The following is a 57671-nucleotide window of genomic DNA, read 5'->3' as shown; positions in this document are numbered from 1 at the left end:
ATCGCGAAAAAATCAGTAAACAAAGTATATAACGTAGATTAGAAAATATAATACATCAATTATGAGTCTAGAAATAAAAGTTCCGCCAGTAGGGGAGTCGATTACCGAAGTTGTGTTGTCCCGCTGGGTGAAAAATGATGGTGAGGCAGTGGAAATGGATGAAGTAATAGCCGAATTAGAATCTGATAAAGCAACTTTTGAGTTAACTGCTGAACAAGCCGGAACTTTGAAAATAGTGGCTGCCGAAGGCGATACATTAGCCATCGGAGCTGTAGTTTGTAGCATTGAAGATGGTGGCGCTGCTCCGAAAGCAGTACCTGTTGCAGCTCCTGCTGAAGAGAAAGTTGCTGTAGCGGCAGATCAGCAAGCTGCTGCACCTGTAGCAGAAAAAGTTGCTGCCGACAGTTATGCTGCCGGTACACCTTCACCTGCAGCCGGAAAGATCCTTGCTGAAAAAGGCGTGGATGCTGCTGCTGTAAATGGATCTGGTGTGGGTGGAAGAATCACAAAGGAAGACGCACTGAAAGCGGAGAAAGTAGCAGCTGCTGCTCCTGCGCCTGCTGCAAAACCTGCTGCTGTTTCAGCTCCTGCTGTAGCAGGATCAAGAAACGAACGCAGGGAGAAAATGTCTCCATTGCGTAAGACCGTTGCAAAACGTCTGGTTGCAGTGAAAAATGAAACAGCCATGTTAACTACATTTAACGAAGTGAACATGAAGCCGATCATGGACTTGCGCGGAAAATATAAAGATCAGTTTAAAGAGAAATATGGCGTGGGATTAGGTTTCATGAGCTTCTTTACCAAAGCGGTTTGTGAAGCGATGAAAGATTTCCCGGCTGTAAATGCACGGATTGATGGTGATGCGGTTATTTTTAATGACTTCGTTGATATCTCTATCGCAGTTTCTGCACCTAAGGGGTTGGTAGTTCCGATCATCAGGAATGCAGAAAGCATGACGCTTGCACAGATTGAAAAATCTGTGATTGAGCTGGCTACTAAAGCACGCGACAGCAAATTAACAATCGAAGAAATGACTGGCGGTACTTTTACAATCACTAACGGTGGTGTATTTGGCTCGATGATGTCTACTCCGATTATCAATGCTCCACAGTCTGCAATTTTAGGTATGCACAATATCATTGAACGCCCTATCGCAGAAAAAGGCGAAGTTGTTGTTCGTCCGATGATGTACCTGGCTTTATCATATGATCACCGTATCATTGACGGAAGAGAATCTGTAGGGTTCCTGGTAAGAGTTAAACAACTACTGGAAGATCCTGCACGTTTGCTGCTGGGTGTATAAGATTTATTGCATAAGGCTTTGTCCTTTAGCGCTATAAATAATTCCGTACTGCTGCATTGTGGTACGGAATTTTTTTTGTTCTCTCTATTCCTTCTTTAACGGCTTTTTAATCCATTAGCCATCTTGAAGTCATTTAACCTGCTGAAATGTGTTTTAACAACTAATTCTGTATTTTTGCCGGGTGAAAAAATGCTGCTTACTCGTCCTTTTACTTATTTTTTGTAAAATATCTGTCCAGGCTCAGAATGATAATACTGATACACCGGCCGATCTCGGCAAGAGTATTTTTGGAAATGAAGTAAAAAGAAACTTCTCCCGAAAAGGTGATTTCTATTTCCACTGGGGCTATAACCACTCATGGTACGGTAAAAGTGACATCCGCTTTCAGGGACCAGGCTATGATTTCACCTTAAAGGATGTAGTAGCGCATGACAGACAGTCTAAGTTAAGCTGGGACTACCTCAATCCGGGACTGATCACTGTCCCGCAATACAACATCCGTTTTGGTTACTTTTTTGCAGATAACTGGAGTGTTTCCCTGGCATGGGACCACATGAAATATGTAATGGATATTCCACAAACTGTTGCTATCACGGGGACTATCGGGGCAAGTATCTCAGATCCTGGTGTTCCTACGGGTGCCCTGGCAGGTACGTATAACGGACAAATGATTAACGTCACGCCGCAAATGCTGACGTATGAACACACAGACGGATTTAACTATGCCAACATCGAACTTGAACGCTATGACGATATCTGGGTTGCACCTTCCAGAGAAACATCACTGACACTTGAAACCGGTATCGGTGGCGGTATGATGGTGCCAAGGTCTGACGTGCGGTTGTTTGAACAAGGGCGAAATAACCACTGGAACATTTCGGGATACGGCTTCTCTGTAAAAGCGGGGCTGAAATTTTATATTACCAAGTTCCTTTACCTGCAGAATACCACCAAACTTGGCGCAACCAACCTGAAAAACGTACATACCACCGGACGTGACGATGTAGATAAGGCAAGCCAGAAGATCAATTACACTGAGAATCTTTGGGTGTTGGGGTATCAGTTTTAATTCCTTGAAACACTGCCTGATCCAATGATCGTCTTTTTAACGGTTGCATCTCCGCTGTAAACCACACTGCCAGAACCGCTGATTACTGCATCCAGATTTTGTGTGGCCCTGATATATACATCGGCAGAACCGCTGATCTGTACAGAAACTTTAGCAGCTGAAAAGCTTTTGCCTTTAAAACTTCCTGATCCGCTGATGGTAAGATTAGAATCATCAGATTTACCTGTCAGGTTGATATTGCCCGACCCGCTCAGTACGCCCGTGAATGATTTTACATTTGCAGTAGCCTTAATGCTACCCGACCCGCTCAGGGTAGAAACCAGTTCAGGTCCGTTAACAGCATTGGTTACTTCCAGATTTCCTGAACCGCTCATGGTTAAAGAAGATAATCTTTTGGCGCTGATGTAGACGGCGATTTCAACATCACGGTGCCTTCTCGACCAGTCGTTCCATTTTGTTTTTGGTTTGATCGTCAGTATGCCATTTACCACTTCGGTTACCAGCTCTGCAATGGCATCTTTATCCCCTTCAAAACGAATTGATTCTGTACCGGCCATTGTTACCTTTATATTGAGCGGCCCGCCTGCAGCAATACCTTTAAAGCTGCCCAGAGGTCTCGCATCCTGAAAGGCAGAAATATTGTTTTTGATAGCATGAGCGCTGTTGCCTTTTGCAGAAGCGATGCCTGATGTATAGCTGAATAAGACTAAGGCCAGGAGTACAAGGGCTTTTAATGTTTTCATAGGTTTGTTAGTGTTTAGGTTATCTTGATTATACTATAGTTGTTGTAGTTGATAAGACGTTGCTGATTGTTATTCGTTGCATCACCAGGCATTTATTTGGTTTTTACCTGAACATAAAAATTCGGATCTGCTTTAAAGGTACTATCAGTGATCCCGGAAATAACTGTTTCTTTCCATTTATCTGAAGGATATATAAATGTATACATTCCTGGTTTCAGGGTAACTTTAACGGGCATATCAAAGCCTGGCACAACATTCTCCCAGTGGTATGACAGATTGTTGCCGGAAATCTGATAACTGAGGACAGGTATCTTTGTTGTTCTCAGATACTGATCAAATACTTTGCTGAGTTTTAAACCGCTTTGTGCGGCAATATAGTTTTCTATCTGAGCCGTAGTAACAGTCTGGTGATAGAATGTCTGGTTTAATCCTCTTAAAATGGCCCTGAACTTTTCATCGTTACCAATCAGCTGTCTGATGGTATGGATCATGTTTGCTCCTTTGGGATACATGTCGCCCGATCCTTCTTTGTTGACATTGTAAACGCCAATGACCGGGATGTCATTTTTGATGATTTTCCTCAGGCCCTGCACATAGGCGTTTGCAGCATCTTTACCATAATTGGATTCAAGGAACAAAGGTTCTGAGTAATTGGTAAAACCCTCATGCACCCACATATCGGCCACATCTTTAATGGTGATATTATTTCCGAACCATTCATGCCCACTCTCATGTACAGTGATAAAATCAAATTTCAAGCCCCATCCTGTGCCCGAAAGGTCCCTGCCCTTGTAACCCATTTTAAACTCATTTCCATAAGCTACCGCACTCTGATGCTCCATTCCCAGATGCGGCGCTTCTACCAGCTTATAACCATCTTTATAAAATGGATAGGGGCCAAACCAGTATTCAAAAGATTTTAGCATACGTTTCACATCCGCATCCCAGTGTGGTTTTGCCAGCAGGCTGTCTGCTTTGAGCGACCAGAAATTGAGGCTGAGATCTCCTTTTTCGCCCTGATACTGATCTGTCCAGTGCGCATAATCACCAATATAGAAGGTTACATCATAATTATTAATCGGATTGCCAATAAACCAGTTGTACTGCTGATAGCCATCAGGCTGATCCTTAACACTCCGCAAACGGCCGTTGGATATTTCTTTCAGGTTTTTTGGGATGCTGATACTCACCAGCATACTGTCTACCTCGTCACTCAGGTGATCTTTATTTGGCCACCAGGAACTTGCACCCAGGCCCTCGCAGGCAACAGATACCCAGGGTTTACCGGCTTTATCAGTTTTAAATATAAACCCGCCGTCCCATGGTGGATTAGCAGCGATGATTGGCTTACCCGAATAAAAGACCTTAAAGCTGTCTTTGCTCCCTTTTTTAATCCTGACAGGAAAGGTCACAAATACTGCATTGAATTCTCTTTTGTAAGAAAGCTCCCGGCCTTTATATTCTATCTTATCGATGTTGAGATTGCTGAACAGGTCGAACTGAAGCATAGAGAAATCAGACATGGCGCTGAACTTAAATTCATTGCTGCCAGCAATTGTTTGCTGGTCTATGTCTATTTTCACGTCAAGGTGATAATAGTTGATGTCGTAACAGCTGCGTAGTGGCGTGAGCATTCCTCTTAAGCTATCTGCACGGCTGAAAGTATTCTTTGGCTTTAATAATTGCGCGTCTGCATTGCATACTGTCAGACAGAGCAGCGCAATACTGTAAAATATTCTTTTCATCAGGGGCTGGTTGATCATAAAGGTTAAATATAAGGCTTGCAATTCTTTTTTATCGCAAGCTGATTAGATTTATATTTCATTTACCTTTATCACGTTTAATACCATACCATGATATCGCCAGAATACCATCCGGCCGGCAACCCGCCTGCAGAACAGCACAACAAATGGTTGTACCTTTTTATCGGTATTGCCGTGCTTATTAATTTCACAGGATTATTTGTGCCTGTAATGGGGCCGGACGGTGCTTTATATGCTTCGATTGCCAAAAACATGGCACAGCATAACAACTTTTCAGAGTTGTTTGCGCAGGGAAAAGACTGGTTGGATAAACCGCATTTTCCGTTTTGGGTTACCGCGGTTTTCTTTCAGTTGTTTGGTGTAGCGGGATGGGCTTATAAGCTCCCGGGTGTGTTGTTTATATTAGTTGCGGCATTTTATACGTACAAGTTTGCAAAAGAGTTATATGGAAAACAGGTAGGCTTATGGGCAGCGCTGATCTTGCTTACGGCGCAGCATATCCTGATCTGTACGATGGATGTACGTGCAGAGCCATACCTCACAGGCCTGATCATCGGGAGTGTTTATCACTTTTATAAAGCGCTGGGCAGGAAATGGTTTTTACACCTCGTGTTGGCTGCGTTATTTGCAGCATGTGCGGTGATGACAAAAGGGATCTTTGCACTGATTCCCATAGTGGGCGCCATCGGCGGAGACCTGCTGGTCAGAAAAGACTGGAAAACGGTATTCAGCTTCCGCTGGCTGCTGGCACTTATCCTGGTACTGGTCTTTATCCTGCCGGAATTGTATACGCTGTATTTACAGTTTGATCTCCATCCTGAAAAGATTGTGTTCGGGCATCAGCATACTTCGGGCATCAGGTTTTTCTTTTGGGACAGCCAGTTTGGCCGTTTCTTTAATAACGGGCCGATCAAAAAAGCCAATGGAGATCCTACCTTCTTTTTACATACGATCCTCTGGGCCTATTTACCCTGGAGCCTCTTGTTCTATACGGCGCTATACCAGTTTTTCCGAAAAAATTTCGCGCAGCCAAAGCTTGCCGAATGGTTTTGCGTGTCAGGTTCACTGCTCACACTGCTGGTGTTCTCGGTTTCAAAGTTTCAGCTGCCATTTTATATTGTCATCGTTTTTCCTTTTTTCTCAATTCTCTGCGCCCAATATCTCTGGAACCTGAAACTGGAAAACTCTGTTAAGGCTATACGCATTACACAGCTGATCGTAAGTAGTCTGATGGTCCTTCTGGTATTGCTGCTGCATTATTTCTTCCGTCCTGAAAATATTCCGGCGCTCTGCTGGCTGTTGCTGGCATTGGTGCTGCTCTTATTTGTGATCGTTTCCAGAACCGGTACAAACGGCAGGTTCAGGGTACTTTTCCAATGCTGTGCTGTAGTTTTCTTTGTCAATGTATACTTCAACCTTGCCTATTATCCGGCCTTATTAAAATATCAGGGGGACAGTGAAGCTGCATTCTGGATCAATAAACATAACCCTGAGCATTTACCGGTAGTGCAAACGCGTATAGGCTTTGGTTACGGACTGGATTTCTATGCGGATGCACCGCTTCACTTTTTATACCCGGGGGAGGAAAATCTGCTGCCGTCAAAACCCTATATTTTGTATGGTGAAAAGGAATTTCTTGATCAGTATGTTCCTCAGAATGCAAGGCCCGAAATCCTTAGGACTTTTGACACTTACCGTATTAGTAGGCTCAAGGGAAGGTTTTTAAACCATAATACCAGGAAGGAAACATTAACTCAAACTGAATTTGTGGTGATCAGATAAGAGAATTGCAATAAACCTGTTTTGATGCTTTATTTGTTGGGCGGTTTATTAACTTTGCTCAACAAAATTTTTCATATATGCAATACGACGTCGTTATTATTGGTTCTGGTCCTGGTGGTTATGTAAGTGCAATCAGATGTGCACAATTAGGCTTAAAAACAGCGGTTATAGAAAAGTATAAGACTTTTGGAGGTACCTGCCTGAATGTGGGTTGTATTCCGTCCAAAGCGTTGCTTGATTCTTCGGAGCACTATCACAATGCAGCGCACACTTTTACTACTCATGGTATAGACCTGCAAAACCTGAGCGTGAATATGCCTCAGATGATTGCCCGTAAAAATGATGTGGTTGCACAAAATACCGCAGGTATCACTTACCTGTTTAAAAAGAATAAAATTGACAGTTTCGAAGGCCTGGGCTCTTTCGTGGATAAAAACACGATCAAGATCACTAAAACTGACGGAACTACAGAAAATATTACTGCCAAAAATGTTGTGATTGCTACGGGGTCCAAACCAACAGCATTGCCGTTTCTGCCAGTAGACAAACAACGTATCATCACTTCTACCGAAGCCCTGAACATCACTGAAGTACCGAAAACCATGGTTGTAATTGGTGGTGGCGTGATCGGCCTTGAGCTGGGTTCCGTTTATGCACGTTTGGGTACCAAGGTCTCGGTAGTAGAATTCCTGCCTTCCCTGATTGCTACAATGGATGCCGGACTCGGAAAGGAATTACAGCGCGTACTGAAAAAATCACTGGGCATGGAGTTCTATATGGGACACAAAGTAACTGGTGCAACTAACAACGGTGAAACGGTAACAGTTACTGCACAAAATGCCAAAGGCGAGGATGTGAAACTGGAAGCTGACTACTGTATCGTAGCTGTTGGCCGTACAGCCTACACTGCAGGATTAGAACTGGAAAATATCGGTATCAAAACTGAAGAACGCGGAAATAAAATTCCTGTGAATGCACATCTTGAAACTTCCGTTCCCGGTGTATATGCCATCGGTGATGTGATCACTGGTGCAATGCTTGCACATAAAGCAGAAGATGAAGGGGTTTATGTTGCCGAAACTATTGCCGGACAAAAACCACATATCAATTATAACCTGATTCCCGGTGTGGTTTACACCTGGCCTGAAGTGGCTTCAGTAGGTGCTACTGAAGAGCAGTTAAAAGAAAAGGGAACTAAATACAAAATCGGATCTTTCCCTTTCAAAGCCAGCGGACGTGCAAAAGCCAGTATGGATACGGATGGTTTTGTAAAAGTACTTGCAGATGAAGCTACTGACGAAATCCTGGGTATACATATGATCGGGCCACGTGCTGCGGATATGATTGCAGAAGCTGTTGTTGCAATGGAGTACCGTGCTTCGGCAGAGGATATTGCAAGGATCTGCCATGCCCACCCGACTTACACTGAGGCTTTGAAGGAAGCAGCTATGGCGGCGACGGCGAACAGGGCTATTCATATCTAAAATTGAATGACTTGCTTCTGAAACATAATGTTTGAGACCTGTTAGCATGACGCCTGAGTTGTTTCATGCTTCGCTAAAAAAACAGTGTACCATATGACGGCTGCATTAATTTGCTACGCAAAAGAAAGCGAGGCCGTCATATGGTACACTGTTTTTTTTTAGATGATCCTGTAGGGCGTTGGCATAAAAGATCTTTCAAAAAAATAAGTGTATGCTGTATTCCGGCCTGACGTTCTTTTGCTCAGCAAATTAATGCAGCCGGAATACAGCATACACTTATTTTTAAAAACTGAAACCCTATGCGATTAGACCGCACATGTAGCACTCCGGTATGATGAACCCTGTAAACAAGTTATTCCGGTATCGGTTCTTTAATGCCAGTTGCCGGATAAACCTGAGCCAGAACTCTTGCTCCGATCTTGATCAGCCGTAAGTGTTCATCAATATGTCCGTGCTGTACCTCGGCATTGATGTATGGGATGTTATTCTGCATAGCATAGATAGATAGTGAGCCATCATCTACTGCATCTTTGGATTGCAGCACCACATTGACATTTTCTTTTTTAAGCAGGTTAAAAACGGCCAGTTCAGTTACCAGCAGCATGTCGTCATTATCCATTTCGAAATTGATATGCACTGAATCGGCTGTACCTTCCAGCTCATAACCCTTCAGATAGCTGCTCACACCGAATCCGCCATCGGCGTTGTTATGTAAGGTAAATATATAACCTGCTTTTTTAGGATTGTAGGTGTTAAGGATAGCCTTTCCGGCTTTCTCCAGCTCCAGGATCACATTGTCGTCCCAGATGCCATATTTCTGCAGGCCAGCTTTAATTCCTTTTTTGGTATAGATACTGTTGGGGTCAGTCTGATATTCCTCATCCTCATAGATGAATTTATAGTTCCGCACTCCACCGTACTGGCAGTCCAGCAAAGTGCCGCCGTTGTCATTGATATATCTGAATGCCGCTTTTACACCAGTGTCCTCGTCATCATGTATCGCAAGAAAGTGAATATTCTGGTCGCTGTATTTGTAGTTGATCAAACCAACATCCAGATCTCCAAGTGTTACATAGGCACTATCGCTGGTCATACCTTCAAAAACCGGAGGATGCTGCGCTTTTAAATTCAGGGCGAAGCAGCATAAAAATAATAAAGCTAAAGATCTCAATAACATAAAACTAAAAGGATTTTTGGATGTAACGCAAAAAGGGAACCACAATGGGTTCCCTTCTGCAATATAATTAAATCTTTTAGTGCTGATGATCCAGATCGTATTCTTTTACCTCTTTGTGATCGTAAGGCTGCACCATTAATTCATCGATTGTGACGCCCTTTTTGTTGAATCCGAAGCGATCCAGCATGCGGTCGAAGATCTGGTACATTACCGGCACAACAATCAGGGTAAGGAACAGCGAACTGAGCAAACCACCAATAATTACCCAGGCTAAACCATTTTTCCATTCTGCACCTGCACCGCTGGCCAGTGCGATCGGCATCATACCAATCACCATGGCGATTGTTGTCATCAAAATAGGGCGTAACCGCGCATGGTTAGCCAGTATCAGTGCTTCGTGGGTAGTCTTTCCTTCAGCTTTCATCTGGTTGGTAAAATCGACCAGGATAATCGCATTTTTAGCTACCAGTCCGATCAGCATGATCAGTCCCAGGATCGTAAAAATATTCAGTGCGTTATTGGTTAGCGATAAGGCCAGTAAAGCCCCGATCACTGAGAGCGGGATAGAGAACATGACTACAAACGGATAAACGAAACTGTCATACAGCGCCACCATGATCAGGTATACCAGGATGATGGAAGCCAGCAAAGCAATTCCAAGGGTACCAAAGCCGTCACCCTGGTTTTCTGCATCCCCTGCCCATACATAACTTACACCGACAGGCTTTCTCAGTTTACCCGATTTCTCCAGGTCCAGCAGTTGCTGCTGAAATTCTGCAACGATCGTACCTGTTGGGCGTCCGATTGACTGCGCTCTTACCGATACAGATGTACTCTTATCCCTTCGTTCCAGCTGACTTGGGCCGGCGCCTTCTGTAATTGCTGCAAACTGCGTTAGTTTAACCTGCTGCCCGTTGCTGTTTACAAAGATCAGGTTTCTTACATCATCTATGTTCTTGCGGTCAAAATCCTGGTAACGAATGTTGATATCATATTCATATTCACCTTTACGGAACTTGCCATCAGTATTACCACTGAAAGCCGTCTGCATGGTGGCACCCACAGTTTGTAAGGTAAGTCCCAGAGCAGCCATTTTATCACGGTCTACCTGTACGTTGATCTCCGGGCTACCGCCTTCCACCGAAAGTTTCAGCTCGGCAGACCCTTTAATTTTAGCCAGCACTGCTTTGGCGCCTTCGGCGTATTTCATCGCACTGTCAAGGTCAGATCCCATCACCACCAGCTCAATAGGCGCATTTTCTGCGATCCCCAGGATACTGATCGGCACAGTTTTTACTTTGGCACCTACCAGGTACCTGGCCAGTTCGCGACTTACTTTAGTGGCATATATACTTGAGTTATCAGCACGTTTATCCCGTTCAACCAGTTTTACGTTGATCTCAGATTTGTAAGCCGTAGCCTGTGATGCACCAAAGTCACCACTTGACTGTCCTACCGTAGTAATCAGTTGGATGATCTCAGGTTTCTTTGATAAAAAGGCTTCGGCTTTTTGTGTAATCAGGTTAGTCTGTTCAATAGAAGCGTCTTTCGGGAGCTCCACCTGTACCAGGAATTCTCCCTTATCACTCTTGGGGAAAAACTCCGTTCCGATATAACCCATCGGGATGAGGCTGCATGAACCCAGGAAAAGCACAACTACCAGTAAAATGGTTTTTCCTTTGTTAGCGAGGGACCAGTTAAGGATGCTGGTAATCCAGATTGTGAATTTGCGAAGCTGCGCTTCAAACCAAAGGATGAACTTACCGAATATATTTTTGCCCTCGATCTTTTCCAGTTTACCAAAACGGGAAGAGAGAAGGGGTACAATGGTAAATGAAGAAAACAGGGAGAGAAGCGTAGCAATAATTACCACCACGCAGAATTGACGGAGGATATTGGAAACCAGTCCGGTACTGATCGCGATAGGGAAGAACACTACCACGATAACAAGGGTAATTGACACCACCGTAAAACCGATTTCGCTGGTTGCGTCATATGCTGCCCGAACTTTGTTCTTGCCCATTTCCATATGGCGGTAGATGTTCTCCAATACTACAATCGCATCATCCACCAGGATACCTACTACCAGCGATAATCCCAGCAATGACATCAGGTTGAGGGTATAGCCTAACAGGCTCATCCCAATAAAGGTAGCGATCAGGGAGGCAGGGATAGAAACCATAACGATCAGTGCGTTCCGGATACTGTGAAGGAAAAACAGCATCACAAAAGCAACCAGGATAATCGCCAGTACCAAATCGTGGATTACTGCATCGGCAGACTCCAGTGTGAAGATAGAACTGTCATTGGCAATGATAATTTTAAGGTTGTTGGATTTATAATCCAGCATCAGTTTGTCGATCGCCTTATGCACACCCTTGCTTACTTCTACGGCATTTGCATCTGATTGTTTAATGATCTGGATGGCAATGGCCCCTTTACGATCGATACGCGCAAGTTTGTCTACTTCTTTTTGTGCATCCCGTACATCTGCAATATCTCCCAGGCGGATTTGCGCACCGTCTTTTCCGGTACTCACCACCAGGTTGCGGAGTTCGTCTACGTTTTTGTATTTACCCGATAAACGGATCAGAATATCCTGGTCCTGCGTTTTTACGCTACCGGTTGGGAAGTCCAGATTGGAAGTAAGAATCGACTGCTGAACCTGAGGCACAGATAAGCCGTAGCCCTGAAGTTTGCCGGCATTCAAGGATACTTCGATCTCCCTTTCCTGTCCGCCTACCAGATTGACCTGTGCAACGCCAGTCACCCTTGAGATGATCGGTGCGATCCTTTTATCGATCAGGTCATAAAATGCAGCATCATCCATTTTTGCCGAGGCAGACATGGTGATTACCGGCAGATCGTCCAATGAGAACTTGTTTAATGAAGGCGTTTTTACATCAGTAGGTAAATCTGCGAGTATCGAGTTTACCTTACGCTGAGCCTCATTGAGGGAAAGATCTACATTGGCCTTATCATTCAGTGTAATGGTTACTACAGACAGGCTTTCATAAGATACGGCATTTAGTTTTTTGATATTCTCCATAGAGGATACCGCATCTTCAATTTTCTTGGTAACGGTGTTTTCTACTTCACTCGGAGATGCTCCGGGGTAGATTGTAGAAATAGAGACCACATTATTGGAGAATTTGGGCAGCAACTCATAACTGAGAGAGAAGTAGCTCAATAATCCCATCAGCGTCAGCACGGTGAAAACCACGATGACAAGTGAAGGTCTTTTGATAGATATTTCTGTTAATTTCATCTATATTAATTATTTAATTGCCGTAACCGGACTTCCGTCCACCAAATTGATTTGTCCGCTGATGATTGCAGTTTCACCTTCTTTCAGTCCTTCAATAATTTCCACCTGATCATTGATCGTTCTGCCGGCAATCACTTTACGGATCTTTGCCGTGTTTCCATTCTCCAGCACAAAAATTTGGTTGCTGCTTACACTGCCCACAAATGCACCGCGGGGAATCGTAATAGTAGCTGCCTGTGCCGGGAATTTAAAAATGGCAGTGCCGTACATTCCGGCCTTAATGGTATTGGCATGATTGTTCTCTACTTCAATTTCTATAGGGAAGTTCAGCGTTCCGTCTGCTTTGGCAGCAATGAAAGTGATCTTTCCCGAAAAGTTATCAGCAGGAAAAACGTTTGATTTGATTTGTACCCGGTCTCCTGTTTTAAGGCTGGCCACCTGGCTTTCGTTCACGTTTACTTTTAATTTAAGTTTTGAAACATCTACCAATTCAAACATCTGTGTGCCCTGGGCATTCACAAAGGCACCAACTTCGATATATCTCTTATTTACAATGCCATTGATAGGGGATTTGATATTTGCATCGCTTACTCTGCGGGCAGAGCTCTGCAATCTCAATCTCGCATTTTTTGTTGCCAGTTTAGCCTGGTCGAGCTGCTGTTGTGTTACACCGCCGGTACTAAAAGAGCTTGCATATCTTGCTTCATCCTTAATAGCATTATCCAGCGTGGCCTGGGCAGTTTCCCTGTCAGTATTGATGATCTCTGCATCGATGCGTGCGATCACCTGTCCTTTTTTTACATGGTCGCCCTCATCTGCATAGATGGCGCTGACACGGCCTGCATTTTCAGACAGGAAATTTAATTCCTGATTAGGGGCAAAGTTGCCGTTTGCAGTAAAGTCTAAATCAACGGTTTCTTTTTTCACTGTAGCAACACGCACGCTGATCGCCCCGCTGCCCTGAGAAACCAATGCTGTTTGCGCGTCATTTTTCTTTTTGTTGCTGTTCAGTATCCAGGCAATTACCCCGATAACAACTATAATAAGAACGACAGTTATAATTCCTCTTTTCATTTTAATAGTGATTTTATATTTCCGTTTGATTTGATTAATTGGATTTCGGCGATCTTATAATTTAATAAAGCCTGGGTATAACTGTTTTGTGCATCTGTCAGGGCATTTTCGGTATCCAGAAGATCCGTTAATGCGGCAAGACCATTGTTATAATTGTTTTGCGTGCTGTTGTAGATTTCCTGGGCCAGGGTAGCATTCTGGCGCTGTGCTTTGATCGTATTGATATTGTTTCTCAACTGGATCTTGGCATTCTCATATGCCAGGTTGAGTGAGTTTGATCGTTCCCTGATATCTTCATCAGATTTTCTGATATCTATATCTGCCTGACGGATCCTTGAGCGTGTTGCAAATCCGTTGAAAATAGGCACCTTCAGTGTAAGGCCGATAGCCGAAGCATTGTAATAGAATGCTGATCCACTTTTATTAAAGAGGTCAAAGTGATCACTCTGGCCTGTAGTAGAAAGATTTCCTGTCAGAGATAAATTAGGATAATATTCTGCTACATAGGCTTTGCGCTGCAGCGTGTATAATTCACGCTGCACACTCAACAACCTCATTTCTATCCTTCCGGCGATATTTACAGTATCTGCCATCTCAGGAAGCGTCTCTACTTTTTTGAGTTCATCCGGCGGTACATTGATCACCGTTCCAACAGGCATGCCCATGGAGAATTTCAACTGGTTTTCCAGTTGTACCACGGCATTGATTGTTTGTTCACGCTGCGTCTGCAGGTTGGTAAGGTTTACCTTTATACGGTCCACATCGATCTTTTTCGCCAGTCCGTTTGAATACTGATTGGTAATGATCTTCTCCACCACTTTAATATTTTTGATATTGGTATCGAGCACATTAAGATGCTGTCTGCTCACCAGTACCTGGTAATAATTATTGGCTACCTGCTCGATAATCTGTTCATCGGTAAGCTCGGCACTCAGGCTATAAAAGTTCTCACTGGTTTTTGCAGCTTTCAGTCCGGTAAAGACAGTTTGGTTAAACAGCTGCTGGCTCACCTGGACACCTGCATTGTCATTCCATTTTCTTCCGAGCTGGAAGGCCTGATCACCAAAAACCAGCTGGCCGATGATGGCATTATAGGTCAAAGAGGCATTTCCGGTAATTTGAGGCAAAGCCTGGGAGCGGACCTCCTGCGTTTTGAACTTGCCGCCATCGATATCGAGACGCGACTTCCTTGCTGTTGCATTATTCTCGATCGCAAAATTTAGCGCATCTTTAAGTGTGAGCGGCTGCTGGGCACTGACAATTGTCGAGATCAGCAGGCAGACCCATAAGATGGGAATTGATTTTACAGGTTTATTCATAATTTGGTTTTTGTGGTAGGGAAGGCTGTTTTTTTTGAGTCTTTTTTAAGTTTTAAGGCCTTTAATAAATATTTTAGACAGGCTAACCTGTTTTTCTTTCATGAGTTTGAGTTCTTTTTTACCTGGAAAAAGTTCTTTGTTTCCGTGCATAATACATAGGGAGGTGAGGCCCGACTGGCAGGACAGGTAGAGTTCTGCTATTTTGGGAATATCATCCTGCGGAGCAATCTCTTTCCGGGACACCGCAGCTTCAAATACAGTTTCATGAAACCTTAAGTTCTTCACCATCATGGTTTCAAGATAGTTTTTTAATTCAACTGAACTTAACGAGGAGTCTGGATTTCCATAAGAAAGATGAAGCATATAATAACGCAGGAAGAACTTATGTTTGATTTCGATAATATTCAGCAGGGTGGTCTCTATCGGCGTTCCAAGTTTCTGGTCTCTATATAATACGCTGAAATAGTCGTCGAAGATCTTTTCTATTACGCCCAGTATCAGGCTGGTTTTATCGGGAAAATAATAATATAATGATGGTTTGGATACAGAAAGGTCTTCTGCAATCTCATTCATCGTTGTTTTGTGAATACCAAAATGGATAAAACGTTTAATCGCTCCCTCTATAATCAGTTCCCTCTTTTTATCAGTTTCTAACATTCTACTTTTTTACCTTTTGACTTTATTGTATTTATAGTCAAAAATATATCAAGCATTCTGCATAAAAAAACTTTATCCCCGATATTGGGGATATGATAAGTTAAATGACAATTCTATGACTTGTTAACTGGCTTTAAACCAGCCAAAAAGATTTCTGCGAATCGTTTTTCCTTCAGGAAGATCAATTTGAATTCCTCCTTTCCCGGGAAGAGGTGTTTGGCACGGGTGAGGATGTTAAAGTGGATACCGGATACGGCTTCAACAAATATTTCTGTAGTGAAGGGGATATCTTCTACTGCCAGTTCGCCCGATAAATTACCTTTACTCAGCAATTCGGTAATGATTTTGAGTTCAAAGGCCCTGGCACGTGTGAATTTTTCATAAAGTGCTTCGGGGAGTTCGGAGCCAATCATTTGGGTATATTCAATCAGCTTATAGTATTTTTGGATAAAAGCCTGTCTTTTCTGAAGAAGTATGAGGATCCCCTCAGTAGCAGTAGAAGTTTTCTCAACGGATTTGATCAGGTCTCTGCTCAGCGTATGCATCATGTTTTCGATCACACTTACATATAAACTAAGTTTGTCGGGGAAGTAATAATAAAGTAAGGCTTTTGAAAAAGAAATGTCCTTCGCAATCTCGGTCATGGTAGTTTTTGCGAGTCCATAGTGTGCGAATCGTTTTAGGGCTGCATCTATGATTAAAAGTCTTTTTTTATCTTGATTTTCCATGTTAATCAGGCTTGCTTTTTTTCAATTGGGGTTACGGCTTAAATAAGGTTATAATCGAACGTAAAATATGCAAAATAATTAAATATTTTACTTAACAAGTTTATTACAGGTCATAACATTTACATTGAAACGATAATTTGAAAATTGCAGTTTTATGGCCGCTATCCTCATTTTGTGATCAAACCTATGACTATAGTATAAATAGTATATCTACATTTGCCGTAAATAACCCTTTGCCCATATGTATTTACTGCAGGAAAATAAATCCCTAAAATCTTACAACACTTTTGGTATCGATGTGAAAGCGCGTTTCTTTGCCGAAATAAACAATGAAGAAGACCTTCGCGCGCTGAGACTTGATCCTGTTTTTAAAGAGAACCAGTTATTGGTACTTGGCGGTGGCAGTAATATGCTATTTACTAAAGACTTTGATGGGTTGGTGCTGAAGGTGAGTATTCCTGGCATTAGGGCTGCGCGGTCTGCAGAAGACGAAGACCAGGTACTGGTAACAGCCGGTGCAGGTATTGTATGGAACGATCTGGTGAATTACTGTGTGGAACAGGAGTTTGCCGGTATGGAAAACCTGAGCCTGATCCCCGGAACAGTGGGAGCGTCGCCCATACAAAATATTGGTGCTTACGGTGTAGAACTTAAGGATATATTTGAGTCATGCACAGCATTCGAAATCGCTACGGGCGAATTCAAAATCTTTGATTTTGAAGACTGCCACTTTGCCTACCGCGACAGTATCTTTAAAAACGATCTGAAAGGACAGTATCTGATTACCGCTGTAACGTTCAGGTTGAACACCCAGGCAAGGATCAATTCACAGTACGGAGCGATACAGTCTGTGCTTGCAGAAAGAGGTATCAGGCGGCCTACTATTGCTGATATATCCAAGATAGTAGCAGAGATCCGGGTAAGTAAATTGCCGGATCCCTCAACAATAGGTAATGCGGGCAGCTTTTTTAAAAACCCGATTATCGGCAAAGCTGAATATGAATCGATTATTCAAACTTTTCCTGATCTGATCAGTTATCCCGCAGGAAAAGAAAAGGTAAAACTCGCGGCAGGCTGGTTGATTGAATCCTGCGGATTTAAAGGCATTGTAGATGGCAATACGGGTACCTGGAAGAACCAGGCACTTGTACTGGTCAACCATGGGCAGGCTACAGGGACAGAAGTGTATAGTTTTTCGGAAAAGATCATAGACACAGTTGAAGCGAAATTTGGTGTAAAACTGGAGCGTGAAGTAAATATTTTGTGACAATCATTAGAATTATAATTCTAAACCTGCATTTTTTTTCTTAAGGCTATGAATTGATTTTTTGGTACATATGTTGTATTAAGGTTAGCAAGCAAGATTAAACAAACAGACGACGCCACTCTATCAACCTGTTTGTTTGCTCTTTAACCTTAAAACTTAAAAGATTATGACAAAAAATGAATTTAACCTCCAGCTCCATAACCACTCGGTTTCTTTGCAGTCATTCGCTTTAAATTTTACTAAAGATATTGAAGATGCCAACGATCTTGTTCAGGATACGATGCTAAAAGCGGTTACTTACTATAGCAAGTTTAAAGACGGCACAAATCTTAAAGGATGGTTGTTTACCATCATGAAAAATACTTTTATCAATAACTACAGGCGCCTGGTTAAAACCAATGCACTGATTACCAAGTCTGAAGATATTTCCTCTGCCAATCTGCACTACAGTGCTACAAAAAATACAATTGACAGTAAATTTGTAATCGGAGACATCAATAAAGCCTTGGCAACACTTCAGCCTGAATATCATGTTCCGTTTGTAAAATACTTTGAGGGATATAAATACCATGAGATTGCTGATATGCTTGAAATTCCAATCGGAACAGTAAAGACAAGGATCCATGTAGCCCGCCAGATACTTAAAAAATACCTGAAGACTTATTCAAAAGAAATTCTGGGAACTGAGATACTTTAATACTTAATACATCCAGTCCCGTATAACGTTATTCAATACCTTATGATAACATAAAGCGGCTGATCATTACGATCAGCCGCTTTTTTTGTACTGCGGCTCGCCTGAATCCGGGATCAAAAGTTTATTTTTGGCGCTTATCATACTTAAAGGTCAATGAACTATACCTACCTGCTGATCAACCTCGGACTACTATTATTCTCCATATTGGTGTTTTCGAATAAGCAACTGAATTTTGCGGCTCAAAGCAAATTCATCATTCTCGCTGTCCTGATCAACGTTTTTGTCTTTTCGGTACCCACGGAATTTCTAACGCAGCTGAAGGTGATTGTTTTTAATCCTCCTTATCTGAGCGGTATGACTTTATGGGAACTGCCTGCAGAAGAACTGCTGCTGTCTATGCTGCTTCCGCTCAGCGGAATGGCGGTCTATCTTTTCCTGAACAGACTTTTTCCTGCTAATACCCTTGAAAAGTATAGTCTTGCCCTTAGTAATATTCTTTTGGGCGTGTGTATTGCAATGTTATATTTTGGGCACCAGAAGCTTTTTACAGTTTTTACCTTTTCGATCCTGCTTGTGTTTTTGCTATATATCGAATATGTAAGCAAAATCAGATTTATGTACAGGTTTTATCGTGCGTTTCTTGTTTCGCTGATCTTGTTTTATATAGTATATGGGATCTTATCTTCTCTTCCTGTCATACAGTACACTACTGAAGAAACGCTAAATTTCAATCTTGCACATATTCCTTTTGAGGCGCATTTTTATTTTATGTCAATGCTGCTGCTGAGTATCTATCTTTTCGAACTTTTTAAAAGCAGGGCACGCAGCTGATGGATTTACCGGAATACACAAAACAGCAGCTGGCTCTGCGCAATGGCGAGGACAAACCACAAATCTGGGTGGCTTACAATGGCCTGATCTACGATGTTGGCGAAAGCAGGCTGTGGAGAAACGGAAAGCATTATGAACACTGGGCGGGGCAGGACCTGACCGATGAGCTGGCAGATGCGCCGCACACAGCGGGAGTGTTTGAAAAATTTACACCTGTTGGTAAACTAAAGCCATAAAAAACGGCAGCCTTTTTTCTGCAATCCCCCTACAACTGTTGAATTGTGAGGGCTTCCATTTAAAGTGCTGCCGCTTTTAAGAAATTTGATTTATCAGGATCATACCGGCGCGTTATCCGGTATATGTCATTTAAGCTTCGATCGTAAATGTGCTCAGGTTCACAAACTGCTGTACACGTGCAGCAACCTCCTCATCAGTAAGATTTACAATTTTTTCTGTACCAAATTTTTCTACACAGAACGATGCTAATGCAGAGCCAAAGATGATCGCGTTTTTCATATTGTTAAAATTCACAGTACCGACTTTAGCCAGATAACCGATAAATCCACCGGCAAAAGTATCTCCAGCACCAGTTGGGTCAAAAACTTCTGCTAAAGGTAGTGCAGGAGCAGAGAAGATCTGATCTTCGTGGAACAGTAATGCGCCATGTTCACCTTTTTTGATAATCAGGTATTTTGGTCCCATCGTCAGAATTTTCTTTGATGCTTTCACCAAAGAGTACTCGCCTGATAATTGTCTTGCTTCTTCATCGTTAATAGTCAGCACATCTACCAGTTTCAGCGTTTCCAGTAAATCATCCATAGCTACATCCATCCAAAAGTTCATGGTATCCAGAACAACCAGTTTAGGGCGGTTTTTAAGACGTTTGATCACAGTTTGTTGTATTTTTGGCGTCAGATTGCCCAACATCAGAAATTCGCAGTCCTGATAGCTCTCAGGGATGATGGGATCAAAATCCGCCAGAACGTTTAATTCTGTAGCCAGGGTATCCCTGCTGTTCATATCATTGTGATATTTTCCAGACCAGAAGAAAGACTTTTCGCCTTCTTTAACCTGCAGCCCTTCTGTATCGATACCATGCGTGGTAAAGGTGTCAATATCTGCCTGATGAAAGTCATCTCCAACTACACCTACTATTTTTACTTTTTTATAGAAGTAAGACGCAGCTAAACTTGCATAGGTAGCAGCGCCACCAACGATCTTATCAGTCTTTCCGAAGGGAGTTTCAATAGCATCAAATGCTACAGTCCCTATGATTATCAGGCTCATATGTTTTATTTTAAAATTTTTTCAATATTTTTCACTGCAAATATTGCATAAATAATTTAAAAGCCCTAATATTGCATTCCCAAATCGGACAACACTTTATGTTCTTTATTAAAGCAGAAAGCCGTTTTCGGATACCAGAGTACTCCTTCTTAGCTCAGCTGGTTAGAGCATCTGACTGTTAATCAGAGGGTCGCTGGTTCGAGCCCAGCAGAGGGAGCAGATTTCATCAAGCCTTACCACGTCCGGTAAGGCTTTTTGCGTTTACCGGTTTTATTTCTAATGATAATGTGCGCGTAAACTAAAATTTCAGGCTCCTTTAAATTCTTGGTTTAGAAAGGTTAATCTGTTTGTAGTATCTCATTGAACGGCCCCGTGAAAATGAGACGAATAGTCAAAAACTTGAACAGTAAATGCTGATCCCATTCGGTTACTTTGAATTCAGTAAAGGACAGTGCCGCCCTCGCCAGAGGACCTGTATTGTCTGAATTTATTACCAACCAAATATAACCTTAACGTATGAATAGAATTTTTACACCTTTTAAACTGAGGAAGAATCTGAATTATGTGAAAAAAAGCCTTCCGGCGACTTCATTGATTTCAGCTATCATCTTTATTGTTCTTGTGCCCGGCGAAGCCCGGTCTGCAGAACACTCCCGGAAAAATACCAGGGAACTGGCATACCTGCCCATAAACCATTTTACGTTCCAGCAGCCAGCACTTCAGCAGATCGAAGTCAAAGGTAAAGTAACAGATGCCAAAGGTGCTGCCATACCAGGTGTTTCTGTCAAAGTAAAAGATACCAGTATTGCTTCCGTAACGGACGTAAATGGGGAATACCGGATCAGGGTGGCTAATACCCAGGTAAAACTACTCTTCAGCTATACCGGTTTTGTTACGCAGGAGAAAGATCTCACCAATGGAACATCATTGAATATTGTGCTGACCGAGGACAATAAAAATCTGACGGAAGTAGTTGTAGTGGGCTATGGCCAGCAACGAAAAGCGACAGTAACCGGTGCAATAGCGAGAGCCAACCTCGAATCGTTCAGGGACGCGCCCAACACCAACATCGGACAGTCTTTACAAGGTGCCGTAGCAGGATTAAATGTAGGCCCGGTTACAGAAGCAGGAAATACACCTACGATCAGGGTAAGGGGACAGAATACCCTCGGAGGAAATCAGAATGCGCTGATTATCCTTGACGGGATTCAATATAATGGTAACCTATCGGCAATCAATCCTGATGATATTGAATCTATTGATGTACTAAAAGATGCAAGTTCAACAGCAGTATATGGTGCACAGGCGGCAAATGGGGTGTTACTGGTGACGAGCCGTAAAGGTAAAGGTGAACCAAGGATCAACTTTACCACTTCCTATGCCACGCAAACGCCTACTGCAGATTTGAGGCCTATGACTAGGGCCGAAGACCTTGAATATATCAAAGCCCTCGATTTTACAAAATCTTATACCAATCCGGCATATGTTCAGCCAGATATTGTCGTGATCGCTGATGGCGGGATAAAAAATGCCAACGGGCTTTTGCCCAATGATTTCAACTGGTATGATGCCGGAACCAACCGGGGATCAATAAAAGATTATGGATTGAGCATATCAGGAGCCTCAGAAAAAATAAATTACCTAATTTCAGGCAATTATACCAATCAGTCGGGCTACATTATCAACGACCAGTTTAAACGCAAAAGTGCAAGGGTCAACCTGGAAAGTAAGGTCACCGACTGGCTGACAGTGGGTGTACAAACTTTTGCCGCGTTCAATAATGAAGACGGAGCGCAGCCAGACAGGACCACACTGTTCCGGACTTCGCCACTGCTGGTGCCCTATGATGCCAGCGGGAACCTAATTGTACAGCCTTACAGTACATCGCAGGATATCAATCCTTTCAGTACTTCTGATATTGATAATTTTGACCGCCATAATTTTTACTTTGCCAATCTCTATTCACAAGTGAAAATACCTTTTATTGACGGGTTATCGTACCGCATCAATTTTGGTAATAATGGCCGCACGGATAATCTTTACATTGCAAATCCATACGGAGCAAGTCAAACCGGGAGTGTATCTAAAGCAGTTGAACAATATTATGATTATACACTGGATAATATCCTGACCTATAACAAGAAGATCAACAAACATGGCATCACAGGAACATTACTGTATGGTGCAATTGAGCGACGGGATGAGACCACGCAGGCCAATGCCACGGGATTTACCCGCTTAACACTGGGATATAACAATATCGGTTTAGGTACTGTCCAGACGGTTACTTCCGGCGGATACCGCGAGAGCCTGAATTACCAGATGGCACGTGTGAACTATACTTATGACGACAAATACATTTTCACCGGTACGGTAAGGCGCGACGGTTTTTCAGCTTTCTCCGAGAATAATAAGTTTGCAGTCTTTCCCTCTGCGTCCTTAGGCTGGATCGTAACCGACGAACCATTTTTCAAAATTCCTGCTATACAATATCTTAAGATCAGGGCGGGATATGGAATCAGTGGTAACCAGGTTCAAAGATACCGCTCGCTGGATCAGGTTCGTGCCAGCGGATATACCTATATCTTTGGTGATGGAAACTCCAACACGCTGTTTGGGCAGCGGCTAAGCAACCTTGGCAACCCGAACCTGCGCTGGGAAAAAACACGTGAAGTCAACATTGGTGCTGACTTTACTTTGTTCAAGGGACGATTGAGCGGGGCGCTGGATGTTTATTCCCGTAAAACCAAAGATCTGTTGTTTAACGTGAACATTCCCAATGTTACCGGATTTGAAACCATTACCAGCAATATTGGTGCAGTATCTAATAAAGGAATAGAACTGACGCTGACCTCTACCAACATCAGCAGCGGAGGTTTCAAATGGAACACCACCTTTAATTTCTCCAGGAATGTGAATAAAATAACTGAACTGCTGGGCAATGGCGATCTGGTAAACAGTAACCTTTTTATCGGCCATTCGATCAATAGTTTCTATGATTACAGGTATAACGGCATTTATGGTCTGAACGAAACGATACCAACAGGATATTACCCGGGAACACGCAGGGTATTGGACAATAATGGTGACGGAGTGATCAATACGGCGGACAGGGTAATTGTTGGTTCTTCCGATCCGGCATTCCGGTTCAGTGTGCTCAATTCGTTCGAGTACAAAAACTTTACATTCAGCTTTTTCATCAACTCTATCCAGGGCGGTAGCGATGGTTATCTGGGCGACAATTCACTGTCCCTCATCCTCAATGATAATAATATCAGATACAATAACATTGCAGGAATCGACTGGTGGTCGCCTTCAAATCCTAACGGGGAATATCCACGGTCACAGGTTTCGCCGACAATTAATCCGAGGTATTTCAGGTCCCGCAGCTTTGTGCGGTTACAGGATATCACGCTCAGTTATAAATTTCCACAGCAAATGCTCAAGTCTGTGCATATGAAAAACCTGAGTGTTTTTGCCAGCGGAAAAAACTTATACACCTGGACAGACTGGAAAGGATGGGACCCTGAGATCGCTGACGGTGGTCTGAACATGGGCGGCAAACCCTTGCTCAAGGGAGTTTCAATTGGATTAAACGTAACATTTTAAAAAGCAAGTCATGAAGAAGTTATTCATCATATCTATTCTATTTATTCTCGGTACAGTTTCCTGCAAAAAGGATTTTCTGACCGAACAACCAATCTCTTTTCTTAGCGGATCAAATGCTTTTATCACTTATAAAGATTTTACAGCCTCTATGATCGATCTTTATGTCCTTACCCGTTCTGAATTTTACAGCAGTAGTGAAAGCCGTCCGTTTGACTATATCTATGGAACGGACCTGGTGTTTGACGGGGAACCAAGTACAGACAGACATACCAATATGGTTGCTGCCTATAACCCAACGGGAGCGATTACGGTTGATCATTACCGGAGGCTTTATAAAATCGTTGCTGAATCCAATACGATTATTGCAAGAATGCCCAAATCCGAGCTGACAGATGCACAGAAAACTCTGGTCGAAGCCCATGCCAGGTTTTTCAGAGGCCTTGCATACCGTACGCTGACTTATTTGTATGGTGGGGTTCCACTTTCCCTGGAAGAAGTGACTTCTCCGAAAACGGATTACGTCAGGGCTACTAAGGAGGCCTGCCTTACGCAGGTAATAACAGACCTGACTTTCGCCGTAACCAACCTGCCTGCCATTTCTGCGGTAAGGGATGGGGAGATCAGCAACCTTGCTGCTTCTCATCTATTGTCTGAAGTTTATCTTGCGGCCGGCAAATATCAGGAAGCTGTTGATGCTGCCAGCACGGTAATCGGAAATTCCAATGTAACGCTGATGAGAACACGCTTTGGATCAAGGTCTACAGTTACCCCCGGAGATGTTTACTGGGATCTTTTTCAGCAAAAAAATCAGAACAGGTCTACCTACTCCAACAGGGAAGGGATCTGGGTAATGCAGTTTGAAACAGATGTGATTGGTGGAGGTGCGCTTTCTACATCGAGGGATTCAAGCTATATGCTGGAAAGGCACCACGCGCCTTCTGTCCGTGATATCTTTGTGAATTCGGCCGGTACGACTACCAATATTCCTACATTCCTGTGGCCTAATAATGATTATTCAGGGGGTAGGGGAATCGGCTGGGCCGTATCTTCAAAATACTTTATGGATGATATCTGGCAAAGCGATTTCAAAAACGATATACGAAATGCAAACCACAACTTTGTCCGGGATTATGTTTGCAATAACCGGGCTTCTGATATGTTTGGAAAAACGATATCGACCAACAATCCTCCAAAAGGAGTTACTGTTCCCTCTCGCGCTTTCTATGCGTACCAAACCAAATGCACGACGCCCTTCGATCATCCTTCAAATCTCATCCAGGATGCTGCTACCGGGCTTTTGAAAACGGCTGCGGGTGCAACCTATACAGATCAGTATATGTTCAGGCTGGCAGAAACTTACCTTATCCGTGCAGAAGCTTATATGCGTTTGGGTAATCTCGGAAATGCCGCGGCAGATATCAATGTGATCCGGACCAGGGCCAATGCAACACCAGTGGCGGCGGCAAATGTAACGATTGATTATATCCTTGATGAAAGAATGCGTGAGCTAGGTGTTGAAGAAAAAAGAAGGTTGACACTGGCGCGTTTGGGCCTGGTGTATGACCGGGTGAAGAGATGTAATCCTTACTATAAGGATATATTGCCTGCCTATAATCTCTGGCCAATCCCTTCAAGTGAGATCGAACGGAACAAAGATGCGGTATTGACCCAAAACCCGGGCTACTAATCAAGTGTTAAAGAAACCATTTGACAGATCCTATAATATATCCACAAGACAACAATTGACTATTAACAGAAAACCCATGAAGAAAAGAAACTTATTGTTTAGCGTAATCCTATGTGCAGTCACACTTTCGACACAGGCACAGACAACGATTAAAGAAGCTAATCCAAGATGGAGCATCGAACATGCCCTGGAGTGGCAAAAAGAAAATGGATGGGTCTCGGGGGCCAATTTTCTGCCCAGCACTGCAATCAACCAGCTGGAAATGTGGCAGGCATCCACTTTTGACCCTAAAACGATCGACAAAGAACTCGGATGGGCCGAGGGCCTTGGCTTTAATGCCATGCGGGTGTTCCTGCACAGTCTGGCCTATCAGCAGGACCCTGAAGGTTTCAAAAAAAGAATAGATCAGTACCTCAGCATTGCAAATAAACACCATATCAAAACTATCCTGGTGTTCTTTGATGACTGCTGGAACCCCAATCCAAAGGTTGGGAAACAGCCCGAGCCAAAAACCGGGGTGCACAATTCCGGATGGGCGCAGGACCCCGGGCGTTTGATTACTGATCCCAAAGATTTCGCTGCGCTGTCAGTATATGTCAAAGATATTATGAACAGCTTTGGACAGGATAAGCGTATCCTTTTATGGGATCTCTACAATGAGCCGGGCAATTCCAACAAAGGCAACAAATCAATTGAGCTGCTGACGAAAGTTTTTGAATGGGCAGGGCAAACCAAACATGTTCAGCCTGTATCGGTTGGGTTATGGAGATGGGACTTCACAGAGTTGAATGCCATACAGGCGCTGAATTCAGATGTAATTACCTATCATGAATATGAGGCTCCGGAAAATCACCTGCGCGTTCTGCAGACTCTCAGATCCCATGGTCGCCCGATGATCTGTACCGAGTACATGGCACGCCGCAACAACAGTCTGTTCAGCAATGTCCTGCCCATGCTTAAAAAAGAAAATGTTGGTGCGATCAACTGGGGCCTCGTTGCCGGAAAGAGCAATACCATATACGCCTGGGATACCCCTATGGCTGATGGAGGAGAGCCGAAACTTTGGTTTCATGATATATTCCGAAAGGACGGAACTCCTTATAAACCGGAGGAGATTGAGGCGATCAAAAAAGAAACAGGAAAATAGCCTTGCGCGAAAGAAGATGGGTATTGATGCTAAATTGCTTTACCTATAGCTTATTTGTATTATAATGCCGATATTTAAATCACAGGGTCCGCCATGGGCCCTAAACCAAATATCCTGTAAACAATTTTAAACCTTATTAAAAGATGGAGAATTCTCGTCGTAAATTCATCACACAGGCATCCATAGCCGGATTGAGTTTAATGCTGCCGAAAACCAGCTGGAGTGCTAAAAGCTATAAACGTATTATCGGCGCCAATGATCGTGTGCAGGTAGGTGTTGTTGGTTTTTCCGACCGGCACCGCAGTTCGCATATGCCATGTTTCATGAACCATTATAAAGAACTCAATTTCGAAGTTGTTGCTGTCTCTGATATCTGGAACCGTCGCCGTGAAGAAGGTGCTGCCATGTGGAAAGATAAAATGCAGAACGATGTTAAAGCCTACCGCAACAACGAAGAATTGTACAACAGCAAAAGTGTTGATGCCGTATTTATTGGTACGGCAGACTTTCAGCATGCCCGGCATACGATAGAGGCGGTAAGGGCAGGTTGCGATGCATACGTGGAAAAGCCCTTTGCAGAAACCATGGAAGACAACAAGGCTGCTTTAAAGGCAGTGAAAGAAACAGGCAAAATTGTCCAGATCGGTTCGCAGCGAAGAAGCGGAACCAACTACCATGCGGCCTATGATTTTATTAAATCGGGTAAATTTGGGCCGATCACTATGGTAGAGCTTACCTGGAACGTAAACCAGCCAGGCCGCTGGCGCCGCCCGGAATTGCTTAATGTTTTAAAGGAACAGGATACCGACTGGAAACGTTTCCTCGGCAACCGTCCTTATGAGAAGTTTGATCCCCGGATCTATCTTGAATACCGTTTGTTCTGGCCGTATTCTTCGGGACTGCCGGGACAGTGGATGAGCCATCAGATTGACACAGTGCATTGGTTCACCGGCTTGAAACATCCCCGCAGTGTGGTGGCCAATGGAGGAATCTACCAGTGGAAGGATGGTCGCCGTAACTGGGACACCATCCTGGCAGCTTTTGATTACGGGCCGCTGGATGATCTGTCGCAGGGTTTCCAGGTAACCTTTGGTTCCCGAATGCACAATGGCGACGAACACCCTGCCGAAATTTATTACTCAAATGGCGGTGAACTGAACCTGATCACGAACAAGATATCTCCTACAGGCGGGCTTACCGAAAAGATGGCAGCAGCGATGAAAATGAAAGCCAATCTGCTTCCTGAGATCAGCCTCGACAATACTGAGCAGGTAGTGGCATCAGCCAATACGGGCGGAGACAAGCTCACGTCTAACCATATCCGTAACTGGATGGAATGTATACGCAGCCGCAAGCAGCCAAATGCGCCGGTAGAAGCAGGCTACAGTCATAGTATCGCCAATATCATGACCACTGCTGCCGCACACACAGGTGCAAAGGCCACGTTCGACGAAAAAACGCAGGAAGTAATGGCCAACGGTAAGATCTTCAAATACTAAAGAGCAATGATCAGAATTAAACTATTGGGCGGCATAGCCATAGTGGCTCTGCTTTCTGCAGCAGCAGTAGCCCAGGAAGCCAGGGTAACGATTAAAAAATCTGATCAGCAGAAAAAAGTGGATGTGCTGATCGGTGGTAAGTTATTTACCACTTTCATTTATGCTGATACGCTGGAAAAGCCTGTGCTTTATCCGCTGACAACGGCGGGCGGCACGATAGTTACCCGGGGTTTTCCGCTGAATCCCAAACCGGACGATCCTACCGATCATCCCCATCACATCGGCTTGTGGTTCAACTTTGAGAACCTGAACGGACTGGATTTCTGGAATAATTCCTATGCCATAGCGGCAGATAAAAAAGCACAGTACGGCTGGATCCGCACGGACAAAATCACTGAGATTAAAGAAGGTACTATAGGTGTTCTGGCCTATCATGCCAACTGGACCAATCAGGCGAAAGAAGTGATACTGGAAGAAAACACCCGTTTTGAATTCAGCGGCAATGGTTCGCAGCGGGTAATTGACAGGGTTACTACGCTGAGCGCTGCAAAGGAAGCAGTATTTACTGATGCCAAAGACGGAATGCTGGGCTTGCGCCTCGCGCACGAATTACAAATGCCGACTACAAAGGACGAAAAATTCACAGATGGTAAAGGTATTGTAACCTTGGTAAAAGGAGGCACGGATAAAGTACCTACAGGAAACTACCGGAGCAGTGAAGGCAAAACGGGCGATGCAGTCTGGAGTTCCAGAGGCGTATGGTGCCAGGTGTATGGTAAAATGGGGGCAGACTCAGTGGGGATTGCCATTATCGATCATCCGAAAAATCCAAATTATCCCACCTTCTGGCATGCAAGGGGCTACGGATTGTTCGCCGCGAATCCCCTGGGCGAGAAAGTTTTTACAAACGGAGCTTCGGCGAAAAATTTAACCCTGAAAAAAGGGGAGTCTGTGACCTTCAGGTACCGGGTGGTGATTAGCAATGGTAAGACACCATTAAGCCCGGTTCAACTTAATACTATGGCTGGCAGCTTTGCCAAAAAATAGTAAAGCATTTAAAAAAATAGAATATGAATTTAAAAACCTTATACAGAATATCAATTGTGCTCTTATTTATCGGAGCAACGAGCACTGCCAAAGCACAACAGAACTTACTGACTCCAAAAGAAAAAAAGGAGCGATGGACATTACTGTTTGACGGTAAGACAAGCAAGGGCTGGCGCAGTGCAAAATCAGATTCTTTTCCAACAGGAGCCAACGGCTGGATCATCAAAGACGGAATGTTGACCATACAGTCTTCAGGCGGGGCAGAATCGCAAAATGCCGGAGATATCATTACTGTTGGTGAATATGGTGCCTTTGAACTGAGCTTCGATTTCAGGCTGACCAGGGGCGCCAACAGTGGGGTGAAATACTTTGTGACAATGAAAGAAAATTCGGGTGCCTCCGCCATCGGACTGGAATATCAGGTGCTTGACGATGCTGTCCATCCTGATGCCAAACTGGGCCGGGACGGCAACCGTACGCTGGCCTCATTATATGATGTGAAGACTTCCAGCAAAGCAGGTGCGGTGAAAGCCATTGGGGAATGGAATACCGGCAAAGTGATTGTTTATCCTAATAACCATGTGGAGCACTGGTTGAATGGCAAAAAAGTCCTGGAATACGAACGTAAGTCGCCCGAGTACCGCGAACTGGTTAAATTGAGCAAGCACAAAGTCTGGAAGGACTATGGCGAAGCCGACAACGGACATATACTGCTGCAGGACCACGGTAATGAGGTGAGCTACCGCAACATCAAAATTAAAACGCTTTAAGTTCGTCTGTAGGTGCTTCGCGCTGCAGGCTATGGATATACTCTACAGGTGTAACCTTAAAGTATTTTATAAAATTGCGCGTGAAAAGGCTTTGTGAGCTGTATCCTACCATTTTGGCAATCTCAAAAAGTGTAAATTCATTTTGTGCAATAAGCTTCGCAGCTTTTTTTAGACGCGTAAGGTCGATCAGTTCTTTTGGCGATAATGACGAAAGAGACTTGATTTTGCGGTAGAACGTTGGGCGGCTCATGTGCATGTGGTCAGACAGCTTGTCGATATCCATATTCGGATCTCTAAGATTCTTCCGGATGTATTCATCGAGTCTCTTCAGAAAAGCTTCGTCCGTTTTGGAGTGCGCCATTACCCTGACATCTTCAAATGGCGAACTTGCGAAATGGTCCTTGATCTTAAGGCGGTTTTTAAGCAGGTTCGCTATCTGGTGCTGCAGCAGGTGTGGCGAGAATGGCTTTTGGATATAGGCATCGGCACCCACTTCCAGACCTTCGATATGAGCTCCGTATGTGTTTTTTGATGTTAGCAGAATGATAGGGATATGGCAATAGTCTACATTTGCCTTTAAGAGGCGGCAAAGTTCAAAGCCATCTATGCCGGGCATCATGATGTCTGATATCACAAGGCTGATGACCTCGGCAGACAAAATATTTATTGCTGATTCACCATCAGGGGCAAGATGCAGGTGATACTGATCGGCCAGCACCTCTGTTAAAAATTCAAGGATATCTTCGTTATCGTCAATGATCAATATGCTGTCTGTCATAATTATTTATCTTTTTCCAACTACTTAGTTTAAATTCAAATTTCTGATGCACAGGAAGCTGTAATTCAAAGACGGTGATGCTGTCTGTATTTACTGCCAGCCTGAGCGAGCCGTTATGCAGTTCTGCAAGCGACCTGGCCAGCGAAAGGCCGATGCCTGTGCCGGGCTTATCGTTACCCTTTAACCTGAAAAAGGGCTCAAATATTTTTTTTGCAAATTCTTCGGGTATGCCTTTTCCGTCGTTGGAAAATCTAATGGTAAACTGTTCGTCGGCAGCGTTAAACTGGTCCATGCTTACGGTGACAAAAGTGCCTGAGTATTTGATAGCATTTGAAATCAGGTTAGAGCATATTTTCATTAAAGCTTCAGGGTCAACAAAAGCAGTAATATGAGGCATCGAACTTTCAAATCTGATGTTCCGGCCTGCTTTTGCTGCCTGGTCCTGAAAGATGGCAAACTGTTCCCTAACTAATCCGGTAATATCGGTTTTTACAAAATTGAGCCCGAACTGATGCGTTTCTGTTTTACGGAAATCCAGGAGCTGCGCTGTGAGGTCGGCAAGGCGTTTAGCATTTTTTTCAATCATCTGCAAAGCCTTCCTGACACCGGGCTGCTCTGCGGTTTTGCTGATCAGCAGCTCAACTGGTCCAACGATCAGCGTTAGCGGAGTCTGGATTTCATGCGCAATGTTGGTGAAGAATTCAATTTTAGCCTGGTAAATTTCTTTTTCCTTTTCGTGTTCAAATAACCGTAGCCGGTTCAGGTTTTTACGCTCCAGGGACCGGTGGTAGTAACGTACAGAAAGATAAATGCCGGTGCCTAAGGTCAAGAGGTATATCAGCCAGGCAAAGGTACTTTTCCAGAAGGGCGGTAAAACTTTGATGAAGAGTGTTCTTTCCTTTCCTGTCCAGTTGCCAACATTACTTTCTGCCTGTACCATGAAAGTATACTCTCCGGCAGAAAGTTCAGTAAAGTAGGCTTTACGGTTACTGTTCAGATAGGTCCATTGTTTATCGAGTCCCTTCATCCGGTATTTATAGCGTGTAACCTGCGGCGAGGAATAGTTGAGCGCTGCAAATTCGATACTGAAATTGCTTTGGTCATGATTAAGCACAATCGTATCCGTATACAAAATGGATTTAGCCAATGTGCCCGATTGATCATTCGGTATGATCTCTTTATTATTGATCTGGAAACCGGTGATATAGGTGGGAGGACTGGGCTGCAGGTTTGAAAATTGGGCAGGATCGAAGGCAACCATACCCTTCACAGAGCCGAAGTACATTTTCCCATTCTGATCCTTATAAGCCGAATTATAGTTAAACTGGTCCGTAATCAGCCCGTTGGACTGGGTATAGATTTTAAACTGCTCTGTTTTGAGGTCCATACATACCAGTCCCCGCAGTGTGCTCAACCACAGATGTTTGGACTGATCTTCCAGCATACAGAAAATCACATTGCTTGGCATACCATTTTCGGTGGTGAATTTTCTGAAGGATTTCAGGTCGGCACTTAACTTTATCAGACCGCCCCCGCCGGTCGCAAACCACATGTTATGGTTACTGTCCTGCAAAATATACCGCACTGAGGGCTCATTGCTGTACTGTCCATTCAGCTTCTTGCTGAAATGGATGTTACCGGTACGACCCGACCTGGGGTGATAGTAAAAGGCCCCCTGTGATACGCTGGCCGTCCAGATATTGCCCTTATTGTCTTCCATAATATGGAAAACATAAGAACCATATGGAATTTGTTTGATCCGTGTAAAGCTCTTTTGTTTCCTGTCGAACGCAAACAGGCCCGGGTTGTTATAGCCGGTTCCTATGAGTAAGGTACTGTCCTTTGTTAAAAAAATAGACAGCACAAAGTCGCTCGCATCTTCTTCTTTTTTGCCTATCAGCTTAAAGCGGTCGGTAATTTTTCCAGTGCCGGTATCCATGATTTCCAGGCCATGGAAGAAAGGCCCGATAAACAGCTGATGGCCGACAGACAATAAGCCATGGATATTTGGATAGGAGAGATCTTTCTTATTTCCGGTAGCGGTGTAGTGAATGAATTTTCCGGTTTGCGGGTTGAATTTGTTAAGCCCGGCATCTTCAGTTCCTATCCACAGGTTTCCATGATGATCGGGACTGATCTCCCGCACAGCATTGCCGGAAATAGAATTGCTTCCCATTTTCGGATAGTATTTTTCAAAACGCGCATTCTCTTTTGAGTAATAGTTGAGGCCTCCAAAAAAAGTTCCCACCCACATGCTGCCCTGATTGTCCCGACAGGCAGTATAAACGGCATTGTCAGCAATTGAATAAGGATCTCCGGAACTTTTACTCAGGTTATGACTTGTGCCGGTAGCAAGGTTATAGATGTAAATTCCTGATTCAGTTGATATCCAGTATTCCTGTTGGCCCGCGGCAGTAATATCGCGTACATAAACATTGTTATCCCTGCTGCCGTTTAAAGAAATCGCATGAACCTGCTCTGTTTTGGTATCGTATATTTTTAGTCCCTGTGAAAAACAACCAACCAATACTTTGCCGTTTGGCAGCGGCAATAATTGATTGACAGATCTCAGTTTATCAGGAAGACTTTTATCAACCAGGCGTACAGTTTTAACAGATTTGCTGACAGGATTATATATGCTTGCCACTCCGTCATTGTTTCCCACCCAAATATTTCTTTCAGTGTCAATGGCCACACAGTTACCGGAAAGCCTCAGTGTCTCGGTTTTACATTGGCGCTGTTTGTAATGGTAAAGCGAATCGCTTGACAGAAACCAAAGGTTGTCTTCGGCATCGATCACCAGACTGTTGATATAGGATTGCGGTGCGGTTTTCAGGATGCTGAGCACCTCTCTGTAAGGATCATACCTGAAAATCCCCTTTCCCGTTCCGATCCATAGCATTCCTTTTCTGTCTTCCCGGATGACGGTAATCACGTTGTTGCCAATATCGCCCAGTTTGTTTTCTTTATTTTTGATGGTTTTAAAGGTGTAGCCGTCAAAGCAATTGAGACCGCCCCGGGTTCCCACCCAAATCAGTCCTTTACTGTCCTGTAATATCGAAGTGACCGAGTTATGCACCAGCCCGTCATCAACCTGATAATGCTTAAAATAATAGGGTTGCCCCAGGCAGGTACAGACCATGCCACCCATCAGCAATGACAGAAAGACCGTTCGGAGGAAGAAGTTCATAATTTAGTTAGACTCAAATATAATTAATAAACAACTTGTTATTTTGCTCTTTTTAAACTCTCTGTGATTTGTTTGTGATAATCTCCGGGGATGCTGATGATCATCATATAATTACAGAGATCTGCTCTGTTGAGACGAATCAACAACAGATTGATCAAAATGTCCTGGCCAAAGCCGTTTACTGTATTTAGGATAAACCCTATATTTATTGCTATGACCAATCAGGTTTGATGGCTGTAAGTTATTTAATACAAAGCCGTTCCTTTGGTTGTGGAGAGTTAACTTAGAGTTGCGGTTTACACCAAATATAAAATTGCGATATACATTGATCCAGATGAAAAGAAGAACTTTTGTTAAAACTACCGGGCTGATTGCAGGTGGGTTACTACTCAATAAGACCGACCTGTTTGCAAACAGGGTTAACGGTGTAATCAATATCGGCGTTATCGGCTGTGGCGACAGGGGCAAAGGCATTATACGGGTGCTGGATGAGTTTCCGGAAAAGTTTAAGGTTACCGCAGTTTGCGATGTGCTGGATATGCGGCTTGCTGAAGCCCGCAAACTCGCCAAAAATACACCTTACATTGAATATAAGGATCACAGGGCATTGCTGGAAAACAAACAGCTTGATGCTATAATCGTTGCTGTTCCGCTGAACATGCACTATCCTGTAGCAGTAGATGTACTCAAATCGGGGAAACACCTCTATCTGGAAAAAACGATGACCTATAATATTGAACAGGCCCTGAACCTGGTGAAATTAGCAGAGAGCAGGCCAAAACAAATCCTACAGGTAGGACACCAATACCGATATTCCCCATTGTATTACAGGGTGAAAGAGATGATCAGTAAAGGCTACCTGGGCAAAGTGAGCCAGGTAGATTGCCGCTGGGACAGAAATGCAAACTGGCGGCGCCCGGTGCCGGATGCCTCGCTTGAAAGACAGATCAACTGGCGTATGTACAAAGAGTATTCAGGGGGCCTGGTAGCTGAGCTTTTATCACATCAGATGGATTTTATCAATTGGGCTTTCGATACCCATCCGGCGGATTTCCTTGCAACAGGTGGTATTGACGTGTTCAAAGATGGCCGCGAAACATACGATAATGTACAACTCATGCTGCGGTATCCCGATCAGAATATGGTAGGGAATTTTGGTGCTACCTGTGGTAACAGCCGCGATGGTTACCTTTTTAAAATTAAGGGAACCAAAGGCACGGTGTCTTTGCTTACTGATAGGGGGATGTTCTATCCCGAAAAAGGACTACCGAAAGAGAAAGGACTGGTTGACGGTGTGACAGGTGCCACTAAAATCAGCTGGGACAAGGAGGGAGGAACACCCATTCTTCCTGACCCGACTAGGGATGGTACCTGGTATGCGCTGAATGATTTTTATGAAAAAATAGGGTCAGGGACGCTGCCCGATTCTAATATCTATACCGGCGCCAAAACGGCTATATGTGTGCACCTTGCCAATCAGGCGCTGTACAATAACGAAATTGTTCACTGGAAGAAAGAGTATCTGAGTTTAGACCGCGGGACAAAGTAGTCACGCTGATCAGGATACCACGCCCTTTCAGTGCTTAATATTGTATCTTCTGGATCCTCATTTATCAATCAAATGATAACTCTCATGATTCCTGTGATATACTAAGTTTCTCCGGAGCATATACTTTTGACTATGAAACAGCTGCCCTTCAGAGGGCTGGCTGTGTACGCTGCACTGCAAGTGCTGTCGATCTCTTTCTGCTGTCAGGAGTATATCTTAAACTTAATTATATATCATGAAAAATCAGACCTCTTATCAATTTATTGAAATTAACGGAGTTAACATTTTCTACCGCGAAGCTGGAGCTAAGAGCGCGCCGACGCTGGTATTGCTGCATGGTTATCCTACATCGTCCCACATGTTCAGAAATCTGATTGATCAGCTATCTGACAAGTATCATTTGATCGCAGCGGATTATCCGGGCTACGGACGAAGCGAGCAGCCGCCGATTGCTGACTTTGCCTATACTTTTGATAATTTTGCATCAATCATTGAAGGACTACTGGAAAAGCTGAATATTACAAAATACAGCCTATACCTGATGGATTATGGTGCTCCGGTTGGATGGAGGATTGCATCGGCTCATCCCGAAAGGATCGACACCCTCATTGTTCAGAACGGCTGTTGCTATGCTGAAGGCCTTGAAACTTTCTGGGACCCTTTCAAAGCTTACTGGAAAGACAGGAACGACAAAGAAGCTGAAAATACACTGGCAACTTTCCACAGTCCCGATGGGCTGAAATGGCAGTATACCCATGGCGTACCTGATCCTGCTGTGATCAGCCCTGATAATTGGGAAATCGATCTTCGTCACCTGGAGAGACCGGAAAACGGACAAGTACAACTGGATCTTTTTTATGATTACGGAACCAACCCGCCAAAATATCCGGAATGGCAGCAGTATTTAAGGGATTATAATCCCGAAATGCTGATCGTGTACGGAAAAAATGATTATATTTTTCCTGCCAGTGGGGCCGAAGCCTATAAAAAAGACGTAAAAAATCTGGAGTATCATTTGTTCGACGCGGGGCATTTTGCGCTGGAGAGCCATGGAGACGAAATCGCTGCGACAATCAAAGATTTTCTTGACCGCAAGGTGGGGTAGTTTTATCTATAAAATAGATGGATACTGCCTCCGAAATTTATGGAGTTTAGACCGGGAAACTCCGAAAATATCGGAGTCCGGGCACTGGAGATTCCTGTTAGACATTAGTATTTTGTAAATCAAACAATTGTATTCCAGTTAGTTGTATGGTGTGTTGATTGTGCTGTGAATTTTTTTTATAAATGGCATGGAATTGTAACAGGAGGGGTATGGCTTTCATAGCCAATGTCCAGTACACAAGAACTTTAATTACCAGGCAATGCTAAATTTGGAATGGTTTAGGACTTTTAAAGTCATTTATGAAGCAGGTACTTTATCGGCGGCAGCGCAAACCTTATTTATTTCCCAACCCGGAGTAAGTCTCCATTTGAGTTCCCTTGAATCCTACACAGGTTACCGACTTTTTGAACGGGATACCAGAAAGATGGTCGCAACTGAACGGGGAACTATGCTTTACGATTTTGTTATTGACCATATGAACAAACTCGAAGAAGCGGAGAAGATCTTTCACAGGAAATCCAGGGTAGAAAAACCTACGTTAGGGCTGGGGATGAGTTTCGAGATTTTCCAATATTCACTCGAAGCACACGTATCCGAGCTGCCATTTAATCTGATCACACGGTTTGGCGATTACTCTCAAATGTTACAGGATTTGAACAGTGGGGTATTGGATCTTATTCTGATCCCACAGACGGGTAATCAGCATAACCTGACATACATGCCATTTAATGTGGAACGAATGGTGCTGGTCTGCGGGAACCAGACAGATACTACTGAATTAGACCGGCTGGTTCATACGGGCAATCATTCAGCAATTAAAGAGTGGTTAGCAGCGCAAATATGGTACACTACAACTGTTGGTATGGAACCTCTAAAAAGTTTTTGGAATACCAATTTTAATTCTTCACCGGGATTCAGGCCAAACTATGTAGTGCCATATTTTAGTTCAATCTTAAAATGTTTGTCTAACAGCAAGGGCTTTGCCCTGGTTCCGGATTATATCTGCGGAAAGGATATTGCAAACCAGCTGATAAAACTGGCCTGGGAAGGAAGTACTCCTTTTGAACAGATGTTTTATTTTGGAAAACGCAAAAAAACGGTTTATGCGGATGAGGTTAAACAACTTGAAGATATTTTACGGGGAAATTGGGCCTTAAATAAAAGTTATCATATTAATGATATATCAGGAGGACGATACGCTTTTCGCTGATGAGGAGGATTTATTTTTATTTTTAGAATATAAAATTTGATGATTAAGCGCAAAAGTCGTAACATTGCACCACCGAAAGAAAAAGGGTTGTAAAATCCATATTAAACGGTAAAAAGCGAGTACTCCTTCTTAGCTCAGCTGGTTAGAGCATCTGACTGTTAATCAGAGGGTCGCTGGTTCGAGCCCAGCAGAGGGAGCAGATTAAGAGAAAAGCCTTACCATCACCGGTGAGGCTTTTTTTGTTTTTACACTGAGACGTATTGTGCAATCGCCATAACAGGCGATGAAGAGGTAATCTCCACTTTATGATTTTCGTTAAGCGGTATTTGCGTATAACCCCCGGGGCCTAAATAAAAAATTGCAGATCCAACGGTGCACCTGCATTGGCCCTGTAAGATCAGAAAGCTTTCATGAACATCATCATGGGTTTCATCGGCAATATCAGTTGAAGAAACAACCAGCACCTGAGTTACGCCATTTTCACTCCTCAGTACTTCAGAAAAGTTTTCTGCCTCAAAAGCTGAAGGGTAATATTTGTTCACCAGCTTTAGCCAGTTCTGCAAATCAGAATGTTCACTGATTAATAAAAGATGATCCAGATCCATATTGCTTTCTTTAACAGATTCTTCAATAGAAGCTTCTATCTTCGCTTTCAAAGATTTGGAGGGTTGTATTGCAATGGAGTTTGCATACGACTGCAGTGTATCTTCAATAACCTGTACTTCTTTTTCGAGAACAGGATATTTCGAGATCACATTCAAAACTTCTGCCCGTTCTGCCGCATCAAGCAGATCTAAAACGAACAATTCTAATATGCCACTTTTAATGTAAACCTTTAAATTCACTTGGCTAAAATTTAGTTTTTACTATTCCTTACAACGCATGCGTGTATTTTTTGTTTTAAAAGGTAAACAGTTACATCATCATGCTATTCAAAGATAAGACTTTAGCGTTTATATTGTTTAATATAATAGTTGAACAAATAAATTTAATTTTTTTTAAATAATAATAATCGGCTGTGCTTACATTGTATCTATGATCCGGCTCTTCTTTGCAAAAAATATTAACCTGCCCTGTACCGCTTATAGACAATAAATAATTAGTTTTACAACGTCGGCAGACCTTATCAGCAGCATCACGTGAACACAATTTATGGCATTTCATTAGGCCCCGGAGACCCGGAGCTGATCACCTTAAAAGGACTTCGTATTTTAAAGGAATCGGATATTATTTTTTATCCCGGCTCCCTCTCTAAAGATGGAAGAAAAGGAAGTTATGTACGGCCGATGCTTGATCATTATGGACTGGACAAGAATAAATTACAAGGTTTCTTTTTAAGTATGGGCAGCGACAGAACTGCTGCTGAATTTACTTATCAGCAAACAGCTGACCAGGTACTGCAGGCTTGCAGGGAAGGCAAAAAGCTGAGCATTGTTTGTGAAGGAGATCTCAGTTTTTATGCGTCCTTCTCTTATATACTGGAGAAACTGCAGGCCGGAAATGTTAGTATTGAGCTCATCCCCGGTGTAAATTCCTTCTCCCTGGCTGCAGCGAAACACCAGATCCCATTATGTTTACAGCAGGAAAAACTGGCTGTGCTGCCGCTGGCAAATGATATCCGGGAGATAGAAGATAGCCTCAAAAATGCAGATACGGTAATCCTGATGAAGATCAGGATGGGCTGGCAGGAATTGTATCCCCGGTTACTGGACAAACAATGGAAATACTATTACTGTGAGCGTTTAGGCACAGCGGATGAATATATAACTTCCGATATTGCGGTGTTAAAGGACAGAGAGATTCCATATTTCTCCTTATTAATTATTAAAAAATGATCAAAGTTGTTGGTATAGGGCCGGGAGGTCAGGATTATCTGTTGCCCATTGCCCGCAAGGCAATACAGGAGGCCGATGTAATCATTGGTTATCACTATTATTTCCAGTTTATCACAGACCTGATACAGGAAGGGACTGTTTGTATCGGCAAAGAACTGAGCGAGGAAGAAAAGCGGGCAGAGATTGCTATAGAAAAGGCCATTGAAGGATATAATGTGGTAGTAATTGGTTCGGGAGATGCCGGAATTTATTCGATGGCATCCATCGTTTACCAGAAAGCCGCAGCTTCAGGTGAAGATATTGATCTGGAAACCATCCCCGGAATATCTGCTTTTGTGGCTGCAGGGAGTAAATTGGGTGCAGTTCTGGGCCACGATTTTTGCTGTATTTCACTATCAGACCTGATGACACCCTGGAAAACCATCCAGAAACGGATTGAGGCAGCGGCCTGGGGCGATTTCGTCACTTCCATCTATAACCCTAAAAGTATAAAGCGGTACTGGCAGCTAAATAAACTGAAAGCTATTTTTCTTTTGCACAGACAACCTGAAACGCCCGTGGCGATCTGTTACCAGCTGGGCAGGCCGGAAGAAAAGATCACCCTCACTACCCTGGCAGATCTGAATATCGAAGATGTAGATATGTTTAGCCTCGTGGTGATTGGAAACAGCCAGACTTTCCAGTATAAAAATCACCTGGTTACCCCAAGAGGTTATCTGAACAGAAAACCTGAAACGGGGTTGGAAATACAGCAGGCAAGTTTCAGCGAAATTATTGATCAGCTGGATACTAAGAAATATCCTTTAGACTTTCTCTGGGCGGCAATCCGTTGTATCCATACCGCGGGCGACCTCAACTATATCGATTACCTGAGTACTTCGGTAGGGGCAGTTGCAGTAATGCACGATTACCTGATCAAAGGAGGGACGATTGTTACAGATGTAACCATGGTGCAGGCGGGTATTACCAGGGCTTTTACAGCGCAATACGGAAATCAGGTGATTTGCATGCTCAATTCTGATGAAGCAGTAATACTTGCAGAACAGGAGGGGCTTACGCGTTCGCAGGCGGGGATCAAACTTGCTGCAAAACTGTACCCTGAAGCACTGTTCGTCATCGGAAATGCGCCTACAGCGCTGATTGAAATTGCAGACCAGGCAAGACAAGGGCAAATCCATCCCGCAGGAATCATTGGTGCCCCCGTTGGTTTTGTGAATGTGATTGAGTCAAAAGAACGCCTGAAAATGCTTCAGCTGCCTTATGTGATTATCGAAGAAAGGCGCGGAGGCAGTAATTTTGCTGCAACACTGGTAAACGCAGCTTTTACTTTGGATACCGCTGCAGATTATATAAAGTAAATGATGGTTTTTCATATTATAGGAATTGGAAACAGGAAAGCTGATTTTTCCGGGGAGCTGCTTTCCCTGATCGAAAGCCACGCTGTTTTCAGCGGTGGTAACCGTCATCATGAACTGGTAGGACATTTACTGCCGGAAGGATATACCTGGCTCCCGGTGCAATCGCCCATGGAGCTCCTTTTTGAAAGCTATGAGCAGCTTGGGCAAACCGTTGTGGTTTTCGCCAGCGGTGATCCTCTGTTTTATGGTATCGCCAATACATTGCGGTCAAGGTATCCTGATGCGGAAATCTATACCTATCCTTATTTCAGTTCTATCCAGTTACTGGTCCACCGGGCAAATCTGAACAGCAATCTGTTACAAACGGTAAGCGTACATGGCAGGTCATGGGCAGCACTTGATGAAGTGCTGATACAGCAGAAACCGCTGATCGGTATTTTAACTGACCAGGAAAAAAGTCCTTCGGCCATTGCCAAAAGGTTGCTGGAGTATGGTTATACCAACTATTCCATCTGGATAGCTGAAGACCTTGAAGGCGAAAACGAAAAAGTACGCCATCTTGAACCCCGCGAAGCCGGGAACAGCGTTTTTCATCCACTAAACTGTGTGATCCTGAAAAAGGAAAGTCACCGGCATATTGACTTCGGAATAAAAGATGTATTGTTCGAAGGACTAAAGGGACGCCCCAATATGATCACCAAGATGCCTGTAAGGTTATGTTCGCTCCATGCCCTTGATCTGGCAGCAAGACCCGTGTTATGGGACATCGGTTTTTGCACCGGTTCTCTGAGCATTGAAGCAAAACTTCGTTTTCCCCAGCTAGAAATCCATGCCTTTGAAAAACGAACGGAATGTTTACAGATCCTGCATCATAATCAAAATAATTTTGGGGTGCCGGGTATAAACGCCTATATAGGTGATATCTTTGAAACCGATCTGGATCACTTGAGCAAGCCCCGGGCAGTATTTATAGGTGGGCATGGCGGACGCCTGAAAGAACTGCTTCAAATGATTGACCGGTATTTGCTTACTGATGGAACGGTGGTCATTAATGCTGTCCAGGATGCCTCAATCAACGACTTTATTGCTTTTTCCAGATTGCTGAACTGGAAACTGGATGAGCCCCTGAAATTAAAGGTAGATGGGCATAATGAAATCACCATATTAAAAGCTACGAAATAATGATGATAAAAGAGGAAAAAGTGTGTGTGATAGCCTTCACCGATAGCGGATTAGCTGTAGGCAGGATCATTCAAAATGAATTTCAACGCAGTAAATTATATACAACAAGAGAAACGGCATGGTCTAAGGACGTGCTTAAGCTGGAGAACCTGGATGAGCTCTTAAAAGATAAATTTCAGCGTTTTGACGTTTGGATCTTTGTTGGCGCGCTCGGGATATGTGTGAGAAGCATTGCCCCATACATTCAGGATAAACTTACAGATCCGGCAGTAATCAATATTGATGAACAGGGAACTTTTGTGCAATCGGTACTGAGCGGTCATGCAGGCGGTGCCAATGAGCTTACGAAAAGACTCAGCCGTGTGTTGCAGGCTCAGGCGGTGATTACTACCTCCAGCGATCTGCAGGAGATCTGGTCGCTTGACTTGCTGGCGAAGAAATTTGGATGGTCTGCAGCCCATACCGCAACACTGAATCAAGCCGTCTCTATTTTTGTCAACAATCGTCCTACGGCGCTTGTATTAAAGGTGAAAGATGCAGGAACAGCCTACCTGGAGAAAACAAAACCAGCTTTTGCAGATATCTATCATGACCTGTCTGAAGTTGATCAGGCACAGTACGAACTGCTTATATATGTGGGATACGAGCTTTTTGAAAGTGCGATAACCGCGTTATCATTCTACCCAGCGTGTTTAAGTCTGGGTACAGGTTGTTCAAAAGATATCGAACCGGTATTGTTTGAAGAGAAGCTACTAAAGCTGTTATCAAATGAAAATATTGCTTATCAAAGTATAGCGGTAATCACTTCTGTTGATATTAAAGCAGCGGAACAGGCCTACGTTCATATTGCCAGTAAATACCATTGGGATTTTAAAACATTTCCTGCCGCAGACCTGGCAACAATGCCACTGGCAAACCCATCAGACGTAGTCCTTGAAAAAATAGGAATTCAGGGAGTGTCAGAAAGTTCCTCTGCCCTGGCAGCAAATACAACTTCCTGGCTGGTAGAAAAAACCAAGGCAGAAGTATCATCCGGCAAAATGTTCACCCATGCAGTATGCCTGATCAGCGCTTTTGAAAGAAAAGGGCAGATTGCTATAGTAGGGGCTGGTCCCGGTGCTCCGGAACTGATCACGGTCAGGGGAAAAGAATTGCTGGAAGCGGCCGATTGTATTCTCTATGCCGGAAGCCTCGTGCCCGAAGAGCTCACCAATATTGCCAAACCAGGGGCGATGGTGAGGAATTCTGCGGCAATGACACTTGAAGAACAGGTAGAACTGATGGACCTGATGTATCAGCAGGGAAAACTGATTGTAAGACTTCATTCCGGTGATCCTTCAATCTACGGTGCCATCCAGGAACAGATGACGATTTTTGACGAAAGGAACTATGATTACTTTATTGTTCCCGGTATTTCTTCATTCCAGGCCGCCGCCGCTTATCTCAGATCAGAATTTACCATTCCTGAAGTAGCGCAAACCATTATACTCACCAGGGGGGAGGGAAATACCCCTATGCCGGAGCATGAGAAGCTGGAAGAAATGGCTAAACTAAGGGCTACGATGTGTATTTTCCTTAGTGCCGGAATCATTAAAAAAGTAGAGGCGCAGCTTTTACAGCATTACCCGCCGGAAACCCCTGTCGCCGTACTTTTCCGCGTCAGCTGGAAAGATGAAAAAGTGTGGACAGGGAAGCTTGATGAATTGAGCCGGATTATCAAAGAGAATAAGCTGACAAGGACTGTGCTGGTTATCGTTGGTGAGGCCATTGGGGCAAGAAAAAACCGTTCCTGGCTGTATGGTGATAACTGGCACCATATTTTTAGAAAAAAAGATAACATCATAGCAGAGAATGAAAACTCAGTTACCAATAAAATTATTTAAATGATTCTTTTACTGGGTGGAACAACTGAAGGTAAACAGGTTGCCGGCTATCTCGATGAGGCCGGCCTTGACTATCTTTATTCTACTCGGACCGCAGTTAAGTTTGAGGGTAAAGGAATATACAGATACGGCAGCCTGGATGAGGAGGGCTTAAAAGCATTTTGCCGGCTGAATTCAGTTTCTCTCATTATCAACGCCTGTCATCCTTTTGCCTTAGCGCTGCATAACACAGTGGCTGCCCTTGCAGATCAGATCCCCGTGATCCGGTTTGAGCGGGTTTTCCCCGAAAGGACCATTGGTCCCCTGGTGCATTACGCAGATAATTTTGCCGGAGCGCTGATGAGGATTAAAAACCTGGATTACCGGTCTATGCTTGCCTTAACCGGAGTTCAGTCTATTCCAATGCTGAGCAGTTTTTGGCAGAGCTATCCCTGTTGGTTCAGGATCCTTGACCGTCAGTATTCTATTGATCTTGCCGCTGGTTATGGCTTTCCGGCAACGCAGTTGCTTTTTGGCCTTACGCAGGATATGGAAGAGGAGATTGAGCTGTTCAGGCGCATCAATCCTCAGGTCATCCTCACCAAGGAAAGTGGCTTCAATGGTAAGCTGGACGCAAAAATCAAAGCTGCACTTAGCTGCGGTATTCCTATATTTATCATCAAAAAACCGGAGCTTTCGCCGTTGTTCCACAGGGTACATCATATAGATGACCTGATTAATCAGCTAAAGACCGGAAACCTATAACCAGCAGGATAAATGAGTGAACTCCAACCCATACCGGATGGCCCTTTAAAAACGGGATTTACTACTGGTGCCTGTGCAACTGCCTGTACAAAGGCGGCCCTGCTGGCATTGATTACTCAGCAAAAGGTAACAGCAGTACAGATTATTCTCCCCGGCGGACAAGAGCCCTCCTTTGAGCTCATTTCCTGTGATCTCAATTTATTGTCCTGTGCCTGTACCACACGTAAGGATGCCGGAGATGATCCTGATGTTACGCATGGCGCAATTATCGGGGCTGCCGTCAGTTTAAACCACTCGGGAAAAATCACCTTTTTACAAGGCAGGGGCGTAGGTAAAGTTACCCTCCCTGGTTTGGAAATCAGCGTAGGGGAACCGGCAATCAACCCTGTTCCTCGGCAAATGATGCAAAATGCCTGTAAAAAACTGTTGTCAGAATATCAGCTGGAGCATCAGGGAGTAGACATTGAAATCTTTGTGGAAGACGGCGAACTGATTGCTAAAAGGACATTGAATGAACGGCTGGGTATTACCGGAGGGATCTCTATTCTGGGTACCACCGGTATTGTAACTCCATTTTCTGCCTCCTCCTATATTGCGAGCATCACACAGGGGATCGATGTTGCAGTTGCGAATGCTGCACAGGAGCTTGTGATCAACTCCGGTGCAAGAAGCGAAAAAAGCTTAAAGCTTTTGTTTCCGGATCTGCCTGAATTTGCCTTTATCCATTATGGCAACTGGATAGGGGAAACCCTAGAAAAAATCGCACAAAGCCCGGCGATCAAAAAGGTTAACCTGGGGATTATGCTGGGTAAGTCAGTAAAACTGGCGGAGGGTATGTTAGATACCCACAGCGGTAAAAATACCTGGAACAAGGAGTTTGTATGGCAGATGGCTAAAGATGCCGGGTATCCTGAGGAACAGTTAAACAAGATTTTATCATTTAATATGGCCGGCCGATTAACCGAATTGTTTAGCTTTGCCAGCGCTGAACCTTTCTATCAGGCCCTGCTAAAGGCCTGTTATGAGAATTGTTCGGCATTAATTCCTTCAACTGAGCTGGTATTGTTCCTGATCAGCAGGGAGGGAAATTACATACAATATCCAAATGAATTTTCTTAGTATCAGCCGCCCGCTGATTGCCGGCATTTTACATTCTTTTGAACCCGACCATGTTACAGCGGTGTCTGTTTTAGCATCAGAGCAGGCTGTCAATAAAAAGCGGATTTCCTGGCGTGTAATTTTCAGGGCCTCGCAATGGGCGCTGGGGCATTCTGTAACGCTGATTATTTTTGGGGTGATCGCGCTGATCTTTAAGGCTTCGCTGCACCGATACGTGACAAACATCTCTGAATGGGCAGAAATTGCAATCGGGCCAATCATGGTCATCCTGGGGCTGAATGCAATACGCAGCAATTATAAGATCAATGAAATGATCAGCGACAACAAGAAAATTGAAGCCCACGAGCACCTGGCTTCCAATCCGATTCACCTGCATGGGAAAAGAGGTGAGGAAATAGCGATGAATCCTTTGACCAGATCGTTTTGGGTAGGGATGCTGCACGGACTGGCCGGAACGGGTGGGGCTTTAACCACAGCTTTGGTGATCAGCGCACCAACCGTTGGCGCTTCGATCCTGGTTCTGGTGATAGAATCTGTGGGGATTATCGTGGCCATGAGCGTGTACAGTTATGTGCTGATCCACACCATGAGCCGTTTCCTGGAGAAGAATATGGCCATATTTAAATGGATGAACGGCATTGCCGGACTGGCGTCGATCACCATTGGATGTATCTGGATTTATACGCTGGTTATATCCCCAGCAGTTTTTTAAACTGACTGCCCAGGCTGTTTTTTTTCTCCCCAGGTTTTTCATCTTCTTCAAACAGCACACCCTTTACGTTGAGATGATGGCCTATCTGTTCTTTTCCTACCTCTTCTTCAAAACCAATAATTTGTTTGCGGTATTTGCAAAGCTGGCAGTTCATATTTCCTGTTCCATGTACTGCTTCTTCCAAACGGGTATCAAATGCTTTCAGCATCAGCTCGTCCGTACCAAATGGTGCAGTATAAATAAACTCTTGTGCAGAGCGGCTGTTTTTTTCTTCCAGCGTAGCATTGATCCTGTCCAGTAATATTCCGCTGAAAAAGAAAAAAGGAATGGCTATGGTTCTTTTAAAGCCCAGTTTTTCTACCAGTTCCAGGGATTGTTCAACAGAAGGGTACGCCGTACCGCTGTAGGCCGTAGTGGCAAAGCCAAAGCCCATCCCTTCCCAAAGCATGCTCATCAGTTTGGTCACATCGCTGTTGGCGTCAGGATCTGTAGTGCCTCTTCCTACCACAACCAGACAAGTCTCCCTGCGGTCCATCGGAGATAAAAGGCGTTCCGTCTCTTCAATTCTCTTTTTTGCGAGATCCAAAACAAAGGAATTTACACCAATAGGACTGCCCATTTTGATTTGAAGATCAGGATAGTAAGACTGGATGGTATTTAACTCGTATGGAATATCGTTTTTTGCATGTGCACCTGCAAATAAGATTACCGGCAGGGCATAAATAACACGCACGCCTTTACTGTACAAGCGCTCTACAGCTGCTTCAAATAGCGGGTGGTTAAATTCTAAAAAACCATAATCCACCTCATAATCGCTTTTGTAGCGGTCTTTTAAGATTTCTACCAGTTTTTTAAATTCTTCTACACCGGAGGTTTTTCTGCTGCCATGGCCGCAAAGCAGTACACCTTCTCTGATCATTGCTCCTTCCTTCATAATGATAAGTTTACAACTGCTCCAATGATGATGATTGCAGGGTAGCTGAGCTGCGCTGAAGCGGCCATTGCCGGCAGATCCTGCGCAAGTCCTTTAACTGATTTCTGTTCAGGAAGGGAGGCATGCTGAATGATCGCTGCAGGAGTATTTCCCTTATCTGCTTCGATATACGTATTTGCAATAGAGGCCAGCTGTTTCATGCCCATATAGATCACTACAGTGGCATTGCTCTGCATGGCCAACCTGAGGTCGGCCGATAAGGTTCCGTCTTTTTTTGTTCCTGTAACTACCCATATGCTTTCACTTACATTTCTGTGCGTGAGCGGTATATCCTCAAAACCTATAGCCTGCATACTGGAAATACCCGGTACAAAGTGGGTTTTGATACCATGTTCACGGGCAAAAAGAATTTCTTCAAAACCTCTGCCAAAGATGAAAGGATCACCACCCTTTAAGCGCACTACTTTTCCTTTAGCAAATGCGTAATGCCTGATCAGTTCGTGAATAGTTTCCTGTGGGGTATACTCTCCGTAAGGCTGTTTACCCACATATATTTTCTCACAGTCTTCCCTTGCAATGTCTAATAGTTCTTTATTGGCCAGATTATCATAGAGGATAACGTCTGCCTGCTGTAATATCTTATAACCTTTAATCGTCATCAGATCGATATCACCCGGGCCGGCTCCAACTACAAATAATTCAGGGGGTACTCTATTTTCTGTCATCCGATATTTAAAATCGGCTTAAAATTAAGGTTTATATTGGTCTTAAGTCAATTTTTAATCATTGATACTACAGGTAGGCCCTGATTTCGTGCTCAAGCTTTACCGCTTTTTGCAATAAGCTTTGATCCAATACAAAAGGATCAATGTCTGTAACCTCGCTCAAAAGTGCTTTTTTATAGATATGGCTGAAGTCTGCTGCGCGTAGTGAAAAACCCCATTTATTCACCAGCGTATCAAATATATCCCTATGCTGCTCAGTAAGCTGACCATGATCGGTTACCACAAACTGATGCCCCGGCAGGCTTTCCATTGCCTGTAAAATTGCTTCGTTATAGGCAACCCAGACCCTGAGATAGAATTCCGCTTTAGCATGATACAGTTCTTTTGCCCTGATACTTCTTTTTCTTTTGATCCAGTTCTGCCTGGACATCCAGCTTTTTGATAAATAATATTTATCCAGTTCTTTGAGGTCCCGCTGGATTAAAGAACTTACAGTTTCACGGTAACTGCGGATGATGACAAGGTAGTGCGCCTCAGGAATAAGAGACTGGTAATGATTGAGAAATAAACAGGTTCTGGGTTCTTTCCATCCCCATTGCTGCTGAAGCGAATTTTTGAAAGCGATGATTGACCGCAGTTTCTCTGTCTGATAAACAGAAAGTTCAGACACGGGCTCATGAATGTATCCTTCTTTCAGGATCTCCTGATGGAATTCCAGGAAATCCAGATCTTCGAAATGGCCTTCTGTGTTGCCTATTGCGGGGCCCAGAAGGCGCTCTCCCAGGTGCAGGCCACAATGATTGAGCCACTGGCTTAATACCGATGTGCCCGACCGGTGCATTCCGGCGATAATTAAGATCGTACTATCCAAATCAGTTATTGTCGATGATAAAATTGCAAAGAAGCGAGGTGCATTCCTGGATGTCCAGTACATCTGTATTGATATAAAGATCTGGTGACGACGGTACATCAAAGGGATCATTGATGCCTGTAAGGTTACTGATTTTTTCGGGATGGCCGTCAGGGAGCAGGGCTCTCTTGTATAGTCCCTTGGTATCCCTTCCGATCAGCGTTCTTACAGGACAATCCACAAAGATGGTTTTCACATTCTCATAGGTGTCTTTCAGTTCTTCCCGCACCTCATCATAGGGATTGATCGCACTTACAATGGTCACAATGCCGCGTTCGGAAAATTTATTGGCGATAAATCCCAGCCTGCGGATATTCTCCAGCCTGTCTGGCTTTGAATAGCTGAGCTCTCTGAAAAGGGTGCTCCTGTACTCATCACCATCTATGATTTCGGTATTCAATCCAGACTGGTCCAGACGGTTTTTTACCGTATTTGCGAGTGTAGTCTTTCCTGCGCCGGAGAGACCGCATAATAATAATACCATATCAATCAGCAGTTTAATTGATTAGGAAACGCGGAGTTTTCTGATAAATTATTCCCTGAAGCTATAGTATCGACCAATAACTAATATGTGTCGACCAATGAAGCAGGTATCTTTTATTTTAACATTTTTTTACAACTAATTTGACACCCTGAAGAAATATATAGTAGTTTTTCATACGAGAGTCATACAGGATTTAACTAAATTTATCGCATGCAAACGGTAGACATATCCTGGCTTAAATCGCTCGAAGTTTTTATTAACGTTCCCGATAAGCAGTTACAATGGTTTATAGATCACAGTGAGAACCGGGTAACTGATGACGGGGAGATTTTATTTAAACCCGGTGAAACGCTTACCGGGCCTCATATCGTAATAGATGGGGGCATACAGTTTTACATGATACAGAATGGTTCCAGAAGGGATTATATTACGTTTGGCAGGGGCGATATTACCGGATATATGCCTTATTCAAGAGGTAAGGTAGCAGGAGGATATGCCGTTGCCGTTGGTACATTGCACACATTGAGCTTCCCGACGGAAAAGCTGCCTGAACTGATCAAAGAGCATTTTGAACTGACACAGGCATTTGTGCATGTGATGAGTAACCGTGTAAGGGATTTTACGGCCTTGCAGCAGCAGAATGAAAAAATGATGGCACTGGGCAAGCTGTCTGCCGGCCTGGCGCATGAACTGAATAACCCTGCATCTGCGATTGCACGCGACTCTGATTCTTTAAAGGCGCATCTGAAGCTGGACCCTAAGCTGTTTAAGGATATGGTGATGATCCGCATTGAGGAAGAGCAGGTTGACCTGCTCAATAAGGAACTTTTTACAGTATTGACGGTATCAGACAATACGCGCTTAAGCCTCAAGGAACGCATGGCCCTGGAAGATGCAATTACAGACTGGTTTGAGGATCATGACATTGAAAATGGCTATGCTCTCGCTGAGAGCTTTGCTGATTTCAATTTCTCTGTAGAGAACCTGCAGGCTTGTGCCGCCGCGATACCGCCCGCAAGTTTATCTCCCATGTTCAACCTGATCAGTAATCTGCTGGTCACTGAAAAGATGGTAGAAGATATACAGCTGTCCTCTAAACGGATTGCAGACCTGGTTTCATCTATAAAGAATTTTACACATATGGATCGTGCCCAGGATAAGCAATTTGCGGATATTCACACCGGCATACGCAATACGCTAACGATGCTGGGCTATAAAATCAGGAAAGGGAATATCCAGGTGATAGAAGATTATGATGAAACTCTGCCTCCGGTAAAAGGGCTGATCGGTGAACTGAACCAGGTTTGGACCAATATTATTGACAATGCGATTGATGCCATGGAACTGAACGGCAAAGGAACGCTGACGATCAAAACAGAAAGGGACAAGGACTTTGTTCAGGTAAAACTCAGTGATGATGGCCCCGGAATCCCGGCTGAAGTTCTCCCTAATATATTTGACCCTTTTTACACCACCAAGCCAATGGGAAAGGGCACCGGAATGGGGCTGGAGGTGGTGCAGCGGATCATTTATCAGCACAATGGCTCGGTAAAAGTGAAATCTGCGCCGGGGCGTACAGAATTTATCGTGTGCTTCCCGCTGGATAACTAAAATACTATTTTTAACTTATTACAATAGATTGCGATATGAATCTCCCTATAATTTTTTCTATTGATGACGATCCACAGGTATTACGTGCCATCAGCCGTGACCTGAAGAGGCAATACGGTAATGAATATAAAATCATCAGTACTACCTCTGCGAATGAAGCACTGGAGGCCCTGACGGATCTGAAAAACAGTTCTGATGTAATCGCGCTTTTTCTCTGTGATCAGCGGATGCCCGAGATGGAAGGTGTGGCCTTCCTCGAAAAAGCAATAAAGATATTCCCGGATGCCAAGCGCGTCTTGCTTACCGCCTATTCGGATACTGATGCCGCGATTAAGGCAATCAATGATGTAAAACTAGATTATTACCTGATTAAACCATGGGACCCGCCTGAGGAAAAACTTTACCCTGTGATCAATGACCTGCTCGACGACTGGCAGGGTGATTATATCCCAGAATTCAAAGGGATTAAGCTGGTAGGATTTCAGTTCTCGCCTCAGTCTCACCAGGTAAAGGATTACCTGGGAAGCAATCTGATCCCTTACCGCTGGCTGGACGTACAGACGCACCCTGATGCTGCAAGTCTGCTCAGTATCAATAACCTATGTAACGACGATCTTCCGCTGGTATTTTTTGATGATGGCTCTTTTCTGAAAAAGCCTTCTATTAAGGATATCGCAGCAAAGGTTGGGAAGAACCCGGATGTGATGCATGATATCTACGATGTGGTAATTATTGGCGCCGGACCGGCAGGTCTTGCTGCTGCGGTATATGGTGCCTCTGAGGGTTTAAAGACCCTGATGATCGAGCGCAAAGCCCCCGGAGGACAGGCTGGTACCAGTTCGAGAATAGAGAATTATCTTGGCTTTCCCTCAGGTTTGAGCGGTGCCGACCTCACGCGGCGGGCAATGAGCCAGGCCACGCGCTTAGGTGCTGCATTCCTCTCGCCACAGTCGGTAAGTGACATCAAACAAAAAGATGGATACAAAACGATTGTACTTGACGACGGCCCTGATATTCTTACCCGCTCAGTGGTCATTACCACGGGTGTGGATTACCGCAAGCTTGAAGTAAAGGGTGTGGAAAATTTCACTGGCGCCGGTATCTATTATGGTGCCGCAAATACTGAAGCATCGGCCTGTAAGGGAAGGGATGTTTTTATTATCGGTGGTGGCAATTCTGCCGGACAATCGGCCATGTATCTGTCCAAATTTGCCGCAAATGTGAGCATCATCATTCGCAAGGACGACCTTTCAGCTACCATGTCGGCCTACCTGATTGAGCAGATAGAACTTACTCCAAATATCCATGTACTGCCAAATACAGAATTGTTTGAGGCAACAGGAGATGGTCATCTGGAAAAACTGACCCTGATTAATATCCTGACTAAGGAGACCGAAACCAGGGAAGCCGGAGCTTTGTACATCTTTATCGGTGCCCGGCCATATACTGACTGGATCAAACTGGAGATTATTAAAAATGACAGGGATTTTATTGAGACAGGACGGGAGCTCCGCAATTATGATGAATTTAAAAAGACCTGGAAACTGGAGCGTGATCCCTATCTTCTGGAGACCAGCTGTGCAGGGATCTTTGCCGCAGGAGACGTGCGCGCAGGAGCAATGAACAGAGTAGCCTCTGCCGTAGGCGAAGGTTCTATGGCTATCAGCTTTGTACATAAGTACCTTGCTGAGGTATAATTAAGAATGGTACTCTGGCTTTGAGCGGCTGGGTTTGGCTGCACCGTTAATACCGCTAAGCGCATTGCCGAGTACATTTTCTATTTTCTTGGAGGAGATCTCAATTTTAGAAGCCATAGAAAAAACTTTTTCGGCACTCATCTCCCTGCTGCCAAGCAGCTGGGCATATAAAGAAATTGAAGTAACTGGATTTTTCAGGTCGTGAGATAAGCGGTGAAGACACTCGTCATGAGCTCTCATGAGCTGTCTGTTGGCCAGCCTGGTTTCCAGTTTTTCCATTACAATATTCGCAAGCGTCATCAGCAGTTTAGTTTGCTTTTCGGTAACATCCAAATGAGGTTTGTTATCAGTTACACATATGGTTCCCAGCGCAGATCCCTCTCTGTTTTTGATGGGTGCTGCAGCATAAAACAGGATTTCATCTTCAGTAGACAGAAAAGGGCTGTCCGTAAGTTCATAGTGTTGACGGGTATCGCCATAGACGGTAACGCCTTCTTTAAGGATACTTAAGGAGCAGAGACTGTGGGCTCTTGAAACCGCTCTCGGCTCATAATTTGCCGGGAGACTTGCTTTTATAAAAACATCTTCTTTGTCAACAAAACAGATATGGGCTCTTTCGGTATCGAATATCTCTGATGCAAGTACAGCAATGGCATCGAAATCTGATTCCGGCAATGTGTTTAAAATTTCAAAACGGTTTAATGCATCAATCCTGGCTAATTCGTCATCAGGAATTAAGTTGACGGGCATTTGGTAATTTATCATTTATCTTTTATTTCAGTACTGTGTGAAAATGACTTTGTTAGCTCTCCGGATGGGACCAGAGACTGTTAAAAAAAAAGGTTTCGATGGAATAAACAAAAAACTGGATTGATTGTTGTTGAATTATTGTTTTTATGAAATGTTTGATCAAATGTAAGATAATGATAGTTTAAATATCAAATCTTTTATTCATCAATTTAAAATATGAGTTTAATTAAGTTTTGCCTAGGTTTCATTAAGTTTCTTATCTCTCAGGTTTAAATCGTTTTTATCGGTTTGAGAGGTTAGAACAGTTATATATGTTTTTTAAATATGGTTTCTGTATATAAAAATTATATAGAGCAACTTTTATGTTCATCAGCAGGTACACTGCTGAAGTCAAAAATGTACAGCAGTAGCAAAAATACTACATGAGCTGCAATTTTCCATGAAATCCTATGGTTGGATCATTGGCAGAATTTCATCCACATACTTTCTTTCATTGGCTAATCGCGGCACCTTATGCTGTCCGCCCAGTTTGCCCTTGGATTTGAGCCAATTGTAAAATGTATTGTGGGGTGCATTGTGTACTTTAGGCCGGCATAAAGCCATGTTATTAAAACGTTTGGCATCGTAATCAGAATTGATTTCGCGCAGCGTCTGGTCCAGGATATCTACGAACTTCTCAAAATTATCGGGCTGCTGGTCAAATTCTATAATCCATTCATGGCCTCCTGCTTTATCACCCCTGAAGTAGATAGGGCAAGCCGTGTAATCCTTAAATGCAGCTCCTGTTTCTTTACAAGCTTTGCTGATGGCCTGTTCTGCATTATCAATAATGACTTCTTCTCCGAAGGCATTGATAAAATGTTTGGTGCGTCCTGTGATCTTGATCCTGAAAGGCGAAATAGAGGTAAACTGTACCGTATCACCAATTACATACCTCCATAATCCGGCGTTGGTAGAAATGATAATTGCATAGTTTTTATGCAGTTCAACATCTTCAAGGCCCAGTGTTACGGGATGATCATCACAAAGCTGTTCAAGCGGTAGAAATTCATAGTAAATACCATAGTCGAGCATCAGGAGCATTTCTTCGGACTGCAGCTGATCCTGGATGCCAAAGAATCCTTCAGAGGCATTATATGTTTCCAGGTAATACATTTCCGGCGAAGGGATCAGCTCTTTAAACTGCTCTCTGTAGGGGCCGAAATTGACTGCCCCATGAAAGTATAATTCGAGGTTTGGCCATACCTCCAAAAGATTTTTTTTACCGGTAATCTCCAGGATTTTCTTTGCCAGTACAATGGTCCATGTAGGAACGCCCGAGATGTTGGTTACGTTTTCCTTAATGGTGGCCTCGGCCATTTTTTCCATTTTCTGTTCGTAATCGTTCATCAGTGCAATGGAAATATCCGGAGTTCTGTAATATTCTGCCCACATAGGCAGATTTTTAATCAGTACAGCAGAAAGATCGCCATAGTAAGTATCTTCATTGAGCTGATTGATCTGATGGCTGCCTCCAAGTACAAGCGCCTTTCCGGTGAGAATCTGATTCCCGGGTTTATTATTGCAGAAGATAGAGATCATATCTTTGCCGCCTTTGAAATGACATTCTTCCAAAGCTTCCGGTGATACCGGAATAAACTTGCTCCTGTCGCTTGTCGTACCGGAAGATTTGGCGAACCATTTGATTTCTGATGGCCAGAGTACATTTTGTTCTCCCTGCAGCATGCGCTCGATGTATGGCTTCATGCTGTCGTAATTCTGCAGCGGGACGCGCTCCTTGAATTGTTGTGGACTCTCAATGGACTTGTAATCGTATTTCTTTCCCCATTCAGTGTTTTCTGCACAGGAGATCAGGTTATGAAACCATTCTTCCTGTACGTCTACCGGATATTTCATGAAAAGCTCTATCTGATGGACGCGCTTTTTCATGTACCAGGTGAAAATAGAATTTACAATTGCCATATCTGGTTAGTATAGAATTATAGGTTTTTACTTCGAAGTACAAAATTGGAGCCGAGATAAACTTTCCTCACCATCTCATTTGCGGCAAGCACCTCCGGTGTTCCTGATTCCAGGATCTTACCTTCAAACAGCAGATAGGCCCTGTCTGTAATGGAAAGTGTTTCCTGCACATTATGGTCTGTGATCAGGATCCCGATATTTTTATTTCTGAGTTTGGCAACAATAGTCTGGATCTCTTCAACTGCGATAGGGTCTACTCCGGCAAAAGGTTCGTCGAGCAGGATAAAATTAGGGCTTGCTGCCAGTGCCCTGGCAATTTCTGTTCTGCGGCGTTCTCCACCCGACAGGAGATCGCCCCTGTTGCGGCGTACTTTATGCAGACTAAACTCATCAATCAGTTCCTCAAGTTTTTCTTCTCTTTCTACCCGGGTCATGTCTGTCATCTCCAGGATGGCCAGAATGTTGTCTTCTACGGAAAGTTTTCTGAAAACCGAGGCTTCCTGTGCCAGATAGCCAATTCCCTTCTGGGCGCGGCGGTACATGGCATCTTTGGTAATATCTTCATCCCCCAGAAAGATAGATCCTTCATTGGGTTTAATCAATCCAACAATCATATAAAAAGAAGTTGTCTTTCCGGCTCCGTTCGGGCCCAGCAGGCCTACGATTTCGCCCTGACTGACGCTGAACGAAACGTCGTTTACAACGGTCCGCTGTTTGTATTTTTTTATAAGATTATCAGCTCTTAATATCATTATATATTATTGATTATGAATTTTGATCGCTTTCAGGTTCAGCTGCAACCGTCTCTGATCTTTCCAGATATTTTCTTCAACTGTATAACAAACAGAAAAAGGCACATTAGGTTGTAAAAGATTCTCAAATTCTGCAAGCCCAAAACCGATGGCTTCAAAAATAGCGGAATTTTGTTGTTTAATGTTCAACTTTAAATGTTTTGTTCCTACAACATAAGGCCTGCCAACATAAGTTACCGCATGAGTAACAAATACAGGTGCCGGATTCATGGGGCCAAAAGGAGCCATTTGTGCAATGATCCGCTGAAATTTGCCATCTATCTGCGAAAAATTGATCTCATTGTCTATCAATATTTCGGGGCATAACAAATCTTCAGTAATCGTAGCGCCTACGATATCTTCAAAACGTTCAGAGAAAGCATGAATATTCTCCTGTTTCATTGTAAGTCCCGCAGCAAACTTGTGCCCGCCAAACTGTTCCAGCAGATCGGCACAACCCAGCAAGGCCTCATACAGATCATATCCAGGTACAGACCTCGCTGATCCCGTAAGCAGACCATTTGAATGTGTCAGTACAATTGTTGGCCGGTAATACTTTTCCGTCAAACGCGAAGCAACGATACCAATGACGCCTTTATTCCAGTTTTCATTATATACAACAGTAGTTTTTTTTCCAATCAGCACATCTGATTCGTCGATCAGGGCCAGTGCCTCGGCGGTGATCGATGAATCAGACAGTTTACGGTCTGTATTTTGAATATTAATAAAAAGGCTTTGCTCTGCTGCCAGGTCATCTTCGGTACACAACAACATTTTAACCGCCTGGTTACCGTGGTCCATCCGCCCTGCGGCATTGATCCTTGGTGCAAGGGTAAATACCACATCGGTGATTGTAAAATCTTTGTTTTTCCCACAGCTGTCCATCAGTGCCTTGAGACCAACACAAGGATTTGTATTTAATTTGATCAGCCCG

The 57671-nt window shown here is 43.8% G+C and carries 47 protein-coding genes and 2 tRNA genes (2 of these 49 cut by a window edge); 29 read left to right on the top strand and 20 right to left on the bottom strand.

Annotated features, from left to right (window positions below; all coding sequences use genetic code 11):
• The 3 genes from FN831_RS05975 to FN831_RS05965 all read left to right on the top strand — a co-directional run.
• Nucleotides 1–42, top strand: the final stretch of a protein-coding gene (locus FN831_RS05975) for a 2-oxoglutarate dehydrogenase E1 component (RefSeq protein ID WP_142527309.1). It extends 2754 nt beyond the left edge of the window; the window shows 42 of its 2796 coding nt (coding positions 2755–2796); its start codon lies off the left edge, out of view; it ends in the stop codon at nucleotides 40–42.
• A gap of 19 nt (nucleotides 43–61) precedes the next feature.
• Nucleotides 62–1303, top strand: a complete 1242-nt coding sequence (odhB, locus tag FN831_RS05970; RefSeq protein WP_142527308.1) for a 2-oxoglutarate dehydrogenase complex dihydrolipoyllysine-residue succinyltransferase — start codon at nucleotides 62–64, stop codon at nucleotides 1301–1303.
• Nucleotides 1304–1484: 181 nt separating this feature from the next.
• Nucleotides 1485–2372 carry a hypothetical protein gene (locus tag FN831_RS05965; protein WP_246101372.1) on the top strand — a complete coding sequence of 296 codons (888 nt, stop codon included), beginning with the start codon at nucleotides 1485–1487 and terminating at the stop codon, nucleotides 2370–2372.
• On the opposite strand, the gene FN831_RS05960 is transcribed toward FN831_RS05965, so the two are convergent.
• Both FN831_RS05960 and FN831_RS05955 read right to left on the bottom strand, forming a co-directional pair.
• On the bottom strand, nucleotides 2369–3115 hold the full coding sequence (locus tag FN831_RS05960) for a head GIN domain-containing protein (protein ID WP_142527307.1): 747 nt from the start codon (nucleotides 3113–3115) through the stop codon (nucleotides 2369–2371). The genes FN831_RS05965 and FN831_RS05960 overlap by 4 nt on opposite strands.
• A 92-nt stretch (nucleotides 3116–3207) precedes the next feature.
• Entirely contained in the window at nucleotides 3208–4860 is a 1653-nt protein-coding gene (locus FN831_RS05955; protein WP_142527306.1) for a M1 family metallopeptidase, read from the bottom strand.
• A gap of 108 nt (nucleotides 4861–4968) precedes the next feature.
• On the opposite strand from FN831_RS05955, the gene FN831_RS05950 reads away from it, so the two are divergent.
• On the top strand, nucleotides 4969–6660 hold the full coding sequence (locus FN831_RS05950; protein ID WP_142527305.1) for an ArnT family glycosyltransferase: 1692 nt from the start codon (nucleotides 4969–4971) through the stop codon (nucleotides 6658–6660).
• 77 nt (nucleotides 6661–6737) lie between these two features.
• Nucleotides 6738–8144: a dihydrolipoyl dehydrogenase gene (lpdA, locus tag FN831_RS05945; RefSeq protein ID WP_142527304.1), complete on the top strand. Its 1407-nt coding sequence runs from the start codon at nucleotides 6738–6740 to the stop codon at nucleotides 8142–8144.
• A gap of 352 nt (nucleotides 8145–8496) precedes the next feature.
• On the opposite strand, the gene FN831_RS05940 is transcribed toward lpdA, so the two are convergent.
• From FN831_RS05940 to FN831_RS05915, 6 genes are all read right to left on the bottom strand, one after another.
• The gene (locus FN831_RS05940; protein ID WP_142527303.1) at nucleotides 8497–9321 is read right to left on the bottom strand and encodes a hypothetical protein; all 825 of its coding nucleotides are present in this window, start codon (nucleotides 9319–9321) and stop codon (nucleotides 8497–8499) included.
• Nucleotides 9322–9397: 76 nt separating this feature from the next.
• Nucleotides 9398–12589 carry an efflux RND transporter permease subunit gene (locus FN831_RS05935; protein WP_142527302.1) on the bottom strand — a complete coding sequence of 1064 codons (3192 nt, stop codon included), beginning with the start codon at nucleotides 12587–12589 and terminating at the stop codon, nucleotides 9398–9400.
• A gap of 9 nt (nucleotides 12590–12598) precedes the next feature.
• Nucleotides 12599–13663 carry an efflux RND transporter periplasmic adaptor subunit gene (locus FN831_RS05930; protein WP_142527301.1) on the bottom strand — a complete coding sequence of 355 codons (1065 nt, stop codon included), beginning with the start codon at nucleotides 13661–13663 and terminating at the stop codon, nucleotides 12599–12601.
• Nucleotides 13660–14982, bottom strand: coding sequence for a TolC family protein (locus FN831_RS05925; protein ID WP_142527300.1), 1323 nt, complete (start codon nucleotides 14980–14982; stop codon nucleotides 13660–13662). Before FN831_RS05925 ends, FN831_RS05930 begins: the two co-directional genes overlap by 4 nt.
• Before the next feature lie 45 nt (nucleotides 14983–15027).
• The gene (locus FN831_RS05920) at nucleotides 15028–15639 is read right to left on the bottom strand and encodes a TetR/AcrR family transcriptional regulator (protein ID WP_142527299.1); all 612 of its coding nucleotides are present in this window, start codon (nucleotides 15637–15639) and stop codon (nucleotides 15028–15030) included.
• Nucleotides 15640–15752: 113 nt separating this feature from the next.
• Nucleotides 15753–16367, bottom strand: a complete 615-nt coding sequence (locus FN831_RS05915) for a TetR/AcrR family transcriptional regulator (protein ID WP_142527298.1) — start codon at nucleotides 16365–16367, stop codon at nucleotides 15753–15755.
• A 241-nt stretch (nucleotides 16368–16608) separates the two neighbouring features.
• On the opposite strand from FN831_RS05915, the gene murB reads away from it, so the two are divergent.
• The 4 genes from murB to FN831_RS05895 all read left to right on the top strand — a co-directional run bounded on the left by murB (nucleotide 16609) and on the right by FN831_RS05895 (nucleotide 19398).
• Nucleotides 16609–17634 carry a UDP-N-acetylmuramate dehydrogenase gene (gene murB / locus FN831_RS05910; RefSeq protein ID WP_142527297.1) on the top strand — a complete coding sequence of 342 codons (1026 nt, stop codon included), beginning with the start codon at nucleotides 16609–16611 and terminating at the stop codon, nucleotides 17632–17634.
• Between the two features lie 166 nt (nucleotides 17635–17800).
• Nucleotides 17801–18331 carry an RNA polymerase sigma factor gene (locus FN831_RS05905; protein ID WP_142527296.1) on the top strand — a complete coding sequence of 177 codons (531 nt, stop codon included), beginning with the start codon at nucleotides 17801–17803 and terminating at the stop codon, nucleotides 18329–18331.
• Nucleotides 18332–18484: 153 nt separating this feature from the next.
• Nucleotides 18485–19162: a lycopene cyclase domain-containing protein gene (locus FN831_RS05900; protein WP_142527295.1), complete on the top strand. Its 678-nt coding sequence runs from the start codon at nucleotides 18485–18487 to the stop codon at nucleotides 19160–19162.
• Nucleotides 19162–19398 (top strand): cytochrome b5 domain-containing protein, encoded by a 237-nt coding sequence (locus tag FN831_RS05895; protein WP_142527294.1) that lies wholly within the window; start codon nucleotides 19162–19164, stop codon nucleotides 19396–19398. The genes FN831_RS05900 and FN831_RS05895 overlap by 1 nt, the downstream gene beginning before the upstream one ends.
• A gap of 130 nt (nucleotides 19399–19528) precedes the next feature.
• Here FN831_RS05895 and FN831_RS05890 read toward each other — a convergent pair whose 3' ends face one another.
• Nucleotides 19529–20449 carry a PfkB family carbohydrate kinase gene (locus tag FN831_RS05890; RefSeq protein ID WP_142527293.1) on the bottom strand — a complete coding sequence of 307 codons (921 nt, stop codon included), beginning with the start codon at nucleotides 20447–20449 and terminating at the stop codon, nucleotides 19529–19531.
• Between the two features lie 143 nt (nucleotides 20450–20592).
• Between FN831_RS05890 and FN831_RS05885 the strand changes: the two genes are divergently transcribed.
• The 7 genes from FN831_RS05885 to FN831_RS05855 all read left to right on the top strand — a co-directional run bounded on the left by FN831_RS05885 (nucleotide 20593) and on the right by FN831_RS05855 (nucleotide 30208).
• Nucleotides 20593–20666: transfer RNA gene (locus tag FN831_RS05885), tRNA-Asn, on the top strand.
• A 299-nt stretch (nucleotides 20667–20965) separates the two neighbouring features.
• A complete protein-coding gene (locus FN831_RS05880) occupies nucleotides 20966–24058 on the top strand; it encodes a SusC/RagA family TonB-linked outer membrane protein (protein WP_142527292.1) in 3093 nt (1030 codons plus the stop codon).
• A gap of 10 nt (nucleotides 24059–24068) precedes the next feature.
• Nucleotides 24069–25745 carry a RagB/SusD family nutrient uptake outer membrane protein gene (locus FN831_RS05875; protein WP_142527291.1) on the top strand — a complete coding sequence of 559 codons (1677 nt, stop codon included), beginning with the start codon at nucleotides 24069–24071 and terminating at the stop codon, nucleotides 25743–25745.
• 76 nt (nucleotides 25746–25821) lie between these two features.
• A complete protein-coding gene (locus FN831_RS05870) occupies nucleotides 25822–26892 on the top strand; it encodes a glycoside hydrolase family 2 TIM barrel-domain containing protein (protein ID WP_142527290.1) in 1071 nt (356 codons plus the stop codon).
• 143 nt (nucleotides 26893–27035) lie between these two features.
• Nucleotides 27036–28391, top strand: a complete 1356-nt coding sequence (locus FN831_RS05865; protein WP_142527289.1) for a Gfo/Idh/MocA family protein — start codon at nucleotides 27036–27038, stop codon at nucleotides 28389–28391.
• A gap of 6 nt (nucleotides 28392–28397) precedes the next feature.
• The gene (locus FN831_RS05860; protein WP_142527288.1) at nucleotides 28398–29438 is read left to right on the top strand and encodes a DUF6807 domain-containing protein; all 1041 of its coding nucleotides are present in this window, start codon (nucleotides 28398–28400) and stop codon (nucleotides 29436–29438) included.
• A 23-nt stretch (nucleotides 29439–29461) separates the two neighbouring features.
• Nucleotides 29462–30208 carry a 3-keto-disaccharide hydrolase gene (locus FN831_RS05855; RefSeq protein ID WP_142527287.1) on the top strand — a complete coding sequence of 249 codons (747 nt, stop codon included), beginning with the start codon at nucleotides 29462–29464 and terminating at the stop codon, nucleotides 30206–30208.
• On the opposite strand, the gene FN831_RS05850 is transcribed toward FN831_RS05855, so the two are convergent.
• Both FN831_RS05850 and FN831_RS05845 read right to left on the bottom strand, forming a co-directional pair.
• Entirely contained in the window at nucleotides 30195–30986 is a 792-nt protein-coding gene (locus tag FN831_RS05850; RefSeq protein WP_142527286.1) for a response regulator transcription factor, read from the bottom strand. The two genes, FN831_RS05855 and FN831_RS05850, sit on opposite strands and share 14 nt — an antisense overlap.
• Nucleotides 30961–34176 (bottom strand): ligand-binding sensor domain-containing protein, encoded by a 3216-nt coding sequence (locus FN831_RS05845; protein WP_142527285.1) that lies wholly within the window; start codon nucleotides 34174–34176, stop codon nucleotides 30961–30963. Before FN831_RS05845 ends, FN831_RS05850 begins: the two co-directional genes overlap by 26 nt.
• Nucleotides 34177–34510: 334 nt before the next feature.
• On the opposite strand from FN831_RS05845, the gene FN831_RS05840 reads away from it, so the two are divergent.
• From FN831_RS05840 to FN831_RS05825, 4 genes are all read left to right on the top strand, one after another.
• On the top strand, nucleotides 34511–35725 hold the full coding sequence (locus FN831_RS05840) for a Gfo/Idh/MocA family protein (protein WP_142527284.1): 1215 nt from the start codon (nucleotides 34511–34513) through the stop codon (nucleotides 35723–35725).
• A 235-nt stretch (nucleotides 35726–35960) separates the two neighbouring features.
• A complete protein-coding gene (locus FN831_RS05835; protein ID WP_142527283.1) occupies nucleotides 35961–36830 on the top strand; it encodes an alpha/beta fold hydrolase in 870 nt (289 codons plus the stop codon).
• Between the two features lie 259 nt (nucleotides 36831–37089).
• Nucleotides 37090–38040 (top strand): LysR family transcriptional regulator, encoded by a 951-nt coding sequence (locus FN831_RS05830; protein ID WP_142527282.1) that lies wholly within the window; start codon nucleotides 37090–37092, stop codon nucleotides 38038–38040.
• A 123-nt stretch (nucleotides 38041–38163) separates the two neighbouring features.
• Nucleotides 38164–38237, top strand: a tRNA-Asn gene (locus FN831_RS05825).
• A 48-nt stretch (nucleotides 38238–38285) separates the two neighbouring features.
• Here FN831_RS05825 and FN831_RS05820 read toward each other — a convergent pair.
• A complete protein-coding gene (locus FN831_RS05820) occupies nucleotides 38286–38846 on the bottom strand; it encodes a hypothetical protein (protein ID WP_221931288.1) in 561 nt (186 codons plus the stop codon).
• A 333-nt stretch (nucleotides 38847–39179) separates the two neighbouring features.
• Here FN831_RS05820 and cobI point away from each other — a divergent pair, with 333 nt between their 5' ends.
• The 7 genes from cobI to FN831_RS05785 are packed head-to-tail and all read left to right on the top strand — an operon-like array spanning nucleotide 39180 to nucleotide 46873.
• Nucleotides 39180–39875 (top strand): precorrin-2 C(20)-methyltransferase, encoded by a 696-nt coding sequence (cobI, locus tag FN831_RS05815; RefSeq protein ID WP_142527280.1) that lies wholly within the window; start codon nucleotides 39180–39182, stop codon nucleotides 39873–39875.
• Nucleotides 39872–41233 carry a precorrin-3B C(17)-methyltransferase gene (gene cobJ, locus FN831_RS05810; protein ID WP_142527279.1) on the top strand — a complete coding sequence of 454 codons (1362 nt, stop codon included), beginning with the start codon at nucleotides 39872–39874 and terminating at the stop codon, nucleotides 41231–41233. The genes cobI and cobJ overlap by 4 nt, the downstream gene beginning before the upstream one ends.
• Nucleotides 41234–42415, top strand: coding sequence for a precorrin-6y C5,15-methyltransferase (decarboxylating) subunit CbiE (gene cbiE / locus FN831_RS05805; RefSeq protein ID WP_142527278.1), 1182 nt, complete (start codon nucleotides 41234–41236; stop codon nucleotides 42413–42415).
• Entirely contained in the window at nucleotides 42415–44298 is a 1884-nt protein-coding gene (gene cobM / locus FN831_RS05800) for a precorrin-4 C(11)-methyltransferase (protein ID WP_221931287.1), read from the top strand. Before cbiE ends, cobM begins: the two co-directional genes overlap by 1 nt.
• Nucleotides 44299–45042 carry a precorrin-6A/cobalt-precorrin-6A reductase gene (locus FN831_RS05795; protein WP_142527277.1) on the top strand — a complete coding sequence of 248 codons (744 nt, stop codon included), beginning with the start codon at nucleotides 44299–44301 and terminating at the stop codon, nucleotides 45040–45042.
• Between the two features lie 12 nt (nucleotides 45043–45054).
• The gene (locus FN831_RS05790; RefSeq protein WP_142527276.1) at nucleotides 45055–46161 is read left to right on the top strand and encodes a cobalt-precorrin-5B (C(1))-methyltransferase; all 1107 of its coding nucleotides are present in this window, start codon (nucleotides 45055–45057) and stop codon (nucleotides 46159–46161) included.
• Complete coding sequence (locus FN831_RS05785; RefSeq protein ID WP_142527275.1) at nucleotides 46148–46873, top strand: cytochrome c biogenesis protein CcdA; 726 nt, start codon at nucleotides 46148–46150, stop codon at nucleotides 46871–46873. The genes FN831_RS05790 and FN831_RS05785 overlap by 14 nt, the downstream gene beginning before the upstream one ends.
• Here the strand turns inward: FN831_RS05785 and FN831_RS05780 are convergent.
• The 4 genes from FN831_RS05780 to cysC form a co-directional block, all read right to left on the bottom strand.
• Nucleotides 46851–47807 (bottom strand): sirohydrochlorin chelatase, encoded by a 957-nt coding sequence (locus tag FN831_RS05780; protein ID WP_221931286.1) that lies wholly within the window; start codon nucleotides 47805–47807, stop codon nucleotides 46851–46853. The two genes, FN831_RS05785 and FN831_RS05780, sit on opposite strands and share 23 nt — an antisense overlap.
• A complete protein-coding gene (gene cobA / locus FN831_RS05775) occupies nucleotides 47804–48532 on the bottom strand; it encodes a uroporphyrinogen-III C-methyltransferase (protein WP_142527274.1) in 729 nt (242 codons plus the stop codon). Before cobA ends, FN831_RS05780 begins: the two co-directional genes overlap by 4 nt.
• Before the next feature lie 67 nt (nucleotides 48533–48599).
• On the bottom strand, nucleotides 48600–49403 hold the full coding sequence (locus FN831_RS05770) for a hypothetical protein (protein ID WP_142527273.1): 804 nt from the start codon (nucleotides 49401–49403) through the stop codon (nucleotides 48600–48602).
• A gap of 1 nt (nucleotide 49404) precedes the next feature.
• Entirely contained in the window at nucleotides 49405–49926 is a 522-nt protein-coding gene (gene cysC, locus FN831_RS05765) for an adenylyl-sulfate kinase (protein ID WP_142527272.1), read from the bottom strand.
• Nucleotides 49927–50136: 210 nt separating this feature from the next.
• Here cysC and FN831_RS05760 point away from each other — a divergent pair, with 210 nt between their 5' ends.
• Both FN831_RS05760 and FN831_RS05755 read left to right on the top strand, forming a co-directional pair.
• Entirely contained in the window at nucleotides 50137–51537 is a 1401-nt protein-coding gene (locus FN831_RS05760) for an ATP-binding protein (RefSeq protein WP_142527271.1), read from the top strand.
• A 35-nt stretch (nucleotides 51538–51572) separates the two neighbouring features.
• A complete protein-coding gene (locus FN831_RS05755) occupies nucleotides 51573–53234 on the top strand; it encodes a response regulator (RefSeq protein ID WP_142527270.1) in 1662 nt (553 codons plus the stop codon).
• On the opposite strand, the gene FN831_RS05750 is transcribed toward FN831_RS05755, so the two are convergent.
• The 4 genes from FN831_RS05750 to recJ form a co-directional block, all read right to left on the bottom strand.
• Nucleotides 53235–53984, bottom strand: a complete 750-nt coding sequence (locus FN831_RS05750; RefSeq protein ID WP_142527269.1) for a sensor histidine kinase — start codon at nucleotides 53982–53984, stop codon at nucleotides 53235–53237. It lies immediately after the preceding gene.
• Nucleotides 53985–54431: 447 nt separating this feature from the next.
• Nucleotides 54432–55946 (bottom strand): GH3 auxin-responsive promoter family protein, encoded by a 1515-nt coding sequence (locus FN831_RS05745; protein WP_142527268.1) that lies wholly within the window; start codon nucleotides 55944–55946, stop codon nucleotides 54432–54434.
• Between the two features lie 17 nt (nucleotides 55947–55963).
• A complete protein-coding gene (lptB, locus tag FN831_RS05740) occupies nucleotides 55964–56698 on the bottom strand; it encodes an LPS export ABC transporter ATP-binding protein (RefSeq protein ID WP_142527267.1) in 735 nt (244 codons plus the stop codon).
• A 6-nt stretch (nucleotides 56699–56704) separates the two neighbouring features.
• Nucleotides 56705–57671: the 3' portion of a single-stranded-DNA-specific exonuclease RecJ gene (recJ, locus tag FN831_RS05735; protein WP_142527699.1), read on the bottom strand. The gene runs 740 nt beyond the window's last position; the window shows 967 of its 1707 coding nt (coding positions 741–1707); its start codon lies beyond the right edge, outside the window; its stop codon occupies nucleotides 56705–56707.

This window comes from Pedobacter westerhofensis, assembly GCF_900182595.1.
Lineage (GTDB): Bacteria > Bacteroidota > Bacteroidia > Sphingobacteriales > Sphingobacteriaceae > Pedobacter > Pedobacter westerhofensis.
This window is presented reverse-complemented; position numbering and strand designations above follow the sequence as displayed.

Bases quoted from the DNA above. Each gene is read 5' to 3' on its own strand.
- odhB (WP_142527308.1), top strand. From the start codon at position 62: ATGAGTCTAGAAATAAAAGTTCCGCCAGTAGGGGAGTCGATTACCGAA.
- FN831_RS05960 (WP_142527307.1), bottom strand. From the start codon at position 3,115: ATGAAAACATTAAAAGCCCTTGTACTCCTGGCCTTAGTCTTATTCAGC.
- FN831_RS05955 (WP_142527306.1), bottom strand. From the start codon at position 4,860: ATGAAAAGAATATTTTACAGTATTGCGCTGCTCTGTCTGACAGTATGC.
- FN831_RS05950 (WP_142527305.1), top strand. From the start codon at position 4,969: ATGATATCGCCAGAATACCATCCGGCCGGCAACCCGCCTGCAGAACAG.
- lpdA (WP_142527304.1), top strand. From the start codon at position 6,738: ATGCAATACGACGTCGTTATTATTGGTTCTGGTCCTGGTGGTTATGTA.
- FN831_RS05940 (WP_142527303.1), bottom strand. From the start codon at position 9,321: ATGTTATTGAGATCTTTAGCTTTATTATTTTTATGCTGCTTCGCCCTG.
- FN831_RS05935 (WP_142527302.1), bottom strand. From the start codon at position 12,589: ATGAAATTAACAGAAATATCTATCAAAAGACCTTCACTTGTCATCGTG.
- FN831_RS05930 (WP_142527301.1), bottom strand. From the start codon at position 13,663: ATGAAAAGAGGAATTATAACTGTCGTTCTTATTATAGTTGTTATCGGG.
- FN831_RS05925 (WP_142527300.1), bottom strand. From the start codon at position 14,982: ATGAATAAACCTGTAAAATCAATTCCCATCTTATGGGTCTGCCTGCTG.
- FN831_RS05920 (WP_142527299.1), bottom strand. From the start codon at position 15,639: ATGTTAGAAACTGATAAAAAGAGGGAACTGATTATAGAGGGAGCGATT.
- FN831_RS05915 (WP_142527298.1), bottom strand. From the start codon at position 16,367: ATGGAAAATCAAGATAAAAAAAGACTTTTAATCATAGATGCAGCCCTA.
- murB (WP_142527297.1), top strand. From the start codon at position 16,609: ATGTATTTACTGCAGGAAAATAAATCCCTAAAATCTTACAACACTTTT.
- FN831_RS05905 (WP_142527296.1), top strand. From the start codon at position 17,801: ATGACAAAAAATGAATTTAACCTCCAGCTCCATAACCACTCGGTTTCT.
- FN831_RS05900 (WP_142527295.1), top strand. From the start codon at position 18,485: ATGAACTATACCTACCTGCTGATCAACCTCGGACTACTATTATTCTCC.
- FN831_RS05895 (WP_142527294.1), top strand. From the start codon at position 19,162: ATGGATTTACCGGAATACACAAAACAGCAGCTGGCTCTGCGCAATGGC.
- FN831_RS05890 (WP_142527293.1), bottom strand. From the start codon at position 20,449: ATGAGCCTGATAATCATAGGGACTGTAGCATTTGATGCTATTGAAACT.
- FN831_RS05880 (WP_142527292.1), top strand. From the start codon at position 20,966: ATGAATAGAATTTTTACACCTTTTAAACTGAGGAAGAATCTGAATTAT.
- FN831_RS05875 (WP_142527291.1), top strand. From the start codon at position 24,069: ATGAAGAAGTTATTCATCATATCTATTCTATTTATTCTCGGTACAGTT.
- FN831_RS05870 (WP_142527290.1), top strand. From the start codon at position 25,822: ATGAAGAAAAGAAACTTATTGTTTAGCGTAATCCTATGTGCAGTCACA.
- FN831_RS05865 (WP_142527289.1), top strand. From the start codon at position 27,036: ATGGAGAATTCTCGTCGTAAATTCATCACACAGGCATCCATAGCCGGA.
- FN831_RS05860 (WP_142527288.1), top strand. From the start codon at position 28,398: ATGATCAGAATTAAACTATTGGGCGGCATAGCCATAGTGGCTCTGCTT.
- FN831_RS05855 (WP_142527287.1), top strand. From the start codon at position 29,462: ATGAATTTAAAAACCTTATACAGAATATCAATTGTGCTCTTATTTATC.
- FN831_RS05850 (WP_142527286.1), bottom strand. From the start codon at position 30,986: ATGACAGACAGCATATTGATCATTGACGATAACGAAGATATCCTTGAA.
- FN831_RS05845 (WP_142527285.1), bottom strand. From the start codon at position 34,176: ATGAACTTCTTCCTCCGAACGGTCTTTCTGTCATTGCTGATGGGTGGC.
- FN831_RS05840 (WP_142527284.1), top strand. From the start codon at position 34,511: ATGAAAAGAAGAACTTTTGTTAAAACTACCGGGCTGATTGCAGGTGGG.
- FN831_RS05835 (WP_142527283.1), top strand. From the start codon at position 35,961: ATGAAAAATCAGACCTCTTATCAATTTATTGAAATTAACGGAGTTAAC.
- FN831_RS05830 (WP_142527282.1), top strand. From the start codon at position 37,090: ATGCTAAATTTGGAATGGTTTAGGACTTTTAAAGTCATTTATGAAGCA.
- cobJ (WP_142527279.1), top strand. From the start codon at position 39,872: ATGATCAAAGTTGTTGGTATAGGGCCGGGAGGTCAGGATTATCTGTTG.
- cbiE (WP_142527278.1), top strand. From the start codon at position 41,234: ATGATGGTTTTTCATATTATAGGAATTGGAAACAGGAAAGCTGATTTT.
- cobM (WP_221931287.1), top strand. From the start codon at position 42,415: ATGATGATAAAAGAGGAAAAAGTGTGTGTGATAGCCTTCACCGATAGC.
- FN831_RS05795 (WP_142527277.1), top strand. From the start codon at position 44,299: ATGATTCTTTTACTGGGTGGAACAACTGAAGGTAAACAGGTTGCCGGC.
- FN831_RS05790 (WP_142527276.1), top strand. From the start codon at position 45,055: ATGAGTGAACTCCAACCCATACCGGATGGCCCTTTAAAAACGGGATTT.
- FN831_RS05785 (WP_142527275.1), top strand. From the start codon at position 46,148: ATGAATTTTCTTAGTATCAGCCGCCCGCTGATTGCCGGCATTTTACAT.
- FN831_RS05780 (WP_221931286.1), bottom strand. From the start codon at position 47,807: ATGAAGGAAGGAGCAATGATCAGAGAAGGTGTACTGCTTTGCGGCCAT.
- cobA (WP_142527274.1), bottom strand. From the start codon at position 48,532: ATGACAGAAAATAGAGTACCCCCTGAATTATTTGTAGTTGGAGCCGGC.
- cysC (WP_142527272.1), bottom strand. From the start codon at position 49,926: ATGGTATTATTATTATGCGGTCTCTCCGGCGCAGGAAAGACTACACTC.
- FN831_RS05760 (WP_142527271.1), top strand. From the start codon at position 50,137: ATGCAAACGGTAGACATATCCTGGCTTAAATCGCTCGAAGTTTTTATT.
- FN831_RS05755 (WP_142527270.1), top strand. From the start codon at position 51,573: ATGAATCTCCCTATAATTTTTTCTATTGATGACGATCCACAGGTATTA.
- FN831_RS05750 (WP_142527269.1), bottom strand. From the start codon at position 53,984: ATGCCCGTCAACTTAATTCCTGATGACGAATTAGCCAGGATTGATGCA.
- FN831_RS05745 (WP_142527268.1), bottom strand. From the start codon at position 55,946: ATGGCAATTGTAAATTCTATTTTCACCTGGTACATGAAAAAGCGCGTC.
- lptB (WP_142527267.1), bottom strand. From the start codon at position 56,698: ATGATATTAAGAGCTGATAATCTTATAAAAAAATACAAACAGCGGACC.